This window comes from Ruegeria sp. HKCCA4812 (assembly GCF_013034245.1).
GTDB lineage: Bacteria > Pseudomonadota > Alphaproteobacteria > Rhodobacterales > Rhodobacteraceae > Ruegeria.
This window is the reverse complement of record NZ_WQFQ01000002.1, coordinates 1-57,671: the sequence shown is the minus strand read 5'-3', so window position 1 is coordinate 57,671 and position 57,671 is coordinate 1. Positions and strand designations below refer to the sequence as shown.

The window sequence follows — 57,671 nt, the reverse complement described above, 5'->3', positions numbered from 1 at the left end:
CTACCCCCAAGCCCCCGAAAGAGGACTGCCAGCCGCCCCGCGACCTCGGAAAGGTCGACCGCGGCTCCAACATGCACCTGGGGTGCATCGAGGCGGCTGGCAAGGGTGTGCCACAGTTTCCCGATCGTTTCTTCGGGTTCCCATGGCTCAAAGTCGATCCTGACCATCGCCGGCCTCACCCAAAGACGGCGGTGACAAGATCGAGGAGCCCGCGTTTGATATCCTCGTCATCGGTCAGAGGTTCGATCATGGCGGCGAGGATGGCGCGGTCGGTGGACATGCCCTGCGCGATCAGCGTCGCGGCATAGACGACCAGCCGGGTGGACACGCCTTCCTCGAGGTCCTGACCCTTGAGCCCGCGCAGCTTGCCCGCCAGCCGCACCAGCGGCTTGCAGCGTTCCAGCGGCAGGCCGCTTTCCTGCGCGACCACTTCGGCTTCCATCTGAGGCGAGGGAAAGTCGAACTCCAGCGAGATGAACCGTTGCCGGGTCGAGGGTTTGAGGGTTTTCAGGATATTCTGATAGCCGGGGTTGTAGGACGCCACCAGCATGAAACCGGGCGCGGCCTCAAGCTCTTCTCCGGTGCGGTCGATCGGCAGGATGCGCCGATCGTCGGTCAGCGGGTGCAGCACGACGGTGACGTCCTTGCGCGCCTCGACCACCTCGTCGAGATAGCAGATCGCACCTTCGCGTACCGCGCGGGTCAGGGGGCCATCGACCCAGACGGTTTCGCCGCCCTTCAGCAAGTAGCGCCCGATCAAGTCGGCGGCAGCCAGATCGTCGTGGCAGGCCACTGTATAAAGCGGGCGGCCAAGTTTCGCAGCCATATGGGCCACAAACCGGGTCTTGCCGCAGCCCGTCGGGCCTTTCAGCAGAACCGGCAGGTCGTTTTTGTAAGCGGCGGTGAAGACATCGCATTCATCGCCCTGGGCGAGGTAGAAGGGGGCGTTTGCCGCCCCCTCTTTCAGGTTCATGGAGCCATCCATATCCATCACTCCGCAGGGGTTTCAGCTGCGCCGGGTTCAATGACCTCTTTGCGGGGAACCCAGATCGAATAGATGAACAGCAGCGCCCCAAGGACAACGACCAGACCAGAGCCAAGACGCATCCAGTAGAAGATCGCGATCTGGTCCTGTACGTCCATGAAGTAGTCTCCGACCACGCGCTGCATATGTGTCTGCACGGTGCCGCCGAAGGTCAACACGAAGGTCATGAAGACCATGCCGCTGGTCATCAGCCAGAACGAGCCCATGTTCAGAACCTGATTATAGGGATCACGGTTCTTCAGGATCGGCATAGCATAGCTGAAGATCGCAAGGTTGAGGCAGACATAGGCGCCGTAGAAGGCCAGGTGGCCGTGGGCTGCGGTGATCTGCGTGCCGTGGGTGTAATAGTTCACCCCGTGCAGCGTGTGCAGGAAGCCCCAGACACCGGCGCCGAAGAACGCCAGAGTGGCACAGCCCAGCGACCACAGCAGCGCGGCCTTGTTGGGGTGGTCACGACGGCCCTTCCAGACCATGACGAAGGCAAAGGCCATCATCGCAAAGAACGGGATCACCTCGAGGCTCGAGAAGATCGAACCGATCCACTGCCAGTATGCAGGCGTACCGATCCAGTAGTAGTGGTGGCCGGTGCCGAGGATGCCCGAGAACAGCGCGGCGGCGACGATGACATAGAGCCATTTTTCGACCACCTCACGGTCAACACCGGTCAGCTTCAGCATCAGGTAGGCCAGGATCGAGGCCATGATCAGTTCCCACACACCTTCGACCCACAGGTGGACGACATACCACCAGTATTGCTTGTCCAGCGACAGGTTGCCCGGGTTGTAGAAGGCGAACAGGAACAGCAGCGCCAGACCCCAAAGGCCCAGAAGCAGGATGTTGGTAATGGCTGTCTTCTTGCCTTTCAGAACGGTCATCGACACGTTGTAAAGGAAGATCAATGCAGCCACGACGATACCGGCCTTGACCCATTTGGGCTGTTCCAGGAACTCACGCCCCTCTTTGCCCAGCAGCCAGTTGCCTTCGAACAGGTTGAAGACATAGGTAACGACCACGCCCAACGTACCGACAACAAGGATGATCAGTTGCAGATAGGCCAGCTTGGGCGAGTGGATCTCCCGCTCGGCTTCTTCCGGGATCAGGAAGTAGGCCGCACCAAAGAAACCCAGGATCAGCCAGACGATCAGAGAGTTGGTGTGCAGCATCCGCACGATGTTGAACGGCAGAAGGTCACTCAGGAAATTGGGGAATACATAGATGAAACCGGCCAGAAGGCCGCCGATCACCTGTATCGCGAACAACGCCATGGCTACCGCAAAGTAGGCATAGGCGATTTTTTGGGATTCGTATTTCATTGTTTCATTCCCTTTCTCAGCCTGCCTCGTTGGGCGGCCAGCCCTGCGCGTCGATGTTATCCGTCCAGATCAGGAAGTTGGTCAGGTCACGGAGTTCTTCGTCGCTGAGGTTGAAATTGGGCATTTGCCGACGACCGGGAATGCCGGTCGGTTGTGCTTCCATCCAGCCCTTGAGGGATTCAAAGGCTGATTCCGGGTCGTCCAGCACGCCCCAGCGGGTCATCACGTTGCCGACTTCCGGAGCAAAGTAGGCCCCTTCACCCAGAATCGAATGACAGTTCACACAGGCGTGTTTTTCCCAGACATGCTTGCCCCGAACCACACTGTCATCCAGCTTTGCGGCATTTTCGGAATTGACGATATACCAGTGGGAATGGGCCGAAAGGGCCAGAAAGATGAGAATGAAGAACAGTGACCCGCCATAAAAAATATTGCGGGCCATGCTCTTTGTCATGACGTCTCGCATTGCGCTCTCCTTTGCGCAGATTAGCTAGTGTCAGCAACATGACGGGCGGGACGCGGGAGTGCCTTAACGAAAGTCAAGACTTCTCAAGTATGCTCGGGAACGAGGTCAGATGCCTGACAAACAGCAAGAACCACGAAAAAGCCTCGGGTTCGCCTTGATATCTGAACCAATCGTGAGGAATGTCGCGTCGACATTTTAGTATAGCGGAGTTATCCAAGCGCTTGAGAGAACAAGTGTAAATTCCGTGTCAAAGAGTGATGGGTTAAAATGGCAAACTATTCCTATATCGGTTATACGCCCGGCGTAATCACGGTGAATACGATTGGGCCGGATACGGTTACATTGGATGTCAATTTTGATCCTGACACGGATCGTCGTTTATTCAGCGTGACAGACGCAGCCGGTGGGTTTATTCAAAACGGCGGCGGACCACCCATTATCGATACTGGCGATGTTTTCAACGGCGACCGCTTCGACAACGAAGACGGCGATGATCTGACGCAAACCGGCACCATCACCACCCTTGATGGCTCGACCACCTTTCTTAGTGGCCCAATTTACTTGGAAGAATCCTATATTCTGTCCAAACCAGGCGGGGGTACGATTACAGTTTATCGTGTGGAAGTTGACGGAACTTTGGGTGGTTACATAACCTCTGAACCCCTTGTGCCCGGCACGACATACTCGATGAACATCGTGAATGTTACGCCGACCAATGCTCCTGACACAACTGATCCGACCACTATCATTGACGTGCCGTGCTTCGTAGCCGGAACGTTGATAATGACTCCAAGAGGTCCGAGGCCCATCGAGGATTTGAAGGTGGGTGACGCGGTCGTCACCGCCGACAACGGACCGCAACACATACGCTGGATCGGCACGCGACATCTGGACCAAGCGGCGCTTTGCGCCCGTCCCAGGCTGAAGCCCATCCGGATCGAGGCCGGTTCACTGGGCGATCACTTGCCCCAGCGTGATCTTTTCGTGTCACCGCAACACCGTATGCTGGTCCGGTCGCCGATTGCCGTCAGAATGTTCGACGCCGAAGAGGTTCTTGTTCCTGCTCACATTCTTGTCGGCGTGCCCGGCATTTCAATCGCTGATGACACCCGTGCTGTGACCTATGTCCATCTTTTGTTCGACCGTCACGAGATCATCTATGCGGAAGGCGCACCTTCCGAAAGCCTGCTCGCCGGTGCGCAGGCCTTGTCCAGTGTTCACCCGGACGCACGGGCGGAAATTCTTGAACTGTTCCCTGAATTAGATCAGCGCAATTACGTTCCGCTGGCCGCACGACGGATACCGGAAAAAGGGAAACGCGCTCGTGCCTTGGTCCATCGTCATATCAAGAACGCGCGGCCTCTGGTTGATGAACGATAAGCGCCGCCCGAACAGGCGTCAGGTCTGTTGCACGGCGCGGGGGCCGGTCAGGGCAGGCCACATGGCAAACAGATACAGCCCCATTGCCGCGATCCAAAATCCATCCGCTGTCAGCATCGCCGTCATGTACCCTCCTGTCATGTCGGATCCCAGCCAACGCACAAGCGCTGCAACCGCCATCAAGCCATAGGCAATCGCCATGGGCTTTGGCGCGACAAGGGGGCGACCGCTGTGGCCCAAGGCGGCGCGGCTCATTACGGCAAGGGTCATGCCACCAACGCAACCAATGCCCAGAACGTGGAGCGCGCCGATCTCATTTCCCATCCCGATGGCCGCCAACCCCCAGAGAATCAGACCCAGCGCCAGCATCCCGAGACCCAGATGCAGCGCGACCAGGATCGGTTGACGCAAGGCCCAGCCTGTTCTCCAACGCGCCATGCGCATCAGTTGAACACTGCCCATCACCAAAGCAACGGCCCCCGCAACAGGCCCGACATCAAGTGCAAGCACAAGCAGGGGCAGCAACAGCGCCAGAATCATCGTCGCCCTGTCCAGCCTGGCCACGGATACCGGCCACGATGCTTCGGGTTGACCCGCTCTTTTCATGGCATTCCGTGTAAAAGCCGGCGTAATCCGGCCACCCAGGATCGCGATCATCGAACACAAGGTCAAAAGCCCGGCCCGGATACCGGTGTTCAGCGTATCCACCGTGACCCCCATCCATTCCAAATGAACCATAACGTTCGAGGCCAACATCAGAACAAGAAGATACAGAAACACCATATTCTGGGGCTTGGGCCGACGAACCAGTTGACTGGCAATCTTCAGCGCCAGAATGGGAACAAAGCTCAGGTCCACAACCGCGACGAACAGGGGTGGCAACACTCCGGAAAACCAGACCGCCAGACGCCCGGCCATCCAGATCAATGCGACAAGCGTGATAAAGCGGGCCCGCGCCTCGGGCGCACCGGTCCAGTTCGGCACGGCGGTCAGAAAAAAACCCCCCAAGGCGGCCGTTGCATACCCGAAAATCATCTCATGCGCGTGCCACATCACCGGGGGCATCGCGTAACTCTGTTCCATGTAGGGCATCAGCCCGTCGAGTGACGCCAACCATACGCCCCACGCGACTCCTGCAAACATACCGTAAAGACCCGCCGAAAGAAAAAAGACCCGAAACCCTTCACTGAAAACACGCGCGATTACAGCTGTCATGCCTGCTCTCCATAGCTTTTCCCGCCGTTGAACAATGTGTAGTGCCCGCATGACCCGGCGCCCTTAACCAAAATCAAGACTGGGCTTAAACATGTGTGAGAAACACAAGATTTATTGGGGGTTTTGATCTGTGTTTTCTTTCCAAAGTGCTTTGTCTGCACCCTTGCCGTTGACTTTGGTCAAGGATGACATCCACGTGATGTTTCACTCTCGACACCGCCTCACCACGCATATGGAGAGTGATCATGTCACTTGGAATCAGCTACAACAAACCCGGCCGCGCCTTAGGGGTCGGATTGGCAATGTTGTTGGGCAGCGTCGCTGCTCCGACCTTCGCCGAAGAGCCAACTTTGAGCGAAGAAGCCTTTGAATCGTCTAAACAGCTCTATTTCGAACAATGCGCAGGCTGCCACGGCGTATTGCGCAAAGGGGCCACGGGTAAAAACCTGGAACCGCATTGGAAGAAGACCGCAGCCGACGGCACTGTAACCGAAGGCGGCACCTTGCAACTGGGGCAGGAACGCCTTGAAAAGATTATCGCCTGGGGAACCGAAGGCGGCATGAACAACTTCTCGGACATCATGACCGAGCAGGAAATCAAGGATATGGCGACCTACATCATGATGGAGCCGCCAAAACCACCTGAAATGTCGCTGGAACAGATGATGGCGACGCGTAAGGTCTATGTCGAAGAAGAGGACTATCCGACCGAGCCGCTGCACGGCCGCAACTGGGAAAACTTCTTTGTCGTCATCGAACGTGACGTAGGCAAGGTGGCCGTGATCGACGGCGACACCAAAGAGGTGCTGACCCACATCCCCACTGGCTACGCCGTGCACGTTCTGAAAGCGTCCGAACACCACAGCCTGACCGAGCCGGAACACCCCGGCCGCTTCTGGTACACAATGGGTCGCGACGGCAAGATGACCAAGATCGACCTTTGGCAGACGCCGGACAAGATGTTGGTATCCGAAGTCAAGATTGCATATGACGCCCGTGACGTCGCCGTTTCCGGCGATGGTAAATACGTCATCGGTGGTGGCTACTGGCCGCCGCACTTTGCTATCGTTGACGCGAAGACCATGGAACCGGTTAAGGTCGTATCGACCCGCGGCGTGAACGTCGACGGTGAGTATGTGGAAGAAGCCCGTGTGGCAGCCATCTACACCACTCCGAATGAACCCACCTGGATCGTTGCAGTGAAAGAGCTGGGACAGTTGTGGCAAGTCGATTACACCGATCTGGACAACCTTCGGATCGACAAGATCGACAGCGCCAAGTTCCTGCATGACGGGTTCTTCGATCCGACAGGCCGGTATTTCCAGATCGCCGCAAACGCGTCGAACAAGATGGTGGTTGTCGATACCGAAACCCACAAGCTTGAGGCGATGATCGACACAGCCGCGCTGCCGCACCCTGGTCCGGGCGCCAACTGGGTCGACCCGAACTGTGGACCTGTGGCGGGCACAACCCACCTTGGTGTCGGCACCGTGACCGTTTGGGGCAACGATCCTGAAAACCGTCCGGATGACGCCTGGAAAGTCTGCTACGAAGTGGAAACCGACGGCCCCGGCCTGTTCGTCCGCACCCACCCGAACTCGGATTACATCTGGGCTGACCAGACCAAGCATCCGGAACCGGAAGTGCAGCAATCCGTGCAGGTCATTTCGAAAGAAACCGGCGAAATCGTGAAGACGATCCAGATCACTGAAGACGAAGGCAGCGCCGCTGTTCACTTCGAATTCAACGCTGACGGTACCGAGGTATGGGTTTCCAAGTGGAACCTGTCAGACTCGAAGGAACCCAATGGTCAGATCGTGATCTTCGACGCGAAGACGCTGGAAGAAATCGGCCGCATCGATGGGCTTTATGCCCCGACCGGCAAGTTCAACGTCTACAACCGGTCGAACCACGTCACCTGACGAGGTCAGGACGACCACAGGAAAGGGCGGGCCCCTCGCCCGCCCTTTCCTTGTTTGAGTCATCAGCCAAACTCACCGGCCTGCCACCAAGGGCCAGACAATACAGCCAAAACGGAGCCCGGATATGACCTCCGAACCGGAAAAGAAAAAACCGATCTGGCGCCGGTATTTCCTATGGGGAATGCCTGTGGCCGGTATCGCCGGGGCCTTTGCCGCCGGCATCATCTTCTGGGGCGGGTTCAACACCGCAATGGAAGCCACGAACACCAAGGAATTCTGCATCTCATGTCACGAGATGCGAGATTTTGTTTACGAAGAATATACCGGCACGATTCATGACGTGAACCGTTCGGGTGTGGGGGCTGTCTGTTCCGACTGCCACGTTCCCAAAGACTGGACACATAAGATGATCCGTAAGATCAAGGCGTCCAAAGAGCTGTATGGCAAGATGGTCGGTACCATCAACACCCGTGAAAAGTTCGAGGCCAAACGTGTACATCTGGCCATGAACGAATGGGAGCGGATGAAGGCCACAGACTCGCGCGAATGCCGCAACTGTCACGATTTCGAATCGATGATGCCCGAATTCCAGAAACCACGCGCCCGTCAGCAGCACCTCAATGCGATGACTGTCGGACAGACCTGTATCGACTGCCACAAGGGGATTGCACACTCGGATGCACGCGACCGGGCGGACGAAGAGTATCTGGAAAAGCTTGAAGCACCGAACCCGGACTTCATCCGGCCCATCCCTCCGGAATATTTGGCCAGTCTCGAAAAGATCGAAGCCAAAGAGGCCGCTGAAGCAGAAGCAGAAAAAGCCGCCAAAAAGGCTCAGCAAGAGGCCGTTCAGGCCCAGATCGCAGCGGCTGTTGACGCTGCTTTGGAAGAAGAACGCGCAAAAACCTCCGGTGAAGACGCCGCGGCGCCCTCTGGCGGAGCAAGCGACGTTGGGTCCAACATCGACTGGAACGCAGTGGCCGCGGCGGATCTGAAACTCTTCTACCCCGGACAGGCCTCGTTTGAATGGGTCCAGAACGGCAAGTTCCATGGTGGCGCGCGCCCCCTGACCAAAGGCGGGGATCAGTGCACCACCTGTCACGCCAAGGAACTGGACACCATAGGCAACAAGATCGTTGCGGGTGGAGATCTGGAACCGACCCCGATTCCGGGCAAACGCGGTGTCATCGACGCAACCGTTCAGGCGGCGCATGACGACGAAAACCTGTACATTCGCCTGCAATGGCCGGACGCGGGTCACAACCCTGTCCCGTTCGTCGATGGCGGCAAGATGGACCCGGACAACCAGATCAAGGTTGCCATGATGATTACCGGCACTGGTATCGAGCTGGGCGATCAGGTGGGATGCTGGGCTTCGTGCCACGCCGACAACACCTATATGCCTTTTGCGCCCGAAGCAGATGCGATCGCCGCCAATGCGGATGTTGCTGGCCGCCTCAATGCCACGGACACCATTACCAAATACATCAGCGAAAGCCGCACGGATGTTGAGGTCAAAGGTCGCCGCGGCAAGGCCCTGGGGGGCTGGGACAAGCTGAAGGCCGAGGAACAGATCGAGCAGTACCTGGCCGACGGCACCTATCTTGACCTGATGCGTGTCTACGCCGACGGAAGCGCCACCAATGGCTATCTGTTGGAGCAGCGCGTGGTCAATGATGGTGAAATCGCCGCATCGGCCGAACTGTCCGGTGGCATGTGGACCGTGGTGTTTATGCGCCCCCTGAATTCAGGCGCGCCCGGTGATGTGCCATTGGAGGCAGGCAAGACCTATACCGTTGGCTTTGCCATCCACGACGATTTTACCGCCGCAAGGTTCCACCACGTGACGCTGAATACCAGCCTGGCGCTGGATGATGACAGCGCGTTCATCAACGTGGTCAAACAATGACGGATCGGGGCCGGGTCAACCGGCCCCGGCCACTCTTGGAAAGGAGTCATGGACCATGAAACCCCAACGCCTTCTTCCCGCGCTGCTGCTTCTGGCCGCGCCCGCCTGGGCGGACGAAACCGCCGAAATCTGCGCCGAGGCCGAAGAGCGCTATGTCGAGTTGTTCGGTCAGCCTTCGTCGGCCGTCGAAGACGCCGAAGTGGTGCTGATGTACAAATACAATTTTTGCCCATCCGAATTGACGGTGAAGGCAGGCACAACAGTCCGGTGGGTGAATGTCGACAAACGCACCAGCCATTCCGTTCTGTTGAAGGATGGTAGCCAACCTGAAAGTGATCGCCTGTTCCCCGAGGAATCTGTTGAACTGACCCTTCTCACGCCCGGCCCACAGGACTATCTGTGCGGCCCGCATTGGGAGACACAGAACATGATCGGAATGATCACCGTCGAACCCTGAAACAGGGCACAATACAGGCAAGATGAAGGAGCGCGGGCGCAAATCCCGCGCTCCTTAACTTATGTCAAGGAGGTTGGTTTTCAATTGGGCCAATCTTCCCCCATGACACGCCCGGCTCACCCAGCAACGTCTTGCAAACGCAGCGGATCTGCGTGGAATACCGGGTCTCGAAGACTTTCAGACCAAGCGAGTTTGCACATGAGCGGTAAGGTTTTTCTGATTGGCGCAGGCCCCGGCGACCCCGAGCTGATGACCCTGCGCGCACTGCGGATGCTGCAAGAAGCGGATGTCGTGGTTTATGACCGGCTGGTGTCCGCCGACATTCTGAACTTGCACGCGGAAGGCGCCAGGCTGATCCCTGTCGGCAAGGCCCCCAAATGCCATACCGTTCCGCAGGACCGCATCAACGAAATACTGCTTGAAGAAGCCAGCGCAGGTCACACGGTCGCCCGGCTGAAAGGCGGCGACCCCATGATCTTTGGTCGCGGCTCGGAAGAGGCCGCCTATCTGATGGCCCGCGGTGTCGCTGTCGAATACGCACCGGGCATCACGGCGGCCCAGGGGGCGTCTTGTTCGACGGGTGTGCCGCTGACCCATCGCGGGCTGGCGACCTCGGTTCAATATGTCACCGGACATCGGCAGGCCGACAAAGTGCTGGATCTGGACTGGAAACGTCTTGCCGATCCGGACTCGACACTGGTGGTCTATATGGGCGTCGCCAATATCGGTCAGATCGCCATGGGGTTGATGACCGAGAACCTGCCAGGCTCGACACCGGTTCTGGCGGTGGGCAAGGCCACGACACCTGATGAGCGTCGTCTAGTGTCACGACTTGACCAGTTGGCCACGGATGTGCGTGCAGCCGACCTGAAGGCGCCGACGCTGTTTATCATTGGCAAGGTGGTTTCGCTTTATGCCGAACGGCCTGTAGCCGAGCTTCTGGAACAGGCCCATGGCTAAGCTGGGAAGACGAGATCAGGGGATTGTCCCAACATGCACCGACAGATCGCCGGGTCGCTCGGGGTGGGCGGCGCGAACCTGTCTGACCATTGCGGTTCTGGCCGCGACCTCTGCTTTCGCGGCGGATGTCATCGATCCCGATACCCTGAAAAGACTTGTGCATCAGGATTGCGGTTCCTGTCACGGCCTGTCCCTGAAGGGCGGTCTTGGTCCCGATCTGCGCAGTGAGACACTTGAACACTACGACGCGGGTGTTTTGACCAGCGTCATCCTTGACGGCATCCCCGACACCGCGATGCCCCCATGGCGGCCCTTGATCAGTGAAGAAGAGGCCGAATGGATCGCCCGTTACCTGCTGGAACAGGAGGCACAATGAAACACTTCATTCTTGGCCTTGCAGCCACATTGATGATGACTACAGCGCAGGCTGAACCGACCGCGACAGGCGACCTTGGCCTGGTCATCGAACGCGCCAAGGGCTCGGTGCTTCTTGTGGATCAGTCCGACCGTGCAGCTCTGGCCCGGATCGAGGGATTGGGTGATCTGTCGCATGCGTCTTTGGTCTATTCGCCCGATGAACGGTTTGCCTATGTGTTTGGCCGCGACGGCGGGCTGACCAAGATCGACATCGTGACCCGCCAGATCGTGAACCGCGTCGTGCAGGCCGGCAACGCCATCGGCGGGGCGATTTCGGACGATGGCAAGCTTGTGGCCGTGTCGAATTACGAACCCGGTGGCGTGCGCGTATTCGATGCGGACACGCTTGAGATGGTCGCCGACATCCCGACCGACAGCAAAACCATCGGCCTGGTCGATGCGCCGGGTCGGCGGTTCGTTTTCACGATGTGGGACACTGGGGAGACCTGGATTGCCGATTTCGCAAAGGGCGCACCAGAGATCACCGAGATCCCGGACATGGGCAAGAACCCATATGACGCGCTGATCACTGCCAATGGCCGCACCTATATCACCGGTCTTTTTGGCGAGGACGGCCTGACCGCGCTGGATCTGTGGGCCGAAACCCCCGAGCCGATCCGGGTTCTTCCCGATTACGGGCGTGGTCAGGAAGAAATGCCGGTCTACAAGATGCCTCATCTGGAAGGCTGGGCGCTGACGGGCCGCGAGTTCGTTTTGCCCGCTGTCGGCCATCACGAGGTTCTGTGGATCGACGCCGACACTCTGACCGAAACGGGGAGGACCAAAACCCACGGGCAACCGGTCTTTGCCATGGCCCGTCCCGATGGGCGGCAGGTCTGGGTGAATTTCGCCCACCCGCTGAATGACACCATTCAGGTGATCGACAGTGTCAGCAAACAGATCATCCACGAATTCAAACCCGGCCCGGCGGTATTGCACATGGAGTTCACGCCACGCGGGCATGAAGTCTGGATCAGCGTGCGCGATGCCAACAAGGTCATGGTCTACGACACGCACAGTTTTGAAAAACTGCGCGAGATCGACGCGGACAGCCCGTCCGGCATCTTCTTCACCGCCCGTGCGCACAGAACGGGGCTGTAACCGATGCGACATATCACGGACCCGATCGACCGCCGCCTGCTGGACGAATTTCAGCGCGACTTCCCGATCACCGAGAGACCGTTCCAGATGCTGGGTAACGCACTCGGGCTGGACGAAGCCGAAGTCATTCACCGCTTGTCCCGGATGCGCGCCACAGGCCGTATTACACGGGTTGGCGCCACCATCACGCCCGGCGCGGTGACGGCCAGCACCCTGGCTGCCGTGGCGGCTCCGGAAGATCGGTTGGAGGAGGTCGCCGCCCTGATCGATGCCGAACCCGGGGTGAACCACAATTATCAACGCGAAGACGCGTGGAACCTGTGGTTTGTCGCGACCGGGCCGGACCGCGCGCATGTCAACGATACCTTGGCGCGGATCAGTCGATCCACCGGATTGCAGGTGCTGGACCTGCGGCTGGTGCGTCCTTTCAACGTGGATCTTGGTTTTCGCATGACTGGCGGAGCCAAAAACGTACCCACGGCGCGAAAGGTCGATGCATCCGTCATGCGCGAGGGCGATCGCTGCCTGCTACAGTCTCTGAGTTCCGGGCTATCTTTGGTCTCAGAACCCTATGCTGCTCTGGCTCGTTCGCTGAAACGGGATGTGACAGACTTGATGGGGCGGGTCGAAGCCCTGCATGCCGCCGGAATAATCTCGCGGCTGGGCGTCATTGTGCGTCACCGGGCGCTTGGCTGGTCGGCCAATGCGATGGTGGTCTGGGACCTGCCGGCAGAACAGATTGAAACCGCGGGTCCGGCTTTGGCCGCCTTCCCGGGGGTGACCTTGTGCTATGAGCGGAATCCGGTTCCCGATGTCTGGCCATATCGCCTGTATTCCATGATCCACGCCCGCACACGCAATGAGGCTTTGGATGTTCTGGCCGGTGCGATTGCATTGCCCGAATTGGCCGGAGCACGGAACAAGGTCCTGTTCTCAACCCGCTGTTTCAAACAGACCGGCGCGCTGATTCAAGCAAAGGAGGTCGCCGCATGACGCTGGACCAAACGGATCGCGCGATCCTGAATCGTATGCAAGAGGATCTGCCGCTTACTTCGCACCCTTACGCAACCGTCGCCGCAGAGCTTGGCCTGTCCGAGGCGGAATTGCTGTCGCGTCTGAGACGTATGAAAGATGACCGCGTCATTACGCGCTTCGGTCCATTTTTCGACGCCGCGGCCATGGGTGGGGCTTTCTGCCTTTGCGCAATGGCCGTTCCAGACGAAGAATTCGAAACCGTCCTGACCAAAGTCAATGCACATCCCGAAGTGGCACATAACTATGAACGCACGCATCGGCTGAACATGTGGTTCGTGCTGGCCACCGAAACACCCGAGGGGATCGAGGCCACCGCCGATGCCATCGAACGGGAAACGGGAGTCAATGTTCTCCGTTTCCCCAAACTTCAGGAATTTTTCATCGGCTTCCGGGTGGCGGCATGATCGACGCAACAGACAGACAGATTATCGAGTCCCTCCAGGGGGGACTGCCCCTGGTGGCCGCGCCCTATGCGCAGGTCGCTGCCGATCTGGGCCTGACCGAGGCCACCCTGCTGGACCGGCTGGCATCGCTGAAGGCGCGTGGGGTGATCCGACGGATCGCGGCAGCCCCCAACCATTACAAGCTGGGCATGACGTCGAACGGCATGACCGTCTGGGACGTGCAGGATGACCTGATCACCGAACTGGGCGCTCATATCGGGGCACTGCCTTTCGTCACCCATTGCTATGAGCGGCCCCGCGCCCTGCCCGACTGGCCCTACAACCTGTTCGCCATGGTTCATGGCAGCTCGCGCGACGAGGTCGAAGACAAACGCGGCCAGATCGCCGCGATTCTGGGATCGGCCTGCCGCGGCAGCGATATCCTCTATTCCACGCGCATCCTGAAAAAGACCGGACTGCGCCTGAAACAGAAAGGCTGAAACATGTTCCGCCTGACCGAATACATGCATCAGCTGGTCAAGCCGACTCCGGTGCGCAAACGGCGCCCCGGCCCGGTAAAGCCGGTTGTGATCTGGAATCTGACGCGGCGCTGCAACCTGAAGTGCCGCCATTGCTACACCGTCTCGGCGGATGTCGCGTTCCCGGGTGAGCTCAGCCATGAGCAAGCCATGGTAACCCTTGAGGATCTGGGCCAGTTTCGCGTCCCGGCCCTGATCCTCTCGGGTGGGGAACCGCTGGACCGGTTCGATTTCTTCGACATTGCAAAACGCGCCCGTGATCTGGTGCCAATGCTGGCCTTGTCGACCAACGGGACCCGGATCTATGACGAAACTGCCGATATGATAGCGGATGTGGGCTTCAACTATGTAGGCATCTCGCTGGACGGGATCGGAGCGACGAATGACTGGTTTCGCGGCGTCGAGGGCGCTTTTGCGGACGCCCTGCGCGGCGTGCGAGAGTGCAAAAAGCGTGGCATCAAGGTTGGCCTGCGGTTCTGCCTGACCGAAGGCACGCAACATCACTTGCCTGACTTGCTGAGCCTTTGTGATGATGAAGGTGTCGACAAGTTCTACCTGTCGCATCTTGTCTATGCGGGGCGCGGCGACAAGAACCGGGGCGAAGACGCCGCGCATCAGCGCACGCGCAAAGGCCTGGATCTGTTGCTGGAACGCGCCTGGGAAGCCGCATCGGGCGGCCGTCCGCTGGATATCGTGACCGGGAACAACGACGCTGATGCCGGGTATTTCCTGAACTGGATTCGCACGCATTTCGACGCCGACAAGGCTGCACATGTGCGCGCGCACCTAGCCGCGTGGGGTGGAAACTCAAGTGGTTTGGGTGTTGCCAATATCGACAATCTCGGCCGGGTCCATCCGGACACTTACTGGTCTGACTACACGGTGGGCAACGTAAAGACCAAATCGTTTTCCGAACTCTGGACCGGCGATGATCCGATGCTTGCCATGCTCCGCACCCGCCCACGCCCGCTGAAGGGGCGCTGCGGAGCCTGCGAACTCAAAGACGTGTGCGGCGGCAATACCCGCATCCGCGCCCTGCAATTGACCGGTGATCCCTGGGCCGAGGATCCGGCCTGTTACCTGTCCAACCAGGAAATCGGTGTGGATGATGCAGGGGAACGCCTTCAGGTCACACCGTTTCGGGGGAAAAGCCATGATCCGGCGCATCAGTTCTTTTAAGACACTCACATTCGGTACTTTGTGCTCGGTGTTGCTGGCGGGCACCGCCTGGGCGGATGCCCAATCGGATTACGCCGAACATTGCGCCTCATGCCATGGTGAGAACCGTCTGGGCGGGGTTGGCCCCGCGCTGATCCCTGAAACGCTCAAACGCATGCGGGGTCCCCGGGTTGCTGCGGTAATCGCGGAAGGGCGCGCGGCGACACAGATGCCGGCCTTCTCGCACGAGCTGGATGCCCTGCAAATCGAAGAGCTGGCGGGTTGGTTGAAATCGCCGTTGGAATCCGACCCCGAATGGGGCGAGGCCCAGATATTGGCCAGCCGGACGCTGGACGAGGAATATGTACCGGTGGATGCGCCTGTCTGGGACAGCGACCCGATGAACATTACGCTGGTGGTGGAAACCGGAGATCACCATGTCAGCGTTCTGGACGGTGACACGTTCGAGGTTCTGGACCGGTTCGAAACCCCCTTCGCCGTGCATGGCGGCCCCAAGTTCAGCCCGGATGGGCGGTATGTCTTCATCATGTCGCGCGATGGCTGGGTCCAGAAGTACGACATCTGGGCGCTGAAACAGGTGGGCCGTGTGCGTGCCGGCCTGAACAGCCGCAACATCGCCATGTCGGGCGATGGCAAATGGGTGGCCGTGGCGAATTACCTGCCAAACAGCCTGACGGTGTTGTCCACCGAAGACCTTTCCGTCGCAAAGGTCATCGAGGTCAAAAGCAAGAAGGGCCTGCCCAGCCGCGTCTCTGCGGTCTACCAGGCCCCTCCGCGGGAAAGCTTTGTTTTGGCACTGAAGGATGTGCCCGAGATTTGGGAAGTGTTTTACGGCGCCAATCCCCCGCAATCCGGGCTTGGTCATGATTTCCGCATCGAAGGCCAGTTCAAGAACCCTGATCCTTTCCCTGTGCGCAAGATCACAACGGCTGACTATCTGGACGATTTCTTTTTCGACCAGAGTTATGAATTTGTCATGGGGGCGTCCCGCGATGGCAAGGGCGGGCAAGTGATTGATCTGGTGATCGGGCACAAGGTGGCCGATCTGGATTTGCCCGGAATGCCGCATCTGGGCTCGGGGATCACATGGAAACACGGCGATACGACCGTGATGGCCACGCCGCACCTGACAGACGGCGCCGTGTCGGTGATCGACATGGAAAGCTGGGAAACCGTCAAACGGATCAAGACCGAAGGGCCCGGGTTCTTCATGCGCAGCCATGAGAATTCGCCTTATGTCTGGGCGGACGTTTTCTTTGGCCCCAACAAGGACGCGATGCACGTCATCGACAAGCAAAGCCTTGAAATCGTGAAAACACTGCGCCCTGCGCCGGGCAAGACCGTGGCCCATGTCGAGTTCACAAGAGATGGCAGCCACGCGCTGGTTTCGATCTGGGAAGATGACGGCGCGGTGATCGTCTATGACGCGCAGACGCTGGAAGAAATCCGCCGCCTGCCGATGCGCAAACCTTCGGGGAAATACAATGTCTGGAACAAGATCACCTTCTCGGAAGGAACCAGCCACTGAGGGGAAATGGCCGGTTTGGAAACTGGCCATTCTGCTGTATCCGGCCACGGCGTTGACCGTTGCCATCAACCTGTTTTTGCTCGGGCTTATCCTGCACAGCGTCGGGTTCGGCGCAATTGAACCGGTGCCGGCGATCATCTGGTCGATTCCGCTGGGCATTCCTGCGGCATGGCTGGCCGGTCGGTGGCTGCGCGGATTGATGGACGAGGCCGACGGGTAGGTGCAAATTTTCAGGCACCTGACCTAAGTCAAGTCTTCGCCTGGAAGAATCCCCTAAGTTTTTGAAAAGAACGCCGAGCTGGATTCTCAATGCCTACCGTCCGCCCCCCGCAAAGCCTGTTTGATCGCGTGTCCCGCGCGGTGTGCGGTTTGGTGGGTATTTTCCTGTTGCTTTTGCAGATGCTTGGCCCGGTGCTGGCGAGTCCCGGGGACAGCATGTGGATCGAGATCTGCTCGGAGGCAGGGGCGGTCTGGGTTGAAGTGGACCTTGAGGAAGGCACTGACGACCCGACCGCGCCTTGCCCGAAATGCGCCGATTGCGCGCTGTGCGCGGTGACAACGGCAGCCCCGCTGCCGGATCTGCCGCTGCTGATGCAATCCGAAAATGTACGGATAGTACCCGCTGCAATCGGGGATCTGTGCATTTTGTACAACTCAAGGCGACTGTGGCCCGAAACCCGAGGGCCCCCGTTCGCGACCCAAGAAGAATTTGAACGCGCCCTGCGCGCGTCCGTGGCGTCCACCCTAGCAATCGGAGGTGCGCCGTGGTCGTAAGTCGCGCAATCCATTTCCTGCTGGCTTTCACTCTGTCCTGCCTGATGGCGATCAACGCCCATGCCGACAGCCTGGCCAGTTTCCTGCCCGACATCGAACCTGCCGATCTGGCCCCCGGCGCCGATGCCTTTGGCCCGGTGCGCGATGACGTCAAGGTCGCCCCCGTCCTGAAGGGCGGCGAGACCGTTGCCTGGGCATTCCTGACCTCGGACTTTGTTGGCACGACGGGCTATTCCGGCAAACCGATCCACGTGGTTGCCGCCATCGACAACGACGCTGTGTTGACCGGTGTGCAACTGGTCAAGCATTCGGAACCCATCGTGCTGATTGGCATCCCCAATTCCCGCATGGTTGAATTGACCGAAGGCTATGCGGGCCTGGACCTGAAGGTTGAAGCCGAAACCGGGGGTGAGGGGCACGACCTCGACATCATCTCGGGGGCGACGGTCACGATCATGGTGATCGACGACAGCCTTGTGCGTGGCGGTATCAAGGTGGCGCGTGCATTGGGTCTGGGCGGCCTGTCGCCGTTGCAGGCCGACGGGCCAAAGCGCGAAGTCGATATGGCGCAGAATACGGTCTATGACTGGTCGACCCTCTCGGGTGACGGCTCGATCCGGCGGCTGACGCTGGATGTCGGGCAGGTCAATGCCGCCTTCGAGGCCACCGGAGACCAGCGCGCGATCAAGCGCCCGGAACCGGGCGAACCGGATGACACTTTCATCGACATGCATATGGCGCTTGTCTCGGTTCCGTCGATCGGCAAGTCACTGCTGGGCGACGCCGAGTACCAGAACCTCGTGAACTGGTTGGACGAGGGCGAACAGGCCATTCTGGTGCTGGGGCGCGGTGCCTACAGCTTCAAGGGTTCAGGCTATGTGCGCGGCGGGATTTTCGATCGGATCCAGTTGATCCAGGGCGACAATTCGGTCCGGTTCTTCGACAAACAGCAAGTACGCCTTGGCAAGGTTGCAGCCCCGGATGCGCCCAGTTTCACAGAGCTGGACATCTTCAAGATCCCCGCCGATGCCGAGTTCGACCCGACCGAGCCGTTCCGCCTGCAACTGCTGGTACAGCGTGCCGTGGGTGCTGTTGAGAAAACCTTTCTGACATTCGATCTGGGCTACAAACTGCCCGACCGTTACCTGCTGCCCGTCGCAGCCCCAAAGATTGTCGACGATGCGACCGGCGAAGCCGCCGCCAAGGCTGCCCTGTGGCAGCGCATCTGGAAGGATCGCACCGTCGAAATCGCCGTTCTTGGCGTCATGCTGCTGGTCCTGACCGCGACGTTCTTCTTCCAGTTCCACGCGACGATGAATGCGCGGGTCTTCTACTGGTTCCGCATCGGCTACCTGACAATGACCCTGTTCTTCATCGGCTGGTACGCCAACGCGCAGCTGAGCGTGGTGAACCTGATGGCACTGGCGGGCAGCCTGCGCACAGGATTCTCGTGGGATGCGTTCCTGCTGGACCCGCTGGTGTTCATCCAATGGTTCGCCGTCGCCGCCGCATTGTTGTTCTGGGGTCGCGGGGCCTATTGCGGATGGCTGTGCCCGTTCGGCGCGTTGCAGGAATTGACCAACAAGATCGCGCGCGCCCTGAAAGTGCCGCAATGGACACTGCCCTGGGGTCTGAACGAACGCCTGTGGCCCGCGAAATACATGATCTTTCTGGGTCTTTTCGGGCTCAGCTTCATCTCGATCCCGTTGGCCGAGAAATATGCCGAGGTCGAGCCGTTCAAAACGGCGATCATTCTGAAATTCATGCGCGATTGGCCTTTCGTAGTCTTTGCGCTGGCCCTGCTGGGGATCGGGCTGTTCATCGAACGGTTCTATTGCCGCTATCTCTGCCCGCTGGGCGGAGCACTGGCGATCCCTGCCCGTATTCGCATGTTCGACTGGCTGCGCCGCTACAAGGATTGCGGCACGCCCTGTCAGACCTGCGCCAATGAATGCCCCGTTCAGGCGATCCACCCCACCGGTGAGATCAATCCGAACGAGTGCGTCACCTGCCTGCATTGTCAGGTGCTCTACCAGTCCGAGGACAAATGTCCCGTCGTTATCCGCCAGCTGAAACGGCGGGCCAAGACAGGATCGGTCCAGATGAAGACCCCGCTCGGACAACCACCGGCGAACCATCCGAACGCCAAACCGCAAACCGTTTCCTAAAAGGAGGAACGAACATGTCGGAACATGACAACAAACTAACCGTCACACGCCGTGGGATGCTGGGTGCAACAGCAACCGGTGCCGTGCTGGCCGGGACCGGTCTGGGCTCGACCCTGATGACCGCGAAACAGGCGAGCGCCGCGGCCAATGCCAATCTCGAACCGGGCGAACTGGACGAGTATTACGGTTTCTGGTCCTCGGGTCAGACCGGCGAGCTGCGCATTCTGGGCTTTCCGTCCATGCGCGAGCTGATGCGGGTGCCGGTGTTCAACCGCTGCTCGGCCACGGGCTGGGGTCAGACCAACGAGTCACTGAAGATCATGACCGAAGGGTTGCTGCCTGAAACCAAGGAGTTTCTCGCCAAGCGTGGCATGAAGACCTATGACAACGGCGACCTTCACCACCCGCACATGTCGTTCACCGACGGCACATATGACGGCCGTTACCTGTTCATGAACGACAAGGCCAACACCCGAGTTGCCCGCGTGCGCTGCGACGTTATGAAATGCGACAAGATCACCGAGATCCCGAATGCCAAGGCGATCCACGGTCTGCGTCCGCAGAAATTCCCGCGCACCGGATATGTATTTGCCAACGGTGAGGATGAAACGCCGCTGGTCAATGACGGCACTGTGCTGGATGATCCGTCGCAATACGTGAACATCTTCACCGCGCTGGATGGCGACACCATGGAAGTGGCGTGGCAGGTGATTGTGTCGGGCAACCTCGACAACACCGACTGCGACTATCAGGGTAAATACGCCTATTCGACCTCGTACAACTCGGAAATGGGTATGAACCTGGCCGAGATGACTGAGAATGAGCTGGACCACGTCGTTGTCTTCAACCTCGCGGAAATCGAAGCGGGTATTGAGGCCGGCGACTACCAAGAGCTGAAAGGCGTCAAGGTTCTGGACGGACGTAAGGGTCAGAACAAGAAATACACCCGCTACATCCCGATCCCGAACTCGCCGCACGGCATCAACACCGCGCCCGACGGCAAGCATGTCTGCATCAACGGTAAGCTGTCGCCAACTGTATCGATCATGGACGTCACCAAACTGGACGCCCTTTTCGAAAGCGACGCCGACCCGCGGTCGTGCATCGTGGGTGAGCCGCAGCTGGGCCTTGGCCCGCTTCACACCGCTTATGACGGTCAGGGTAACGCGTTCACCACGCTGTTCCTCGACAGCCAGATCGTGAAGTGGAACATCGAAAAGGCAATCGAAGCTTATGGTGGCGCCGATGTCGATCCGATCATCTCGAAAGTCGATGTTCACTATCAGCCGGGTCACAACTCGACCTCGATGGGTGAAACCAAGGATGCTGACGGCAAGTGGCTGATTTCGATGAATAAGTTCTCGAAAGACCGCTTCCTCAACGTAGGCCCGCTGAAGCCTGAGAACGAGCAGCTGATCGACATCTCGTCGGATGAGATGAAGGTGGTTCACGACGGTCCCACCTTTGCCGAACCGCATGACTCGATCATCGTGCGCAGCGACATCGTCAACCCGGTTAACGTCTGGGACCGCGCCGACGTCACATGGGAAGACGCCCGCAAGCAAGCAGAAGCCGACGGCATCGATCTGGAAGAAGGCGCCGAGGAACCCATCCGGGACGGCAACAAGGTGCGGGTCTACATGACATCGCAGGCCCCGACCTTCAGCCTTGAGAAGTTCACCGTCAAGCAGGGTGACGAGGTGACGGTCTACATCACCAACCTGGATGACGTGGACGACGTGACCCACGGCTTCTGCCTGGGCAACTACGGTATCGCGATGGAAGTTGCACCGCTGGCGACCGCCTCGGTCACCTTCACCGCTGACCGTCCAGGCGTGCATTGGTTCTATTGCCAGTGGTTCTGCCACGCGCTGCACATGGAAATGCGCGGCCGGATGCTGGTCGAGCCGCAGGGAGCATAACCCATGCGTTGGTCCCTGCTCATACCGCTCCTGCTCGGCTCGCCCCTTTGGGCGGCGGACTGGGACGTGCCCAATCGGGCGGGGGCCATCAATGAAACACTGGCGCAGGCGGCGGATGGGGACACCCTCCGCCTGCGCCCCGGTGTCTACACCGAAACTCTGGTTCTGGACCGGCCCGTCACCATCGACGGGCTGGGACAGGCCACCATTGACGGGCAAGGCACCGGCAGCGTCATCACCGTAACCGGCCCGGGCGTGACCGTGCGCGGCCTGACAGTGATCGGCTCGGGTTCAAGCCATGACGGGATCGACAGTGGCATCCAGCTGACCAAGACGGCCCGCGCGCCGGTGGTCGAAGACAATGTGCTGCTGGGCAATCTTTACGGCATCGACATTCATGGTGCCAAGGACAGCATCGTGCGTGACAACCGGATCGAAGGACGTCAGGACCAGCGGATGAATGACCGTGGCAATGGTGTTTATGTCTGGAATGCACCCGGTGCGCGGGTTGAGGATAATGATATCCGCTATGGGCGCGACGGGATCTTCGTGAACTCGTCCAAGAAGAACACCTTTACCGGCAACCTGTTCCGCGATCTGCGCTTTGCCGTGCATTACATGTATGCCGATAATTCGGTGGTCAGCAACAATGTCTCGATCGGCAACGATCTGGGCTATGCGGTGATGTTCACGACCAATGTGAAGGTCGCAGACAACGTCTCGATCGGTGACCGTGAACATGGCGTGATGCTGAACTATGCCAACAAGAGTCAGATCACCGGTAACGTGGTGATCGGTGCCAAGGAAAAGTGCACCTTCCTTTATAACTCCAACAAGAACGAATTCACCGACAACTGGTTCCAGGGATGCGGCATCGGCATCCACTTCACCGCCGGCAGCGAACGCAACCGCATCGTTGGCAATGCCTTCATCGGGAACCGGACACAGGTGAAATACGTCTCGACCAAATGGGTCGAGTGGTCCGAAGACGGGCGCGGCAACTACTGGTCCGATTTTGCCGCCTATGATGTGGATGGCAACGGTATCGCCGATGCCCCTTATCGCCCGAATGACTCGATGGACCATGTGCTGTGGACCCAACCCGCAGCCAAACTGCTGCTCGGCTCTCCTGCCGTGCAGCTGGTGCGCTGGTCACAATCCGCCTTTCCGGCACTGTTGCCCGGTGGTGTGATGGACAGCAATCCATTGATGCAACCCCTTGAACCCCCAGCTATGGAAAAGGTGCCTCATGACGGATAAGGCCCTGATTATTGACCATGTCAGCAAGGACCGGGGCAAGACCCGCGTTCTTGATGATATCACCCTGTCACTTGCCCCCGGTCAGCGCGTTGCGCTGCTGGGCCATAACGGCGCTGGCAAGTCGACCCTGATCAAATCCATCCTTGGCCTGACGCCGATCCAAGGCGGAGCCATCCGGATCGGAGACGCCACCCCCGGCAGCGCCAAGGCGCGGCGGGAAACGGCCTATCTGCCTGAGGCGGTATCCTTCCACCCGGCCCTGACCGGGCGCGAGCAACTGACCCTGTTTGCAAAATTGTCCGGCACCAGGGCGGATGTGGCCGGTCTGCTGGAGCGCGTAGGTCTGAGCGATGCCCTGGACCGCCGGATCGGCACCTATTCCAAAGGAATGCGGCAACGTCTGGGTCTGGCACAGGTTCTGCTGGGCCAGCCGAAAGTGGCTTTGCTGGATGAACCCACCAGTGGGTTGGACCCGATCTCGCGCCAGGACCTCTATGCCATCATCGACGAGCTTGCCGCGCAGGGCACCGCCGTGCTGATCGCCAGCCATGCCTTGACCGAGGTCGAGGCCCGCACCGACCGCATCGCAATCATGCGCAAAGGCCGGATGGTCGCCGATGACACGCTCAACAACCTGTCGGCCCTTGCAGGCCTACCGATCCGTCTGAAAGTACGTGCAAGCGCCAACGCCGACGTGCTGGCCGCCGAATTGGGCGGCAGCCGGATCAACGGCGCTTCGGTCGAGCTGCTGTGTTCCCCCGCCGACAAGATGGAGGCCCTGCGCCGGATCGCCGGATTGGGCGATGCCGTGGCGGATGTGGAAATGACCCCGCCCAAGCTGGAAGACCTCTATCGCCATTATGCACAGGAGGAGAGGCCATGACCCGCTTCCTCGCCATTACCCGTACCGAAATGCTGATCCTTCGCCGCAATCGCTGGCTGCTGGTGGCGACGCTGATCATGGTGCTGTTCGCGCTGGCGCTGACCTTTGCGGGCAGTGCGCCAACCGGAACGCTGGGCGTTGACATGCTGACCGTTTCGGTTGCGTCGATGACCACCCTGTCGGTCTACCTCGCGCCCCTTCTGGCACTGATGATCTCGTTCGACGCCATCGCCGGAGACGTGGACCGGGGCAGCCTGTCGCTGCTGTTGTCCTACCCTGCGGGGCGCGGAGAAATCCTGTTGGGCAAGTTCACCGCCCATCTTGCAGCGCTGGCCTTTGCCATGACGGTCGGTTTCGGTACCGCCGGCGCGGTGGCGGCCTTCTTTGGCGGTGCCGGGCCGGAAAGCCTGATGGCGTTGGTCCGTCTCATCCTCACATCCATCCTTCTGGGCGCCGTGTTTCTGGCGCTGGGATACCTGCTGTCTGCCCTGGCTAAGGGGGCTACGGCGGCGGCAGGTCTGTCGGCCGGGCTCTGGCTGGTTTTTGTCGTCCTCTATGATCTGGGCCTGTTGGGGGCCGTCGTCATGGACAAGGGCGGCACCTTTACCCAATCCGTCTTTCCATGGGTGATGGTGGCCAACCCGGCCGACGCATTCCGTCTGTGGAACATCGCCGCAACGGAAGGCGTGGCCATGGCATCCGGCATGACCGGGGCGGCACAGGCCTTGCCCGTCTGGGCCGCGCCTGCATCGCTGCTGATCTGGCCGGTGCTGGGCTTTGCCCTGGCGCGGCTGGCATTCCGGAGGGTCGAGCCATGAAACCCCTCGTCCTGATTGCCTTGATCGCGTTGGCGGCCTGCAAGGAAGACCTGGCCGAGGCCCCCGATCCGGTGGATCTGACCCCGGACGCGCTGAGCTATTTCTGCCAGATGAACATCGCCGAACATGGCGGCCCCAAGGGGCAGATCCATCTGGAAGGATATCCCGCACCGCTGTTCTTTGCGCAGGTGCGCGACATGGTGGGATACCTCAAAAGCCCTGAACGTGACGCCGACATCACAGCCGTCTATGTCAGCGACATGGGTATTGCGCCAAGTTGGCGGCAGCCGGGTATCTCGAACTGGATCGCCGCGGATGGCGCGACCTTTGTTGTCGGCGCCAATGTGGCAGGTGGCATGGGCGCCCGCGAAGTGGTGCCTTTTGCCGATCCTGCCGATGCTCAGGCATTCATTGAGATCTACGGCGGAACGGCACTGGGCCTGCCGGACATTCCGGACACCGAAGTGCTTGGCCCTGTCGATCTTGAACTGTCGTTGGAGACCCCCGTATGACCGCCTTGTCGCGCCGCCGATTTCTGATCATCTCAGCCGCTTGTGCTGCGGCCACACCACTTGCGGCCTCGGACGCGCGCTGGCACGGGACCGCGTTGGGTGCTACCGCCAGCCTGCGCCTTGTGGGCCTGACGGACACCGAAGCTGCACCCATCATGGCCGCCATGGAGACCGAGATTGCCCGGCTGGAAGACATCTTCAGCCTGTATCGTCCGCAATCGCAGCTCAGCCGGTTGAATCGCGATGGTGTGCTGACGGCGCCCGCTCCTGAATTGTTGAAGGTGCTAAGCCTCAGCTCAGCGCTGCATCAGGCATCGGGTGGCGCATTTGATCCGAGCATTCAACCCGTGTGGACGGCATTGGCTGCGGGCACGCGCCCGGATGATCTGGTTGAAGTTCAGCAGGCGATAGGCTGGGAAAAGGTAATTTATGACGCCTCGGCCATTCGCCTTCCGGTGCCCGGAAAATCGGCGCTGACGTTGAACGGTATAGCGCAGGGCGCGATCACCGACCGGATCGCCGACCTGCTGCGTGCTCATGGTCTGCGTGATGTTCTGGTCAATATGGGAGAGGTTGCCGCCCTGGGTGCGCGTGGTGACGGTGCGCCTTGGAATGTTGGATTGGCGGCGCCGGACCAAACGGTTCTGAAGCGGATAGAATTGAACGATCGGGCAGTGGCGACATCTTCAACGCTGGCGACTCAGCTCAGCCAGGGAGTCGGACACATCATTACCTTGGATGGGCCTTCAAGCCGCGACAGGACCGTTTCGGTTTCTGCCCCGAAAGCGGCAATTGCGGATGGGTTGTCCACTGCACTTTGCGCGGCATCCGCCGGCAGAGCCAAAGAGATCCTGGAGTTCTTCCCCGACGCCCGTATCGAATTGAACGTTTGATGAAGAATTACAAATCTCAGACCGAACAAAAAAAATATAAAAGTATGATATAGGTCAATTCGTGCGCTGCTTAAGGCAGCTAGGAAGTAAGGACGCGAACCTATCAATCCAATTTCGAGTCGCAAGCTATGAGCCAGATGACCAGCAGACGCGCTTTTCTAAGCGCGCGTATCCTGCGGGAGGACCCAGATGCGATCCGTCCGCCGGGTGCAGTTGCAACTGGCTTCAGCGATCTATGCACGCGTTGCGAAGACTGCGCCGCGGCTTGTCCTGAAGACATCATCACATTCGACGATGCCGGTTTCCCCGTTCTGGACCTGTCCGCAGGCGGTTGCACATTGTGTGGTGACTGCGCTGACATTTGTCCGACCCCGGCGTTGCTGTCGGAACGTGTTGCCGAATGGCCATGGCGCGCACGAATCGATGACACAAGCTGCCTGTCGACGAACGGCGTAAGCTGCCGCCTGTGTCAGGACAATTGCGAACAGGATGCCATCCGCTTTCGCCTGCAACTGGGCGGACGCGCGGAACCAGCGCTTGAAACAGAAACCTGCATCGGCTGCGGAAGTTGTTCCGCCGCCTGCCCCACTGGGGCGATCGTGATGCACCGCCCCGCCCCACTACACCCGGAGGTGAACCAATGAATATTTGTGGCTGTCTGGTCCACATCGCCCCCGATTACACCGATGCCGCACGCGCGGCGATGGCCGAAACCCAGGGCGTCGAGCTTCATGCCGAAGCCGAGGACGGCCGTTTCGTAGTTGTTGTCGAGGATACGGCCGACAGGCTGGCCTCGGACACCATCATGGATCTGCACCAGATCCCAGGAGTGATCTCACTGTCACTGACTTATCACCATTTCGAAGATCTCGCGGAGACGGCTCCGCGTCCTGATGCTCCAAGCCAACCGTCCAGCAGGAGGCCCATGCAATGACCATCTCTGAATCCCGTCGTACATTTCTGAAAGCGTCCGCAGCGGCAGCCACTGCCTCGGCTGCGGGCATTCCCATGGCCACAGGTCAGGCCAACGCTCAGGTCGGCGCGCCCGATATTCGCTGGGACAAGGCTGCTTGCCGGTTCTGCGGTACAGGCTGTTCGGTTCTGGTGGGCACCAAGGACGGCCGCGTGGTGGCCACGCAAGGTGACCCCGACGCACCGGTGAACCGGGGCCTGAACTGTATCAAGGGCTATTTCCTGTCCAAGATCATGTACGGCAAAGACCGCCTGACCACACCGCTTTTGCGCAAGACCAACGGCGAATACGACAAAAATGGCGAGTTCGAACCGGTCAGCTGGGATGAAGCCTTTGATGTGATGGCCGCCAAATGGAAAGAGGCCCTTGCCAAGAAAGGCCCGACCAGCGTGGGGATGTTCGGTTCGGGGCAGTGGACGGTCTGGGAAGGCTATGCCGCCGCCAAGATGATGAAGGCCGGGTTCCGGTCGAACAACATTGATCCCAATGCGCGTCACTGCATGGCCTCGGCCGTGGTTGGTTTCATGCGCACTTTCGGCATTGATGAGCCGATGGGGTGCTATGACGACCTTGAGCACGCCGATACCTTCGTGCTGTGGGGATCGAACATGGCCGAGATGCACCCGATTCTGTGGTCGCGCCTGACCGACACCCGCCTGACGAAGCCGGGTTGCGAAGTGCATGTGCTTTCGACTTTCGAGCACCGCTCGTTCGAGCTGGCCGATAATGGCATGGTCTTTGCGCCGCAAACCGATCTGGCGATCCTGAACTATATCGCGAACTACATCATCCAGAATGGCGCGGTGAACGAAGAGTTCGTCAAGAACCACGTCAACATCACCAAAACCGCCACCGATATCGGTTACGGCCTGCGGGACAACAACCCCCTGCAACAAGAGGCTGAAAACCCGAACTCGGGCAAGCTGGAGCCGATCAGCTTCGAGGAATATGCCGAAGCCGTTTCGAAATACACGCTGGAATACACCTCGGAACTGTCCGGTGTTCCGGCTGACAAGCTGGAGCGTCTGGCCAAGCAATATGCCGACCCCAACCGCAAGGTGATGAGCCTGTGGACCATGGGCTTCAACCAACATACCCGCGGGTCCTGGGTGAACTCGCTGATGTACAACGTGCACCTGCTGGTGGGCAAGATTTCGGAACCCGGCAACTCACCCTTCTCGCTGACCGGTCAGCCGTCGGCCTGCGGTACGGCGCGCGAGGTAGGCACCTTTGCGCACCGCCTGCCCGCCGACATGGTGGTGATGAACGAAAAGCACCGCGAGATCTGCGAAACCGCATGGAACGTGCCCGCCGGCACCATTCCTGACAAGCCGGGTTTCCACGCCGTGCTGCAACATCGCAAGCTGAAGGATGGCGACCTGAACGCTTATTGGGTTCAGTGCACCAACAACATGCAGGCTGCACCGAACATCAACGAGGAAGGCTATCCCGGCTATCGCAACCCGGAAAACTTCATCACTGTTTCAGACCCCTACCCGACGGTCACTGCGGTTTCCGCTGACCTGATCCTGCCCACCGCCATGTGGGTCGAGAAGGAAGGCGCCTATGGCAACGCCGAGCGCCGCACCCAGTTCTGGCGGCAACAGGTCAAGGCCCCGGGCGAGGCCAAATCGGACCTGTGGCAGGTGATGGAGTTCTCGAAGCGCTTCACCGTCGAAGAGGTTTGGGGCGAAGAATTGCTGGCCACCATGCCCGAGCATCGTGGCAAGACCATGTATGACGTCCTGTTTGCAAATGGCAGCGTCGACAAGTTCCCGCTGTCGGAAACCGCCGAAGGCTTTGACAACGACGAATCCGAGCATTTCGGCTTTTACGTGCAGAAAGGTCTGTTCGAAGAGTACGCCAACTTCGGGCGCGGCCATGCGCATGATCTGGCACCATTCGAAACCTATCACCAGGCCCGCGGTCTGCGCTGGCCGGTCGTGGATGGCAAGGAAACGCTCTATCGTTTCCGCGAAGGCTATGACCCCTACGTGTCCGAGGGTGCCGGCGTGGAATTCTATGGCCACAAGGATGGCAAGGCCAAGATCATCTTCGCGCCATACGAGCCCGCAGCAGAGGAGCCGGATGCAGAATTCGATCTGTGGCTGTGCACCGGTCGCGTGCTGGAACACTGGCATTCAGGGTCGATGACACGCCGGGTGCCGGAACTGCACCGCGCCTATCCCGCTGCCGTGGTCTACATGCACCCGCAGGACGCAAAGGATCGGGGTTTGCGCCGGGGTCAGGAGATTGTTCTGTCGACCCGCCGCGGCGAGGTTACCAGCCGTGTCGAAACCCGGGGTCGGAACAAGGTGCCACGCGGTTTGGTCTTTATGCCGTGGTTCGATGAGCACCAGCTGACCAACAAGCTGACGCTGGACGCAACCTGCCCGCTGTCGAAAGAGACCGACTTCAAGAAGTGCGCCTGCAAGGTTGAGCGCGCGTAACCAGCAAGGATCATACGGGGCGTTCCCATGTCTCTTGTCGATAAACCCCTTTCGCCGCAGCGGCGCCGGTTCCTGCAGGACTCGGCGCGGGCGGCGGGCGGCTGCGTGGTCGCCGGATCGTTGCTGGCCTATCTGGCCCGCGACGCCCGCGCCCTGCCCGCCGATGCCATGCGCCCGCCCGGCGCATTGCCCGAGAAGGAGTTCCTGTCGGCCTGCATCCGTTGCGGTTTATGCGTGCGGGACTGCCCGTACGATACCCTGAAACTGGCCGAGCTCGGCTCGGATGCGGTGGCGACGGGAACGCCATTCTTCACCGCCCGGGATGTTCCCTGCGAAATGTGCGACGACATTCCGTGTGTCGCCGCGTGTCCAACAGGGGCGCTGGATCCCGGGCTGGAGAATATCGACGATGCCGAGATGGGTGTTGCCGTTCTGGTCGATCAGGAAAACTGCCTGAACTTCCTCGGTCTGCGCTGCGACGTCTGCTATCGCGTCTGCCCCGTCATTGACGAGGCGATCACTTTGGAGACGGCGCACAATACCCGGTCGGGTCATCATGCCTTGTTCATTCCAACCGTTCATGCCGAACGCTGTACCGGCTGCGGCATGTGCGAGAAAAGCTGTGTTCTGCCCGAGGCCGCGATCAAGGTTCTGCCGGCCCGGCTGGCGCGCGGCAGTTCGGCCGAGCATTACCGCAAGGGTTGGGAGGAAAAGGCCGCCAAAGGCGCGCCGGTGGTCGAGGGGATCATCGATCTGCCGGATCGTTTGCCCGGACCGGGAACCGACAATCTTGCCGCGCCCGGCGGTTTTGCCCCTGAATATGATCTGCCGGGGGTGGGGCAATGAGTACTCGCACGCACATGCCCGTCGGTCAGGAGGCCGTTGAAGGCAAAGGCTGGATCGGGGCGCATCGCTTTTTGCTGATGCGCCGCGCAAGCCAGCTGTTCTTTCTGTTTCTGTTTCTGCTGGGCCCGTGGTTCGGCATCTGGATTGTCGAGGGCAATTTGGCAGGGTCACTGACGCTGGGCGTGTTGCCGTTGACCGATCCGTTCATCCTGTTGCAAAGCTTGGTTGCAGGTCATTGGCCCGAAATGACCGCGCTAATTGGTGGGCTGATCGTTCTGGTGGTCTATGCCCTGATTGGTGGCCGTGTCTATTGTTCCTGGGTCTGCCCCATAAACCCGGTGACAGACGCGGCCAACTGGGTGCACCGCAAACTGGACCTGCCGAAAGGCTGGCAACCCAAGCGCGGCACCCGGCTGTGGATTCTGGCAACCGTGCTGCTGGCCTCGGGCCTGAGCGGCGTGATCGCTTGGGAGCTGGTCAACCCGATCACCATGCTGCATCGCGGGCTGGTATTCGGCATGGGCTTTGTCTGGGCCATGATTGCGGCCATCTTCGTGTTTGACGTTTTCGTCTCACGCCATGGCTGGTGCGGCCATCTGTGCCCCGTGGGCGCGTTCTACGGGCTGATCGGGTCGAAAAGCCTGCTGCGGGTCAGTGCCGCCAATCGCACGGCCTGTGATGACTGTATGGATTGTTATGCGGTCTGTCCTGAAAATCAGGTGATCTCACCCGCGCTGAAAGGCAAGCCGGGAAGCTCGCCCCTGATCCTGTCACCCGACTGCACAAACTGCGGACGCTGCATCGATGTCTGCGCAGTCGACGTCTTCAACTTTACTCACCGGTTCGACGACCATGTCGTTCAACCTTCCGATCCAGTTGCCGCGCCTGAGCCGCGCGCTGCCAGACCTATCTAGGGGAGTGCCAAGATGAAAAGATCAATCGTTACAGGCGGAATTGCCCTTCTACCCGTAGTGTTGCTGAGCGGATGGGCCTTTGCCCAGTCCGCTCAAGTCGAAACCCTGCGGGGCGCGGACGTAGACGAGCCGATCCCTTTGGATCAGATTCACAAAAATGTCGAAGGACGGATGCAACGTAATTATCGCCAGCAACCACCGCTGATTCCGCATTCGATCGAGCAATATCAGATTGATGTACGCACCAATCAGTGCCTGTCCTGCCATGACTGGTCCAAGGCAGGTGAGCGTAACGCGCCGACCCTTTCAATGACACACTATCTGGATCGCGAAGGCCGCGAATTGGATCGCGTCGCCGGGACCCGTTATTTCTGCAACCAATGTCACGTTCCGCAGGCAGACGCGCCGCCGCTTGTTGAAAACGTGTTCCAGCCCTCGACCGGCAACTGATCCAACACAAGTTTGAAAGGAGCACCGACATGGCAGACTCCCCCGAAAAACGCGGCTTTCTGGGTCGCCTTTGGAACGCGATCTGGACGCCGGCGGTAATGTTCAGTTCGGGCTTTCTGATCCTTGCCGGATTTCTGGCCGGTATCCTGTTCTGGGGCGGATTTCACTGGACCCTGGAACTGACCAACACCGAAGAGTTCTGCGTCTCGTGTCACACGATGGAAACGAACCTGGGTGAGTATCGCGAGACGATCCACTACAACAACCACTCCGGCGTGCGTGCGATCTGCTCAGACTGCCACGTTCCGGATGAGTGGAACCACAAGATCAAAGCCAAGATCATGGCCGTGAAGGACGTCTATCATGAACTGGTGGGCACCATCAGCACACCCGAGAAATACGAGGATCACCGCCTGGCGATGGCCTCGGCCGTCTGGAAGAAAATGAAAGCGTCTGACAGCCGCGAGTGCCGCAACTGTCACAACTTTGACTACATGGACTTCACCATTCAGGAAACCCGCGCTGCCTCGGAACACCAACGCGCCATCGACAATGGTATGACCTGTATCGATTGCCACCAGGGCATCGCCCACAGCCTTCCACCCAACTATTTGGAAACATACGAAAAGGTGACTGCTGCATTGGAAGATGAAGTTGTGCAGGAGCACGCTGCCGCGGGTGACGACATCCGCGATTTCCTGAACAACAGCTCGAATTGATGTGGGGGCAGAGATGTTAGAGTTACTTGGAACCATCGGTGGCAACGTCCTGAGCTTGCCCGGCATACTCGGTCTGGCGTTGGGCATGATGACCCGCAAGCTGTGGCTGGGTGCGGCATTGGGCGGCGCAGTCGGCGTATTCGAGACGCTGGTTTTCGCAGGCTTCCGGTTTGCGCATGTAGAGCCACTGGAACTGATCATCGCTATTGTGGTCGGCGTCTGTGCAGGAAGCCTCGGCACTGCCATTCGCATCAAGGGCGCAACAGCCTGAAACACAGCCGGTTTCACCGTTTCGGTGGAACCGGCTAGTTACATCGGGCCGGGCAGTGTCATCACAAAGTCAATGACTGTCTTCTTGTGATTTCACGCCCGCGATCACCAATTTCGCATCTCCGGGTAAGGACTGGAAAGATGCGGGCAATTTGCGATCGGTGATGAGCACATCCTTTTCCGCCAACCCGGGCAGGCGCAACGCCGGGCTGGTCTGGGCCTCGTTGAATTTTGTGGAATCAACCGCCATGAAGGTCTGGTCAGCAATATCAGACATCGCCCGGGCCATATCAGCCTCGCATTGATCATAGACCATGAAGCCCTTGCTGGGATGCACCAGTGACGCCGACAAGATGGCCGTCCGGGCCGAGAACCCTGCAATGACGTCATAGGCGGCGCGGTCGAAAGCGGCGCCGTCGTGGTTGCGCAACTGCGTCCCCGCCATGAAGACCCTGTTGCCCTCTTCCATCGACAACGTGGCGGCGATGAAGGCCGAGTTTGTCACCACCGTGAGGTTTTTGCGCGTGCGAAGTGCCTGAGCAATGAAGCCCGAGGTCGAACCCGTGTCGATAGCAATGGCCGAGCCGTCCGGTATCCGCCCCGCAACGGCGTCGGCAATCGCGACTTTGGCGGCACGGTTCTGCGCCATGCGGGCCAGAAACGGAGGATCCAGCACATTTTGAGTGCTGACCAATGCACCATGCACCTTGGACAGGCTGCCCTTGGCGACCATCGGCTTCACGATTCGCCTTATGGTCTGGTCCGACACGTTAAGAATGCGCGCCAGCTCAATGACCGAAATTCGCCCATGCAGGTTTACCGTGCTGAGAATGTCTTGCTCGTATTTCGACATGAAGCGCCGCGATATTTGTTGATTTCATCAGGTTACTTGCAAGGTTGACGCTGTTCAAGCGACTTACTTCAACACATTTCAAACATTTTTGTTGCTTTTTGTTGTTTTGCGACTTTTGATGACGACATGTCATTTGAAATGGGTGGACGCATGACAACGCATTCGGTCAGACATCTCGTCATCGGCGGGGGCATCATCGGATGCTCCATCGCGTATCACCTCGCACGGTCCGGTGAGACGGATGTTGTTCTTCTGGAAAGGGCGTCCCTGACCGAGGGGGCCACCTGGCATGCGGCGGGGCTTGTCGGGCAGTTGCGGTCATCGCGCAACACGACGCGGATGCTGAAACGGTCCGTGGTGCTGTATGATCGTCTGGCCGAAGAAACCGGGATGGAATTCGACTGGAAGAAAGTCGGAAGCCTGCGCCTGGCGGCAAGCAAAGAGCGGCTTCTGGAAGCAAAGCGCCTGGCGACAATGGCCCGCAGCTTTGATCTGGAGATGGAAATAATCTCGGCCGCAGAAGCCAAGGCGCTTTTCCCCTATGTCGACGCGAAAGGGTTGGAAGGCGCGGCCTTCATCCCCTCGGACGGTCATGTCGATCCCGCAGGCTTGTGTCAGGCAATCGCATCCGGCGCCCGGATGCACGGTGCCCGGATCCGCCAATCCGTAGAGGTCACCGATTTTGAGATCCATAACGATCGCATCACCAAAGTGATGACATCGGAAGGGGATTATGAAGCGGACACCGTCGTTCTGGCCGCCGGAATGTGGAGCCGCGAACTGGCCGCGAAACTCGGGGTCGTTGTCCCAGCCTGCGCTGTCGAGCATCAATACATCGTAACTGAACCCCTGCCCGACCCCGATCTTGTAAAACGCTTGCCAACCCTGCGGGATCCCGAGCGGCTGGTGTATTACAAACCGGATGCAGGCGGGAGGCTTGTGATCGGCGGGTACGAGGACAACACGCTGCCATTCGGCGACAGGGGTATTCCGGGCGCGTTTGTCCGGCAGCTTTTGCCGGACAACCTGGAGCGGTTTGCCCCCCTTGCCGAACTGGCAGGTCAGGTTACGCCGGTCGTCAACACGGTTGGAATCCGGCAGGTGATCAACGGCCCCATCCCGTATTCCGCGGATGGCGATTTTGTCATGGGATGGGCGCCCGAGCTGCGAAACCTGATGCTGGCGACCGGATTTCTGTACGGCATCGCGGCAGGTGGTGGCGCAGGAGAGATGATCGCGGAGTGGATTGTCGAAGGCCGCCCGAGCCTTGATCTGTGGCCTCTGGACGTGCGCCGGTTCAGTCCGCATCACGCCACGCGCGCCTTCATGTATCCTCGCGCGGTCGAGCATTACGCGCATCACTACAAGATGCGATATCCGGGGCAGGAGGCGGAAACGGCCAGAAACCTGCGCCTGTCGCCCCTGCATGAGCGGCTGAAACAACATGGCGCGGTGTTCGGGTCAAAAAATGGCTGGGAGCGACCGCTCTGGTTCGCTCCGGCCGGTGTAGAGCCGGTGGATCAGTTGGATTTCCTGTCGCCGGGTTGGAAAACCTATGCCGAACAGGAACATAAGGCCGCGCGCGACGGGGTCGTTCTGATCGATCAAACCAGTTTCGCAAAGTTCGAACTGATCGGCCCCGGCGCACTGGAAGCCCTTCAAAACCTTGCCGTTTCAAATATGGACAAGCCGGATGGCACGGTGATCTACACCCAATTGTGCAATGATCGCGGGGGCGTTGAAGCCGATATCACCGTCACCCGATTGGGGCGGGACCATTTTTACATCGTCACCGGGTCCGGATTCGGCGTGCATGACGCGGATTGGATCCGACGTCACCTGCCCCGCGATGGGCGCGCGCAGCTGATCGAAATGACGTCGGCACGCGCCGTCATCAACATTTGCGGCCCCAAGGCAGGGGATGTGATGCAGGCCATCGCGGAAGAAGACGTCTCGAACCATGCGTTTCCCTTTGCAACGGCCCGAGAGATCACCTTGGGAACGGCAAAGGTTCGCGCGATCCGCATAGGTTACATCGGAGAGCTGGGATGGGAGTTACATATCCCGACCGAGTTCGCCCTGCATGTCTATGACTTGCTTTGGCAGGCCGGTCAGAGCCATGGCATCCGCGACATCGGCTACCGCACCATCGAGTCCTTGCGGCTGGAAAAAGGCTATCTTTACTGGAGCGCCGACATCACCCCCGACTATTCGCCAATCGAAGCGGGCCTTGGCGCGCGGGTCCATCTGAAATCCAAACAGGGCTTCATCGGGCGACCGGTGCTGGAGGCGCAGAAAGCGACCGGCCCCGAGCGGCAGCTCTGCACGTTCATCACCGATGAGCGGCTGCCGATCACCGGAGGAGAGACCATATTGCGTTCCGGCAAAACAGTCTCGCTGGCGTGCAGTGGTGGCTATGGGTTTACCGTCGGCAAGACCATCCTCTACGGTTATCTGCCTGCGGGATTGGCTGGTGGGTCAGAATTCGAAGTGGAGGTGTTCGGAGAGCGTCACCCTATCCAGCGTGTGGACGGGCCGCTTTACGACCCGGCAAACAGCCGTTTGAAAGCCTGAGGGAGAGAGCGATGCAGAATGAACCAACAAATGAGATTATTCAGGCCCTTCGCAACGTGGCGGGGTTCGAAACCCTTGCCGAGGCGGACATTCACACCCAGCGGCTGGGCGGGTTGACCAATCTGGTCTATCGCGTCGAAGGCGGGCCAAGGACGGTGATCGTGCGCATCCCCGGTGAAGGCACCGAAGCCTATATCAACCGCGCAGTTGAAATCCACAACGCACGGGTGGCGGCGAAAACCGGGGTCGGCCCCGAAGTTCTGTGGGCAGACGCGGCATCCGGTGTGATGATCAGTGATTGCGTACCCGACATCGTCACGATGACACCCGAGATGTTTGCGACGCGTCCCGGGTCTGCCGCCCGTGCGGGTAAGGCGCTGAGACAGCTTCATGATGCCCCCGAGCCGTTCAAGTTTCGGTTCGAGCTGTTTGCGATGATCAACGACTACATGAAGGTGCTTGCGGACAAAAACGCTACCCTGCCAGAGGGTTACGCGGACGTCGTGGCCGAGGCGGCCCCGATCCGAGAGGTGCTGCGGGACAAACCCGGAGCATTGGTCCCGAGCCATTGCGACCCTCTGTGCGAGAATTTTCTGGATGACGGCCAGCGCATGTGGCTCGTGGACTACGAGTATTCAGGCATGAACGATGCCCTTTGGGATCTGGGTGATCTGTCGGTCGAAGCCGGGCTGACCGACGAACAGGAGCTGGAAATGTTGACCGCCTATTTCGACGGCCCGCCGAGCGAGGCTCAGATCGGGCGCATGGTGATCTACAAAGCCATGTGCGACCTGCTGTGGACGCTGTGGGGATTGATCCAGCATGCGGATGAAAACCCCGCCGAAGATTTCTGGGCCTATGCCACGAACCGGTTCGAGCGGTGCAAGTCCCTGATGCTGGCCCCGTCCTTTGCGGCCCATGTAAAAGCCGTGGCCGAGGAATAGGGTTTCATCCACAGCCAGATCCGCTCTGGATACCGGATGATTCCTGACTTATCTCAGATCTTTGAGCCGCTTTCCCTGATACCTGTATCCCAATGAAGAACGGGCGGACAAAAATCGGTATGCGCCTGGAGCGTAAGTGTATCTGTTCGAAGCACATTTGCGCGCTTCGGCTCTTTGCTGGCGCCGGGGTTGAGTCTGCTTTTCTGCCCGGTATCTCACGTCGGCCACGGCACTTTTGCACCTCTGTCAGCCTTGACGTGACGTCAGCGGCAGACCGGCATATCCGGTCGTTCTGTCGCCCTAAAGCCTTGCCAATTAAGTCAACTTGAGACTTGAACCTTATGATTTTTCAGGAAAAGCGCGTGACGTCGTGGTAATTTAGACGTATATCGACCAATCAATGTAACAAGTTAACAGTGCTGCCAGTTCCTGCTATGGATTCAGTATGAATTCCTCTCTAATTTTGGATTATACATATTCATTATGTATATGTATTAAGGGGAAAACAGGGGGACAGTTATGGAAGGAGTCGCAAGACTATGACGCGAGTCCTTGAGGCATCACCGCGCATTTCAAAAGTCCTTCATCTGGCAGATCTGAATGACTATGCCACTCTGTTTCAGAGAGAGGGCGTTGACGATGACATTCTGGACGAATTGACTGATCCGGAACTGCGTGATCTCGGGTTGACGGTTGGTGAAAGGAAGCGCTTTCGAAAGGCGCAGGCCAGGCTGAAATCGCAGGAAGCGTCGAAGCGGCCCGAAGTCCAGTCCAAGGCCGAGCGGCGGCAGCTGACTTTGGTTTTCTGCGATCTTGTGGGGTCGACCCGGCTGGCTCAGCGATATGATCCGGAAGACCTGATGCAGATCATGAACCTGTATCTGGATACGGCGATCGGCACCCTGAAGCAGCACGGCTGCCATCTGGCCTATCGGCAGGGCGACGGCATAATGGTGTATTTCGGATACCCCAAGGCCATGGAAGATGATGCCGAACGGGCCGTACGAGCCGTATTGGAGACCATCGAGGCCGTTCAAAACCTTGAAAACGAGTTTGGAGAAAAGCTCGACCTGCGCGCAGGCATTGCGACCGGTATGGTTGTCGTGGGCGTCGTTTCTTCGAAAAGCCTGGGGTCTCAGGACTTTCTGGTGGGTGAAACGGCGAATCTTGCATCCCGCCTTCAGGGGCTGGCCGAACCAGGTGAAGTGATCATTTCTTCAGAGACCTGGAGGCTGACCCAGGGTGCCTTTAAATTCGAACCACGTGGCAGCCACGAGCTGAAAGGCTTTGACAATCAGCGCAAAGTGTATCGCGTGGTGTCCGAAATCATGTCCACCAGCCGGTTCGACGCGCGGGTGGGTCAATCTGCGGTCGATCTTGTCGCCCGGCATGACGATCTTTCCACCCTGACCCGGCTTTGGAACGAAGCGCAGGAAGGCTCGGGCCGGCTGGCGCTTGTCGGGGGGGCTGCGGGAATCGGCAAGTCGAGGCTGATCAAGTCACTGTCTGAATCAATAGGGGTCAAACCCTTTACATTGCAGTGCATCCCGCACCTGACCAGTCTTCCGCTGCACCCGATTGTCGGAGAATTGAGGCGCGTTTCGGGCGACAAATCAAATGAAAGTATCCGGGCGGCGATTTCGGACTTCGTGCAATCGGCCTCACGGCTGAGTGACGCGGACTTACCCGTTCTTCTGGATCTGGCAGGTATCGAGACCGGCGCCCCGTCAGAATCCGACCCGTTGAAGAAGGCGCGCAAATCCCTTGACGTGATGCTGCGCAGTCTGGGCAGCCTGTGTGACAGGCGCGGCACGTTGTTGTTGGTGGTCGAAGACGTTCATTGGGCCGATGCGACCACGTTGGATGTACTGGATGCTCTTGCATCCGCCTTGAGCAACTTTCCGGTACTGGTGGTTCTGTCGCACCGACCTGAATACGAACCTCCGGAACATTTCGAAAGCCGAGCCGCGCGCATTGATCTGTCTCCGCTTGGCAATACCGAGGCATCCGAACTGGTTCGGCGCGTGGCCGAGCCGTACAGCCTGCCTGTCATCCTGATCAGGCAGATCATCGAGAAGGCGGATGGCGTGCCGCTGTATATCGAAGAAATGACCAAGGCGGTTCTGGACCAGCTGCCCCAGGATGCTCCGATCAACGCCGAGGTTCTGGATGCGCTGAGCGTCCCGGCCACCCTTCAGGACTCGCTGATGTCGCGTCTTGACCGGATGGAACATGCCAAACCAGTCGCCCAGCTCGGATCGGTCATCGGGCGCAGTTTCACCGCTCAGATGATCCACGCGGTTGCGCATGAAGACATGGATGTGGAAAGCGCCCTCATGCAGCTTATGGCGGCTGGCGTCGTGCTGATCACCAGCGATTCAGGGTCGGCCACATACACGTTCAACCACGCGCTGGTTCAGGATACGGCCTATAATTCCTTGCTGCGGGAAGACCGGCAGAAGGTACATCTGAAAATCGCCCAAGCATTGCTGGACGGTCACAGAGCATTCGGCAGCCCGGCCCCCGATACCGTCGCGCATCACTGCGATCTTGGCGGATTGAAGGATGAGGCTGTCACGAATTGGGTCACGGCAGGTGAACTGGCGTTGTCCCGACTGGCGAACCTGCCCGCGATTTCCGCTTTCCGGGCCGCCCTGCGCAACATCGGAACGATGAAGGACAACGCGGATCGCGACGGTTTCGAACTTCGGGTTCAGATGAACATTCTGCCCGCCTATATGGCGATCTACGGGTGGTCGTCCGATCAGGTCGGCGAAACTGCCGCCCGGGCGATGGAACTGGCCCATTCTTTGGGCGACGGCGAGACGCTTTTCGCCGCAACCTTCTGCCGTTGGACCCATTTCTTTGTCGCCGGTCAGATGAACCGAGCGATGGAAATGGGACAGGCGCTGGACATGATGGCCGGCATGTCCGAAGACCCCGTCGCCAATGTGCTGGCGGCGCGGGCGCTGAGCTTTACTCATTACTTCCGCGGGGAATTTGCGGAATGCGAACAACAGCTGGAGCGCGCATTCGCCCTGATCACACCCGAGCTGGATATGGCCATGATGCCCATGACCCAGTCTTCCACGGCCGCGTCATTGCTGGCCATTCAGGGATGCCTGCTGTGGCAGCAAGGAAAGTTCGAAAAAGCCGAGGCCGCGCGTCTGGAATCCATCGAGGTCAGCAGGGCGCTGAACCACGCACCCAACCTTGTCTACGTCATGGGCGCTTGCAGCATGTTCCTGCCCTATGCGGGGGAATGGGACCGGCTTGACGTGACGATGAAAGAAGCCAGAAAAGTCGCGGATGAGGAAGGGTTTCTTTACCTTCACGCGATGCAGGACATCTATATGGGCCTCGCGCAGGCCGGAAAGGGCGATATCGCAGGTGTTCCGGAACGCATCGAGACATGCATGAACCTGATTTCCAAATCTGGTGGAAACTTTACTTTTCCTCAGAATCAGATTGTTCTGTCTGAGTTGATGATTGATCACGGAGATGTTGATCAGGCTTTGGACCGGCTGGAAACCGTCTGCATACCCGGCTGGGAGCGCGGCGAGACGTTGAACAAACCTGAATATCACCGTGTGCGAGCAAAGGCTTATGCCGCAAAGGGGGACTTGGACGCTGCAATCAGCGAGGCGGAGCAAGCGCTTTCGCTTGCCCGGGATTGCCGTGGAGTTGTTCAGGAGCAGCGGGCCCGCGATCTGCTGGACAGATTGAAAGAAGAAAAATGAACAAGATTGACTGCCCCGCCGAATTGGGCAGCAGCACCGAGAGGGATTTGCAATGACCGATGCATTGGATTGGAATGAAGATCAGTGGAGCGCCGTGAAAAAGGCCGTCCATGATGAGGCGCTTCGCGCTCGGGTGGCCGCCAGTTTCCTGCCCCTGTACGGACCGCTGCCCGCTGACACGCAATCCGTCCCGCTGAACAAGCTGCATCTGGTGGACAATTCATCTGGTGCATCCAAAGAACGTCTTGACGTGAACGATTATGATACGCTGCGCCTTACCACCGTATCGGTGAACGTGTACCTGAAAGGCGCACAGGTGGCTGATCCGGAACTGACGGCGGCTCAGATCATGTTCCGCCGAGCGGCCGCCGTTGTGGCACGGGTAGAGGATGACATCGTTTTCAACGGTCAACCCGGCACCGGACAGGCCCCCAAACACGCCGGCGGCGCGCCCGACTCATTGCCGCAGATCTATACGATCAGCGGCGGTGGCAAATATCCGGGATTGCTTGAAGCGGGCGAAGGCAAAACCAAATCCACGTCCAAAAAGAACTATAGCGGAACCGATGTTTTCGAGGCCGTCGTCGAGGGCATCAGCACGCTGGAAACGTATGGCTATCTGGGCCCCTATGCCTGTGTGATGGGCAACGGTCTGTTCCGTGCGGTCACGACCCCGCTGCCGAATTCGATGGTGCTGCCACGTGACAGCATTCTCCCGTTCTTGGACGGGCCGTTGCTGCGTTCCAGCACCCTGCCCCCGGACAAGGCAGTGCTTGTGTCCCTGCTGGGTGCACCGGTTGAAATCGTCGTGCCCTCGGATATCGCCGTGAAGTATCTGCAAACCTCTGCCGAGGGCGAGCACGTCTTCCGCGTGCAGCAGAAGTTCCATCTCAGGATCAAGGAAGCTAAGGCCGTCCGCACCATAACCTGTTGACCGGAGATCGGGTCGTGCGCGAGTTTTCAGATCGGGGCGTGACGCTGCGTTGGTCCGAGGCGATCAACGCAGACGGTCTCAGTCGGGTGTTGGTGGAAGCCGGTCCATCCGTGTCGTCGCATGACACGCTACGTCTGATCTGTTCGGAAGATGGCGGCCCCGAGCGTGCCATTCGCGGGTGGCCTTTGTTGCGGGACCCGCAAACAGGGTTTCAACAATTCGCAGCCATTCTGCCGTCGGTCAAACAGGAAAAAACTTTGTCCTGGCGTCCGGTGCTGACGTCGGGAGGGCGCGAGTTTGACCCCGGGCCCGAAAAGGCAATTGAACCTGCCGCACCGGAACCGGCAAAAACCGCAGTGGCGCCGCCGGTACTGGAACATGTCGCCAAATTTGTGGTGCCGTTCGAAAGCAGCTTTCACCCCTCGGGCGAGACACCGGACGGGATTTGGCTGCATTTCGCCATCAAAGAAGGGGGCACCGTCGAAGGCCCGCATCTGAAAGGGGTGATCGAACCGATCGGAGGAGACTGGATGCGCGTTCGGCCCGATGGTGTGGGGCTGCTTCATGCAAAGGCACTTATAAGACCGTCCATCGGACAAGCTCCGATCCTGTTCGAAGATACGGGTGTGTGTGACTTCGGCCCGGACGGATATGCGGCATTGTCCAAGGGTAATCTGCCCGCTTCGGCTCCGGTACGGCTTGCACCGCGTTACCTGACCTCGAATCCGCATTTCAGCTGGATGAATCGGATGCAGGGTTTTGGCATTGGCGAAGCCAGCCTGTCAGACATAACCCTGCGCTTTGACGTCTATTCCGCGAAAGGAATTTCCGATGCCTGACAAGGTTGTCATTCTTGGGGGAGGCGTGGCTGGCATGAGCGCCGCGCACGAACTGATTGAACGCGGGTTCGAGGTAGAAGTCCACGAACGCCAGCTGATCCCCGGCGGCAAAGCCCGCAGCATCCCGGTGATGAAGGGTGAAGGGGATCACGGCTCGAAGGCGAAACACATCAAGGCGCTGGAAAAATGGGCCGAGATGGATGGGGCCAATTATCCGCCCGGCGTGAAACGGCCCTGGTTGCCCGGTGAACATGGGTTCAGGTTCTTTCCGAACTTTTATCGGCATATCACCGACACGATGGCCCGCACGCCGTATTACGACAAGGGCACGTGCTTTGACAATCTTGTCCCGACCACGCAAGTTCTGGTCAGCCAGTTTGACAAGCCCGGCATCATCGTCCCGGAACGGTTCCCCCGCACGCTCAAGGATGTTGCCGACGCCTTCAAGACCATTGCATTCGCGCTTTCGCCGAGGGACCAGATCGCGTATGAGGATGTCGAACATTTTGTCGCCTGCATGTGGCGGATCGCGACGTCCTGCAAGGAACGCCGGTTTGACGAATATGAACGGATCGGTTGGTGGGATTTCATCGGCGCGCAGGACCGTTCGGAAGCCTATCAGAAGTTCCTTGCCATCGGCCTGACCCGTTCGTTGGTGGCCGCCAAGGCCACGACGGCAAGCACGAAGACAGTGGGGGACATTGCGGTTCAGCTTCAGCTGGGTATCGCCACGCCCGAACCCCACTGCAACAGGCTGCTGAACGGGCCCACCAATCTTGTCTGGATTCAACCGTGGCTGGATTACCTGACAAGCAAGGGGGTCGTGTACAATTTTGACTCCAAAGTCACCGGAATCGAGTGCCGGAACGGCAAGATCGTCGGCGCAACGGTCGAACAGGATGGCGAAGAAAAGCAGGTCACGGGGGATTGGTTCATCAGCGCCATGCCGATTGAACGCATGGCACCGCTTGTGACCCCGGAAATGATGGCGGTTGACCCCGCACTTGCCAAACTGCCTTTGCTGGCCGATGACGTGCAATGGATGAATGGCATTCAGTTCTATCTGACCAAGGATGTCGAGCTGACCCACGGCCACGTCATTTTCATCGACAGCCCATGGGCCTTGACGGCTGTGTCGCAAAAACAGTTCTGGCCGGGGATCAATTTCGAAAACTGGGCTGAAGGAAAGACCAAAGGCCTGCTGTCAATCGATATCTCCGAATGGGACAAGCCGGGGTTGAACGGAAAGACCGCGCGCGATTGCAGCCGGGAAGAGATCGCACAAGAGGTTTGGGAACAACTCAAGCGCAGCATCAACGTGGATGGCCAAACCGTTCTGCGGGACGAGGATATGCATTACTGGTTCCTCGATCCTGATATCGTTCAAGACCCGAACGACCCCAAGCGTCAAAGCAATGTCGAACCCTTGTTGGTCAACCGTATCAACAGCTGGCGCTTGCGCCCGGATGCGGCCACGCTCATCCCGAATTTCTTCCTGGCGTCGGATTATGTCCGCACTTTCACCGACCTTGCCACGATGGAAGGGGCGAACGAGGCCGCGCGTCGGGCCGTCAACGCCATTCTTCAACGCAGTGGATCGGATGCCGAGCCCTGCCAGATCTGGGACCTGCATGAACCCGACATCCTGAAACCGCTGCGCGCCTATGATTACGCCCGCTATCAGGCTGGCCTTCCGTGGGACAATCGGTTCGCGGTTGCGGTCGAAGCCGCGCTGAAAATGGGTCAGGACACGGCAGGAGTTGATCGTGGCGGTGATGGCCCTCTTGCCGCCATAGGGGAACCGGCAGCGGAATATTCAAAACCCGGCGGCATCACCGAGGAGCCAGCCATTGCCGAAGCGCTTCGAATGATCTGCCCCCCGAAAGAGCTGTTCGACCTCATCGCGAATTACGAGCCCACCGCGGATCTGCCGATCCCGGGGGATGAGCTGGCGGAAGATGTCGCGTATGATCTGGGTCGGGACAGTGGTCAATCAGGTGCCTTGTCCAGGGCGTTGCCAATTTCTGACGAACCGCTTTCTGCGTTTGGCGGCGGTCCGGAACGATCCGGCGCGCGGGAAGGCAAAAGCCGCGTGATCATCACCCAGAAGGGCTGAGCCTGTGAAATCCGGAACCGCGCATTTGGATCCTGCGGCGAAACAGGATTTTCTGAAAACCCTGACCTTCTACGGGGATCAGGCGCGCGAAACGCTTTTGGGCCTGTTGCCGACGGGTGAGCCTCAGGCCTATCTATATGGTCCGATGCGCGACTACATCGAAACCTCGGGCAAGGGCTTGAGGCCCGCCCTGCTGTTGGCGACATGCGAAGCCTTCGGCGGAAACAGCGAGAATGCAAGGGTCTCGGCCGCAGTTCTAGAGCTGCTGCACAACGCTTTTCTGATCCACGACGACATCGAAGATCAAAGCGATTTCCGGCGCGGGCGCGAATGTATGCACAAGCGGCTTGGGGTTCCCCTTGCAATCAATACCGGCGACGGGATGCAATCGCTTGCCCTGCGTCTGCTGCGTCAGAACCTGGGGCCGTTGGGCCCGGAAACCGGTATGCGCGTGGTGGATGAGTTCGACCATCTGTTGCAGCAATCCATCGAAGGTCAGGCGTTGGAACTTGGCTGGATTCGCGACAATCGTTTGAACGTCGATGCATCAGATTATCTGAGGATGTGTCTGAAAAAGACCTGTTGGTACAGTTTCATTCACCCGATGCGCATCGGGGCCCTGATTGCGCGGCCACATGATGTCGAGTCCGGTGCGCTTAATCTGGATGATTTCAATGCCTTTGGCTTTTTCCTGGGTGCAGCGTTTCAGATTCAGGACGACGTCTTGAATCTCGTCGGCTCTCAGGACAGTTACGGCAAGGAAATCGGCGGGGACATCTATGAAGGCAAACGCACGCTGATGCTGGGCCAGCTTGGCCTGAAGGCGGAAGAGCCCGAACAGGCACGGTTGGCCGAGATGCTGTCAAACCCACGCGATGCCCGGTCGACGCAAGATGTCGCCTGGGTGCTGGAGCGCATGAACCATTACGGCAGCATCCGCTATGCACAAGACGCGGCAAATGATCTGCTGGCCTCGGCCCGGAGTGAGTTCGCGCGGGTGTTCGCGGGTACAGAAGACGCGCCGCGCGCGTTTCTGGGACAGTTCATGGACTATCTCGTGACCCGTCAGGTCTGAGCGCCCGCCACCTCGAAAACCACCACGACCGAAGTCTGGTCCGTTCCGGTACAGACGATCCGGCCATGATATTCACCGGGTTCGGTGAGATCGGGTATAGTGACGGCAACAGCAACATCCGTTGCTTCCCCCGGTTCAAGCTGGATTTGTGGCGGGATCACATTGATGCGGTTAGCCGGCAGAATGTCCCCGTTCGGGTTGGTCAGATCGCCTGGTTCGAACTGCATCTGAACAGGGGCCGCGCCTTCCGGTGCTTCAAAACACAGCAGAATGGTGGCGGTGCCGCCGGGATGACAGGTTTTGCGGCACCTGAACGGACCGTCCAGATGCTGCTGCGGGCCCCGTTCCCTGTCGAGCACGCGGCGTGCTATATCAGAAATCGGTTGATTGTCAGGCTGCGGAGCAATCGGGCTGACCGCCCGAGATGCACTAACATATGGTTTTCGTTCGAAATACGGCATGCCTAACTGTGCACGTGCGGCACGGATCAGTAAATGGCAAATTCACGTTCTGCGATCAGAGTTCACTTTCCTTTCCAGACCGGATCCCTTTTTTCGGCGAAAGCGCGCGCGCCTTCCAGTTGATCTTCGCTGGCATAGAGAACGTCCACGGTTCTGAGCTGACGCTTGGTGATGCGATTCATGGCATCCTGAAACTTGGCATCTTCGGCATCACGTACGATTTCCTTGATCGCGGCGTAAACCAGAGGTGGCCCCGAGGCCAACAGCCGGGCCAGCTCCCAGGCGCGGTCCATCAGTTGATCCGCGGCGACGATCTCGTTCACCAGACCCCAGCGATTGGCTTCCTCTGCGTCGAACCAACGGCCGGTAAGCAGCAACTCCATCGCGATGTGGTAAGGGATGCGCTTGGGCAGTTTGACGCTGGCCGCGTCCGCGACAGTCCCCGAGCGGATTTCCGGCAGGGCGAACGTGGCGTGATCGGCGGCAAGGATCATGTCGGCTGACAGGGCCAGCTCCAGCCCGCCGCCACAGGCGATGCCGTTGACGGCCGCGATCACGGGTTTGTTCAGGTCGCGCAGCTCTTGCAGGCCGCCGAACCCTCCGACACCATAGTCCCCGTCTACCGCATCCCCGTCGGCCGCTGCTTTCAGGTCCCAGCCCGGACAAAAAAACTTCTCTCCGCCGCCCGTCAGAATGGCCACGCGCAGCTCTGGATCGTCGCGAAACGCGGCGAACACCTCACCCATCCTGCGGCTGGTGACAAGATCGATGGCGTTGGCCTTGGGCCGGTCCAGCGTCACCTCAAGGATCGCTCCGTCGCGGCGGGTTTTGATCGGGTCCATATCTCAGGCCTTTCTTATCAGTGCATCCACGGCAACGGCCTTGTCCGGCGTGCACAGGAGCGGGTTAATCTCGACCTCGCCAAGCGTGTCGGCATTTTGCATGACATAGGCCTGAACGGCGTCGACTGCGGCGATGATTGCATCCATATCAGCCGCCCGTTGGCCGCGATAGCCTGCCAAAAGCGGGGCAATTTTCAATTTACCAAGCGCGGCACGGATGTCCTCGGGCGTGCTTGGCACCAGCACCGACGCCGTGTCGCGCAGGATTTCGGTCAGCACGCCCCCCGCCCCCAATGTCAGGACAAACCCATGCGCCGGGTCACGGACGACACCGACCAGCAATTCGGCAACGGTTCCGGTGATCATCTCTTCGATCAGGATGCTTTCTGTGCCAATTTCGGCTGCGACATCGGCCACATCCTCGGCCTTGATGCCCAGCCGAACAGCGCCGTGTTCGGATTTATGCGCAAGCCCAACACCTTTCACGGCAAAGGGGGCTTCCATGTCCTGCGTGGCCGAATGGGCCTCTGCCGGGCCGCAAACCGTGCGGCTTTGCGGAACTTGCAGGCCGCATTCGGCCAGCGCCCGTTTCGATTCGCCTTCGGTCAGGGTTTGGGTCGCCTCAGCCTTTCCAGGCAACCAGACAGGATGCGCGGACGGTGGCGAAATCTGACCCGCAGCGCGCGTGGCCGCCAGTGCTTCGCGCAATCCCATGAATGGAACGACACCACCGGCCATCAGCTCTTGCGCGACGTCTTCAGGCAGAAGTTCAGGCAGCGTCGCAACAATCGCAAACCGGGCGCCGGTTTCAGCACGCACTTTCAACGCAGCTCGGGTCGCGCAACTCCAGTCGGTCGGATCCGTCGTCGGATAGTCGACGATCGAGAACGTCAGGTCGATGTCGTCACCCGTCATGCCCGACCAGGCCTGTGCCATCGCCTCTTCGTCGCGCCAGATATACGTGTGATAATCCAGCGGATTGTTCAACGCGACCATAGGGCCAAGCGCGTCACGCAAGCGCGCCCTTTTGTCATCGCTCAACTGCGGAAAACTCAGGCCCGTACCAACCGCCATATCCGCGATCAGGCTCGCCTCACCCCCTGAACAACTGATCGAAGCGATGCGGCCACCCGGCAGCGGCCCATAGCAATGCAACAGTTTCAGCGTCTCAAGAAAGTCGGGCAACGCGGCCAGACGCGGAATGCCCAGCCGGTCCAGAAGGGCCTGCGCGCCCGCATCGCTGCCCGCAAGCGACGCAGTGTGCGAGACCGTCGCGGCCTGTGCCTGCTCCGACGCACCCACTTTCAGGGCAACCAGCGGAATGCCCTTTGAATAGGCCTTGGCGGCCAGCGCCTCCCATTCCCGGATGTCCTTGAACCCTTCGACATGCAGACCCACGGCGGTGACGCGCGGATCATCGATCAAGGCCGAGGCGATTTCGGCCTGGCTGGTCTGGGCCATGTTTCCGCAGGCCATCATGTAGGCGATCGGCAACCCACGTTTCTGCATGGTCAGGTTGATCGAGATGTTCGAGCTTTGCGTCAGGATCGCCACGCCCTTGTCCACAGGGGTGGCCCCGTGCTGGTCCGGCCACAACAGCGCCCCATCCAGCGCGTTGATGAAGCCATAGCAGTTCGGGCCAAGAATGGGCATGTCACCAGCTGCTGCAATCAGTTGATCCTGCAAGTCCCCGCCGGTGTCATCTTCGGCAACGGCCTCGGAAAAGCCCGATGCAAAGCACACCGCCCCACCTGCGCCCATATTGGACAGGACACGAACGGCCTCGATGGTGGCGTGGCGGTTGATCCCGATGAAAACCGCATCCGGGGCTTCGGGCAGGTCTTCGATGTGGCCGAAAACCCTGTGGCCCGCAATTTCCGACGCTTTGGGATGCACCGGCCAGATTTGACCGGCATAGCCCATGCGTTCGGATTGCAGAATTACCTGCTGACACCACGCGCCGCCGCCGATGACGGCGATGGTTTTCGGGCGCAGCAGCCGGGTCAGGTTTTTGTTCATGGTCAGGCGCCCAAGGGACGTAGAAGATCGCGGCTGATGATGTGGCGCTGAATTTCGCTGGTGCCGTCCCAGATGCGCTCGACCCGGGCATCGCGCCAGAACCGTTCGATCGGGAAATCGTCCATCAAACCCATACCCCCGAAGATCTGAAGTGTGGTATCCGTCACCCGCGCCAGCGTTTCCGAGGCATAGAGCTTGGCCGAGGCAATCTCGCGGTTCGATGGCAGGTTTTGATCCAGACGCCACGCGGCCGCGAGTGTCAGCCAATCGGCGGCATCGATCTCGGTGATCATGTCGGCGATCTGGAAGCCGACGCCCTGAAACTTGCCGATGGGCTGGCCGAACTGTTTGCGCTCGGCCGCATAGTTCAGCGCATAGTCAAAGCAGCGCCGCGCGCGACCGACCGAGAACGCCGCAACCGTCAGGCGGGTTGCGTAAAGCCATTCGTTCATCACGGCAAAACCGCCATCAACCTCGCCCAGGACCTGTGCGTCAGGCAGACGGCAGTTGTCGAAATACAGGATATAGTTCTTGTAGCCCTTGTGGCTGACCGAGTTGTAGCCCTCGCGCACTTCAAACCCCGGAGTACCGCGATCCACCAGGAAAGTGGTGATGCGTTTCTTCGGGCCCTTGGGAGTTTCGTCCACGCCGGTCGCGATGAAAACGATGAAGAAATCCGCATGTTCCGCGCCCGAGATGAAATGTTTCGATCCGTTGACAACCCAGTCGCCGCCATCGCGCACCGCCTGGCATTTCATACCACGCACATCCGAACCCGCATCCGGTTCGGTCATCGCCAGAGCGTCCATCTTGTCGCCACGTACGGCAGGCAAAAGATACCGTTCGCGCTGCTCGTCGTTGCAGGCCATCAGGATGTTCTGCGGGCGCCCAAAGAAATGCGTCAGCGCCATTGACCCGCGGCCAAGCTCGCGCTCGACCAAGGTGAAATCCAGATGAGACAGACCTGCGCCGCCGACTTCCTCGGGGAAGTTGCAGGCATAAAAGCCCAGATCGATACATTTCTGCTTGATCTGCTCGCCCAGTTCAGGAGGCACGGTTCCCGAGCGCTCGACCGCGTCTTCATGCGGGTAGATTTCGTTTTCAACAAAGCTGCGGACCGTCGAGACGATCATGTCCTGTTCTTCTGTCAGACCAAACTGCATGGCGCGTGTTCCCTGGATCGGTGGTTGACCAACCAAACGCCATCGCCCATGGTCACGGCATGCAGAGTTGATATCAGATCATGCCAAATTCGAAAATTTTGACACGACAATACAACATCCTGCTCTTCAACGGGTTTTCGAACCATTGCCTTGCAAACATGGTCGAACCGCTCAGGGCTGCGAACAACCTGTCGAGGCAGGTTTTGTATTCATGGCGTTTCTGCTCCATGGACGGAGACCCCGTGCAAAGTTCCAGCGGCCTTGTCGTTACACCGAATGGCTCAATCTCTGACCAGCAAGGCGACGTTCTGGTGGTCATGCCGTCCTATGGGTATCGCAAGCTGGACACGCGAGCGACCACGCGCATCGTGCTGGATGCTGCCAAAAAACACCGCCAAGTGGCCGGATTGGATACCGGCAGCTGGCTGCTGGCCCGCGCCGGTTTGCTGGATGAGCACCGGGCGACCATTCACTGGGACGAACTTTCCCGGTTCGAAGAAAGCTTTCCGGCCGTGGATGCGGTACAGGAACGTTATGTCATCGATGGCAACAGGCTGACCTGTTCCGGGGCGATGGCCGCGTTCGATCTGGCCTCGGCCCTTATCCGCAGGGATCACGGCCCCCTTTTGTCCATGGAAGTCGGGCATCTTCTGATGAGCCGAAATGGGCAGGATCATTACCCTTTGCCTCTGAAATCCGAAGACACTTTGGTCAATCGCGCACTGGCTGTCATGCAGGCGAACCTTGAAACACCTCTTTCGATCAGGGAACTGGCCCGCAAGATCGGGTGTTCGCAAAAGCGGATCGAAATGCGCGTTCAGGCGGAGCTCAAAACCACGCCGCAGGCGCTGTACCGCCGGCTGAGGCTGAACCTTGCACGCAACCTGGCAGAAGATACCGAGCAGTCCATCGCCGAAATCGCCGGCCGTTGCGGATATGAAAACGCCAGCGCCATGACCCGGGCATTCAAGGCAGAATTCGGCCAGACCCCGACGGCGTTTCGCCACCGAAGCCTGTCTGACGGCTGAATGGGGTGCGCATGGCGATGCCGGCTTTTCTGGAAAACCAAAGAACCCTGGGGGCTATTCCAGCGAAACCCAAAGCACCTTGGCGTCTTCTTCGCTGGTCGAAATACACCCATGCCCCATTCCGCTGTCATAATAAAGCGAGTCACCGGCCTTCATTGGCAAAGGGCGGTAATGTTCAGACACGAAGATGAGTTCACCGCTGAGCACATACATGAATTCTTCTCCGGAATGTCGGATCCACGTCTCGAACTCCGACAGGTCGCGCGCCTTGATTGTCGCGATATAGGGCAGCATTCGCTTGCTGGTCAGTTCGGGGCAAAGCAGTTCATGCAGGTAAGTGGGCGTATCCTTGATTTCCCCCTCGCCTTTCGGAGTGAAATCACGGCGGCCTGAAATGCCGGATTGACCCGACTGAAGAAACAACTGCGGGGTGCTCATATCCAGGGCCTGTGTCAGACGCCGTACAATGTCAAAGCTTGGCTTCGTCTGGTTGTTTTCGATCTTGGACAGCGTCGAGCGCCCGATACCCGCAGCGCGGCCGGCTTCTTCCAGAGTCCACCCTTTCGCGCGCCGCGCATCGCGGATGGAGCGGCCCAGAGCCTCTCCTTCATCCTGAAATTCCTGTCCGGAAACATCATTTCGGCTTTCGTCGCCCATTGAATTCCCCCTGTTTTATCAAAGGTTACATGCCTCCCAATATATACGCAACTTCTTGAATAAGAGATTTTTGTTGCCTAAGGCGCATTATTTCCCTTATAGGAAACAAAGTTTCGCACTGAGGATTCGGGGCAAAAGGAGGAGACTATGTTCAAAACGTCGCTGATTGAGGCAGATCCCGTCATTGCTGCGTCCATCTCACGCGAGCGTGAACGCCAGGCGGAACAGATCGAGTTGATCGCCTCGGAGAACATTGTCTCGAAGGCCGTGATCGAAGCGCAGGGTTCGGTCTTGACCAACAAATATGCCGAAGGCTATCCGGGCCGCCGCTATTATGGCGGCTGCGAATATGTCGATGAGGTCGAAGTCGAGGCGATCGAACGCCTCAAGAAGCTGTTTGGCTGTGAATATGCCAACGTTCAGCCCCATTCCGGCGCACAGGCCAACGGGGCCGTCAAGCTGGCGTTGCTGAACCCGGGCGATACCATTCTTGGCATGTCGCTGGACGCAGGTGGCCATCTGACCCACGGTGCGAAACCGGCGCAGTCCGGCAAATGGTTCCGGCCCGTGCAGTACGGCCTGACCGATGCAGGGCTGATCGATTATGATCAGGTCGCCGAATTGGCGCGGGCGGAAAAGCCCAGGCTGATCATCGCAGGTGCGTCCGCCTACTCGCAAAAGATCGACTTTGCCAGGTTCCGCGAAATCGCGGACGAGGTTGGCGCATGGCTGCTGGCCGATATGGCTCATATTGCCGGATTGGTGGCGACCGGCCTGCACCCCTCGCCTGTGGGACACGCACATGTCGTGACCTCGACCACGCACAAGACGCTGCGCGGGCCTCGTGGCGGCATCATCCTGACCAATGACGAGGCGCTGGCGAAAAAGATCAACTCGGCTGTCTTCCCCGGCCTACAGGGTGGCCCGCTGATGCACGTCATCGCAGGCAAGGCGGTGGCCTTTGGCGAGGCACTGAAACCCGAATTCAAGGAATACATGCAGCGCGTCGTTGACAGCGCATCGGCCTTGGCCAGCGTCATGATGGCGCGCGGATGTGACATCGTTTCTGGCGGCACCCAGAACCACCTGATGCTGGTCGATCTGCGCCCGATCGGCGTAACCGGCAAGGACGCCGAGGCGGCGCTCGAACGGGCCGGCTTTACCTGCAACAAGAACAGCGTTCCCGGAGATCCGGAAAAACCCACCATCACCAGCGGCATCCGTCTGGGCACCGCCGCCGGGTGCAGCCGTGGCTTTGGCCCGGAAGAGTTCAGGCAGATCGGCCATCTGATCGGTGATGTTCTGGAGGCGCTCGCGAAGTCTCCTGACGGTGACGAAACCGTCGAAAAGGAAACCCGCAAACAGGTTCGCGCTCTTTGCGCAAGCTACCCGATCTACTGAGAGTGCGCGAAATGAATACCTATGACCTCATCGTTATCGGGGGCGGACCGGGCGGCTATGTTGCCGCGATCCGCGCGGCTCAGCTGGGGCTGAATGTGGCCTGTGTCGAAGGGCGCGGCGCACTGGGCGGTACCTGTCTGAACGTGGGGTGCATCCCCTCCAAAGCGTTGCTGACCTCCTCGGCCAAATATGCCGAGCTTGCACATCTCTCCTCCCATGGCATTGCGGTCGAGGGGGCCAGCATCGACGTCAGTGCGATGATGGGGCGCAAGGACAAGATCGTCGGAGATCTGACCAAGGGCATCGCGTTCCTGTTCAAGAAGAACGGCGTCGATCTGATCGAAGGCTGGGCCAGCATCCCGGCCACTGGTCAGGTCAAGGTCGGCGACAGCGTATACGAAGCAAAGAACATCCTGATCGCGACAGGATCCGAGCCGACCTCACTGCCGGGGATCGAGATTGATGAGCAGGATGTGCTCAGTTCCACCGGTGCAATCGCGTTGCAGAGCGTTCCGGATCATCTGGTGGTGATCGGTGCGGGTGTCATCGGACTGGAGCTGGGTCAGGTCTGGGCACGATTGGGTGCCAAGGTCACCGTGGTCGAATATCTGGATCGCATTTTGCCCGGCATCGATGGCGAGATCGCAAAGCTGGCGCAGCGGGCGCTGTCCAAACGCGGTTTGAAGTTCCAACTGGGCCGAGCCCTCAAATCGGTTGAGAAAACCGCGGCTGGCCTGACCCTGACCGTGGACCGCGTCGGCAAGGACAAGCAAGAGGCGATCGAGACCGACAAGGTTCTGATCGCTGTGGGCCGTAGCCCGGTGACGCGCGGGCTTGGGCTGGAAGAGCTGGGCGTGGCCATAAACCCGCGTGGCTTCATCGAAGTCGACAGCACATTCCAGACGTCGGTGCCCGGTATCTATGCCATTGGTGATTGTGTTCCCGGCCCGATGCTGGCCCACAAGGCCGAAGAGGACGGCGTTGCCTGTGTCGAGATGCTGGCCGGCGAAGCCGGTCATGTCGATTACAACACCGTGCCGGGTGTGGTCTACACCGATCCCGAAGTGGCCTCGTTTGGTCAGACCGAAGAGGCCCTGAAAGACGCGGGCGTCGAATATGTTGTCGGCAAGTTTGCCTTCATGGCCAATTCGCGGGCGCGCTCGACGGGTGAAACAGATGGCGCGGTCAAGGTTCTGGCCGGTTCCGACGGCAAGATCCTCGGAGCTCATATCTGTGGTGCGCATGGCGGCGATCTGATCGCCGAGTTGGTTCTGGCCATGACCAAAAGCGCGACCGTCGCCGAGGTTGCGGCAACCTGTCATGCGCACCCGGCGATGGGCGAGGCGGTCAAGGAAGCCTGCCTCGATGCCATGGGCCGCGCAATCCACGCGTAAGTGAGGACAGCCAGATGACCATCCAGCTTCGACCACGTCACCCGGAAAAGGCCAAGAAGGCCGACAGTGTCATCCCGCGCAAACCGAAATGGATTCGCAAGAAGAAGATCGAAAGCGCCGCGTATTACGAAACCCGGCGTCTGATGCGGGATCACGGTCTGGCAACAGTCTGCGAAGAAGCGGCCTGCCCCAATATCGGCGAATGCTGGTCCAAGCGCCATGCAACCATGATGATCATGGGCGAGATCTGCACGCGAGGCTGTTCGTTCTGCAATGTGGCCACCGGCCGCCCCGATGCGCTGGACGCGTTCGAACCCGGCAGGGTTGCGGCGGCGGTCAAGAAACTGGGCCTGCGCCACGTGGTGATCACGTCGGTTGATCGCGATGATCTGGCCGACGGCGGGGCCGAGCATATCGCCCAGACAATCCGCGCCGTACGCCATCAGAACCCCGGCACCACTGTCGAGGTTCTGACCCCCGACTTCCTGGGCAAGGGCGACGCCGCAAAAATCGTCTTTGACGCAGCGCCGGACGTGTTCAACCACAACTTGGAAACCGTCCCGCACCTGTATCCGACGGTTCGCCCCGGCGCGCGCTATTATGCCTCGCTTCGGCTGTTGGACGATGCCAAACGCTCGAACCCCGAGATTTTCACCAAGTCGGGTCTGATGGTCGGGCTGGGTGAAACTCTGAACGACGTGCGTCAGGTGATGGATGATCTGCGCGCGGCCAATGTCGATTTTCTGACAGTCGGGCAGTATCTGCAACCGACACCGAAACATCATCCGATTGACCGGTTCTGGTCACCCGAGGAGTTCGCCCAACTGGAACAGATCGCCCGTTCTAAGGGCTTTTTGCACGTGTCAGCCACGCCGCTGACCCGTTCATCGTTCCATGCCGACGAAGATTTCACTGCTCTCAAGCAGGCCCGCCAGCGGGCCATCGCGACCGGGGCATAAACCAAACGCAAATGGGAGGGAAACCATGGAAGCGTTAAATTCAATCGTAGGGGCCATCAATGGCGTCGTGTGGGGGCCGCTGATGCTGGTTCTCATCCTCGGCGTTGGCTTCTTCCTGCAGGTCGGGCTGAAATTCATGCCGATCCTGCGCATTGGCACAGGCTTCAGCCTGTTGTTCAAAGGCCGTGAAGGTCAGGGCGAAGGGCAGATCAGCCCGTTCAACGCACTGATGACTTCGCTGTCGGCGACCATCGGTACAGGTAACATCGCCGGTGTGGCCACTGCTGTCTTCCTGGGCGGTCCAGGCGCCTTGTTCTGGATGTGGATGACCGCCCTGGTGGGCATGGCCACCAAATATGCCGAAGCCGTCTGCGCAGTGAAATATCGCGAAAAAGACGAGCTGGGCAACTATGTCGGCGGCCCGATGTACTACATCAAGAACGGTCTTGGTGCGAAATGGGCCTGGCTGGGCGTGGCTTTTGCCCTGTTCGGCGCGGTTGCTGCCTTCGGCATCGGCAACGGTGTGCAGGCCAACGGTGTTGCTCAGGTGCTGGAAGCCAATTTTGGCCTGAACACCTCGGTCACTGGCGTTGTTCTGATGGTTCTGACCGCAGCCGTTATCCTGGGTGGTATCACCCGCATCGGTGCGGTCGCCGGTAAGCTGGTCCCCTTCATGGCCGTTGCCTATATCATCGCGGGCCTGCTGGTTCTTCTCATCAACATCGGCAACATCGGACATGCGCTGTCGCTGGTCTTTACCTATGCGTTTACCCCGTCCGCCGCCGAAGGTGGTTTCGCAGGTGCAGCCGTCTGGGCCGCCATCCGCTTCGGCGTGGCACGTGGTGTGTTCTCGAACGAAGCCGGTCTGGGTTCGGCCCCGATCGCGCACGCCGCTGCCGAGACCAAAGGTCCCGTCAACCAGGGTCTGATCGCGATGCTGGGTACGTTCATCGATACCATCATCGTCTGCTCGATCACCGGTCTGGCCATCATCGCTTCGGGGGCATGGACATCGGGTGAATCCGGTGCGGCGCTGACCAGCCACGCGTTCGAATTGTCGCTGCCAGGTATCGGCGGGTATCTGATCGCCATCGCTCTGTCGATCTTTGCCTTCACCACCATCCTCGGCTGGTCGTTCTACGGCGAGAAATGTGTCGAGTTCCTGCTGGGCGTGAAATCCCTGATGCCCTACCGCGTTCTGTGGATCGTGATGATCTACTTCGGCGCAACCGCGGATCTGGGCTTCATCTGGCTGCTGGCCGATACGCTGAACGCCATGATGGCCATCCCGAACCTGATCGCCTTGGCGCTGCTGAGCCCGATCGTCTTCAAACTGACGAAAGAGTTCTTCGCCTCGGGCGGCAAGTCCGAAGAGCCGGGCGGCACACCTGCCGAATAAGCTCGGCCCGACCAAAACGGGGGGCCATCCCGGCCCCCCGCCTTTGAAACCGAATTCAATATCTCGAGGAGAGACGTGATGGCCACGAAAATCCTGCTGCCCATTGATCACACCGACGACCGCTCGTGGAAACTGGCCCTGCCGACCGCCTTGGAACAGGCAAAATTCTACGGTGCCGAATTGCATGCGGTTGCCGTCATCCCCGAGATCATCCAGCTGCCAAACCTGCCCGCCAACTATGGTGCCGGCGCAAAGGACCACGTGCGGGGTGCGGTTCAGGCGATTCTGGATCATGCCAAGGCTTCCGACGTGCCGGTCCATGTCGAAGAAGGCAGTGTTTACCGCGAAATCCTGAAGCTTGCCTACAAGGAAGGCTTTGATCTGATCGTCATGGCATCGACCAAGGGCGATTTCCCGAACTACGAGATTGGCCCGAACCTGGCCCGTGTCGTGCGCAATGCGCATTGCACCGTTATGGTCGTCCGCGACCAGTCCCGCTGATTGAAAGGTTGAAGAAATGACCACACCGAAGCGCACGCCTCTCCACTCTTTGCACGTCGAGCTTGGCGGCA

At 59.4% G+C, this 57,671-nt stretch carries 53 protein-coding genes (1 of these 53 running past the window's edge); 42 read left to right on the top strand and 11 right to left on the bottom strand.

Features of this window, described 5'->3' with window-relative positions; genetic code table 11:
* The 4 genes in view from GOW04_RS07640 to GOW04_RS07625 are tightly spaced (at most 16 nt apart) and all read right to left on the bottom strand, a layout consistent with a single transcriptional unit that may run on beyond the window.
* Window positions 1-167 carry the beginning of a nitric oxide reductase activation protein NorD gene (locus tag GOW04_RS07640; protein WP_171232087.1) on the bottom strand. It extends 1,756 nt beyond the left edge of the window, so only the first 167 of its 1,923 coding nucleotides appear in the window; it begins with the start codon at window positions 165-167; its stop codon lies beyond the left edge, outside the window.
* Window positions 168-175: 8 nt separating this feature from the next.
* Entirely contained in the window at window positions 176-985 is an 810-nt protein-coding gene (locus GOW04_RS07635; RefSeq protein WP_371807876.1) for a CbbQ/NirQ/NorQ/GpvN family protein, read from the bottom strand.
* Between the two features lie 5 nt (window positions 986-990).
* On the bottom strand, window positions 991-2,358 hold the full coding sequence (locus tag GOW04_RS07630; RefSeq protein WP_171119352.1) for a cbb3-type cytochrome c oxidase subunit I: 1,368 nt from the start codon (window positions 2,356-2,358) through the stop codon (window positions 991-993).
* A 16-nt stretch (window positions 2,359-2,374) separates the two neighbouring features.
* The gene (locus GOW04_RS07625) at window positions 2,375-2,824 is read right to left on the bottom strand and encodes a cytochrome c (RefSeq protein WP_152460362.1); all 450 of its coding nucleotides are present in this window, start codon (window positions 2,822-2,824) and stop codon (window positions 2,375-2,377) included.
* 267 nt (window positions 2,825-3,091) lie between these two features.
* Here GOW04_RS07625 and GOW04_RS21895 point away from each other — a divergent pair, with 267 nt between their 5' ends.
* Window positions 3,092-4,204, top strand: coding sequence for a Hint domain-containing protein (locus tag GOW04_RS21895; RefSeq protein ID WP_254430095.1), 1,113 nt, complete (start codon window positions 3,092-3,094; stop codon window positions 4,202-4,204).
* A gap of 18 nt (window positions 4,205-4,222) precedes the next feature.
* Here GOW04_RS21895 and GOW04_RS07615 read toward each other — a convergent pair whose 3' ends face one another.
* Window positions 4,223-5,419, bottom strand: coding sequence for an NnrS family protein (locus GOW04_RS07615; RefSeq protein ID WP_171232086.1), 1,197 nt, complete (start codon window positions 5,417-5,419; stop codon window positions 4,223-4,225).
* Between the two features lie 245 nt (window positions 5,420-5,664).
* Here GOW04_RS07615 and GOW04_RS07610 point away from each other — a divergent pair, with 245 nt between their 5' ends.
* From GOW04_RS07610 to GOW04_RS07475, 28 genes are all read left to right on the top strand, one after another.
* Window positions 5,665-7,341 carry a cytochrome D1 domain-containing protein gene (locus tag GOW04_RS07610; RefSeq protein ID WP_152460364.1) on the top strand — a complete coding sequence of 559 codons (1,677 nt, stop codon included), beginning with the start codon at window positions 5,665-5,667 and terminating at the stop codon, window positions 7,339-7,341.
* Window positions 7,342-7,465: 124 nt separating this feature from the next.
* Complete coding sequence (locus GOW04_RS07605; protein WP_171232085.1) at window positions 7,466-9,250, top strand: NapC/NirT family cytochrome c; 1,785 nt, start codon at window positions 7,466-7,468, stop codon at window positions 9,248-9,250.
* A gap of 55 nt (window positions 9,251-9,305) precedes the next feature.
* Window positions 9,306-9,707: a plastocyanin/azurin family copper-binding protein gene (locus tag GOW04_RS07600; RefSeq protein ID WP_171232084.1), complete on the top strand. Its 402-nt coding sequence runs from the start codon at window positions 9,306-9,308 to the stop codon at window positions 9,705-9,707.
* 198 nt (window positions 9,708-9,905) lie between these two features.
* Window positions 9,906-10,667: a uroporphyrinogen-III C-methyltransferase gene (gene cobA / locus GOW04_RS07595; protein WP_171228836.1), complete on the top strand. Its 762-nt coding sequence runs from the start codon at window positions 9,906-9,908 to the stop codon at window positions 10,665-10,667.
* Entirely contained in the window at window positions 10,660-11,043 is a 384-nt protein-coding gene (locus GOW04_RS07590; protein ID WP_171232083.1) for a cytochrome c, read from the top strand. Before cobA ends, GOW04_RS07590 begins: the two co-directional genes overlap by 8 nt.
* Entirely contained in the window at window positions 11,040-12,185 is a 1,146-nt protein-coding gene (locus tag GOW04_RS07585) for a cytochrome D1 domain-containing protein (RefSeq protein WP_171232082.1), read from the top strand. Before GOW04_RS07590 ends, GOW04_RS07585 begins: the two co-directional genes overlap by 4 nt.
* A gap of 3 nt (window positions 12,186-12,188) precedes the next feature.
* On the top strand, window positions 12,189-13,178 hold the full coding sequence (locus GOW04_RS07580) for an AsnC family transcriptional regulator (RefSeq protein WP_171232081.1): 990 nt from the start codon (window positions 12,189-12,191) through the stop codon (window positions 13,176-13,178).
* Window positions 13,175-13,624, top strand: coding sequence for an Lrp/AsnC family transcriptional regulator (locus tag GOW04_RS07575; protein ID WP_152460371.1), 450 nt, complete (start codon window positions 13,175-13,177; stop codon window positions 13,622-13,624). The genes GOW04_RS07580 and GOW04_RS07575 overlap by 4 nt, the downstream gene beginning before the upstream one ends.
* Window positions 13,621-14,103 carry an AsnC family transcriptional regulator gene (locus GOW04_RS07570; RefSeq protein WP_171228841.1) on the top strand — a complete coding sequence of 161 codons (483 nt, stop codon included), beginning with the start codon at window positions 13,621-13,623 and terminating at the stop codon, window positions 14,101-14,103. Before GOW04_RS07575 ends, GOW04_RS07570 begins: the two co-directional genes overlap by 4 nt.
* 3 nt (window positions 14,104-14,106) lie before the next feature.
* Window positions 14,107-15,321 carry a heme d1 biosynthesis radical SAM protein NirJ gene (gene nirJ, locus GOW04_RS07565; protein ID WP_152460373.1) on the top strand — a complete coding sequence of 405 codons (1,215 nt, stop codon included), beginning with the start codon at window positions 14,107-14,109 and terminating at the stop codon, window positions 15,319-15,321.
* Entirely contained in the window at window positions 15,296-16,849 is a 1,554-nt protein-coding gene (locus GOW04_RS07560; protein ID WP_171232080.1) for a nitrite reductase, read from the top strand. Before nirJ ends, GOW04_RS07560 begins: the two co-directional genes overlap by 26 nt.
* Complete coding sequence (locus tag GOW04_RS07555) at window positions 16,806-17,069, top strand: hypothetical protein (protein ID WP_171119362.1); 264 nt, start codon at window positions 16,806-16,808, stop codon at window positions 17,067-17,069. The genes GOW04_RS07560 and GOW04_RS07555 overlap by 44 nt, the downstream gene beginning before the upstream one ends.
* Before the next feature lie 89 nt (window positions 17,070-17,158).
* Window positions 17,159-17,623, top strand: a complete 465-nt coding sequence (locus GOW04_RS07550; protein WP_174830302.1) for a DUF2946 family protein — start codon at window positions 17,159-17,161, stop codon at window positions 17,621-17,623.
* A 44-nt stretch (window positions 17,624-17,667) separates the two neighbouring features.
* On the top strand, window positions 17,668-19,791 hold the full coding sequence (locus GOW04_RS07545) for a NosR/NirI family protein (RefSeq protein WP_174830322.1): 2,124 nt from the start codon (window positions 17,668-17,670) through the stop codon (window positions 19,789-19,791).
* A 14-nt stretch (window positions 19,792-19,805) separates the two neighbouring features.
* Entirely contained in the window at window positions 19,806-21,713 is a 1,908-nt protein-coding gene (gene nosZ, locus GOW04_RS07540) for a TAT-dependent nitrous-oxide reductase (RefSeq protein ID WP_171232078.1), read from the top strand.
* Between the two features lie 3 nt (window positions 21,714-21,716).
* On the top strand, window positions 21,717-22,973 hold the full coding sequence (locus GOW04_RS07535; protein WP_171232077.1) for a nitrous oxide reductase family maturation protein NosD: 1,257 nt from the start codon (window positions 21,717-21,719) through the stop codon (window positions 22,971-22,973).
* Window positions 22,963-23,856: an ABC transporter ATP-binding protein gene (locus GOW04_RS07530; protein WP_171119366.1), complete on the top strand. Its 894-nt coding sequence runs from the start codon at window positions 22,963-22,965 to the stop codon at window positions 23,854-23,856. The genes GOW04_RS07535 and GOW04_RS07530 overlap by 11 nt, the downstream gene beginning before the upstream one ends.
* Window positions 23,853-24,674: an ABC transporter permease gene (locus tag GOW04_RS07525; RefSeq protein ID WP_171232076.1), complete on the top strand. Its 822-nt coding sequence runs from the start codon at window positions 23,853-23,855 to the stop codon at window positions 24,672-24,674. Before GOW04_RS07530 ends, GOW04_RS07525 begins: the two co-directional genes overlap by 4 nt.
* On the top strand, window positions 24,671-25,186 hold the full coding sequence (locus GOW04_RS07520; RefSeq protein WP_171232075.1) for a nitrous oxide reductase accessory protein NosL: 516 nt from the start codon (window positions 24,671-24,673) through the stop codon (window positions 25,184-25,186). The genes GOW04_RS07525 and GOW04_RS07520 overlap by 4 nt, the downstream gene beginning before the upstream one ends.
* The gene (locus tag GOW04_RS07515; protein WP_171232074.1) at window positions 25,183-26,079 is read left to right on the top strand and encodes an FAD:protein FMN transferase; all 897 of its coding nucleotides are present in this window, start codon (window positions 25,183-25,185) and stop codon (window positions 26,077-26,079) included. The genes GOW04_RS07520 and GOW04_RS07515 overlap by 4 nt, the downstream gene beginning before the upstream one ends.
* Before the next feature lie 137 nt (window positions 26,080-26,216).
* A complete protein-coding gene (napF, locus tag GOW04_RS07510; protein ID WP_254430094.1) occupies window positions 26,217-26,723 on the top strand; it encodes a ferredoxin-type protein NapF in 507 nt (168 codons plus the stop codon).
* Window positions 26,720-27,013, top strand: a complete 294-nt coding sequence (locus GOW04_RS07505; protein ID WP_152460384.1) for a chaperone NapD — start codon at window positions 26,720-26,722, stop codon at window positions 27,011-27,013. Before napF ends, GOW04_RS07505 begins: the two co-directional genes overlap by 4 nt.
* On the top strand, window positions 27,010-29,502 hold the full coding sequence (napA, locus tag GOW04_RS07500; RefSeq protein WP_171232072.1) for a nitrate reductase catalytic subunit NapA: 2,493 nt from the start codon (window positions 27,010-27,012) through the stop codon (window positions 29,500-29,502). Before GOW04_RS07505 ends, napA begins: the two co-directional genes overlap by 4 nt.
* A gap of 27 nt (window positions 29,503-29,529) precedes the next feature.
* Window positions 29,530-30,348, top strand: coding sequence for a ferredoxin-type protein NapG (gene napG / locus GOW04_RS07495; RefSeq protein ID WP_171232071.1), 819 nt, complete (start codon window positions 29,530-29,532; stop codon window positions 30,346-30,348).
* Window positions 30,345-31,262, top strand: a complete 918-nt coding sequence (napH, locus tag GOW04_RS07490) for a quinol dehydrogenase ferredoxin subunit NapH (protein WP_171232070.1) — start codon at window positions 30,345-30,347, stop codon at window positions 31,260-31,262. The genes napG and napH overlap by 4 nt, the downstream gene beginning before the upstream one ends.
* Before the next feature lie 12 nt (window positions 31,263-31,274).
* Window positions 31,275-31,712, top strand: coding sequence for a nitrate reductase cytochrome c-type subunit (locus tag GOW04_RS07485; protein WP_152460388.1), 438 nt, complete (start codon window positions 31,275-31,277; stop codon window positions 31,710-31,712).
* A gap of 29 nt (window positions 31,713-31,741) precedes the next feature.
* Window positions 31,742-32,431: a NapC/NirT family cytochrome c gene (locus GOW04_RS07480; RefSeq protein WP_152460389.1), complete on the top strand. Its 690-nt coding sequence runs from the start codon at window positions 31,742-31,744 to the stop codon at window positions 32,429-32,431.
* Window positions 32,432-32,444: 13 nt separating this feature from the next.
* Window positions 32,445-32,702 (top strand): hypothetical protein, encoded by a 258-nt coding sequence (locus tag GOW04_RS07475; protein WP_152460390.1) that lies wholly within the window; start codon window positions 32,445-32,447, stop codon window positions 32,700-32,702.
* 69 nt (window positions 32,703-32,771) lie between these two features.
* On the opposite strand, the gene GOW04_RS07470 is transcribed toward GOW04_RS07475, so the two are convergent.
* Window positions 32,772-33,554 carry a DeoR/GlpR family DNA-binding transcription regulator gene (locus GOW04_RS07470; protein ID WP_171232069.1) on the bottom strand — a complete coding sequence of 261 codons (783 nt, stop codon included), beginning with the start codon at window positions 33,552-33,554 and terminating at the stop codon, window positions 32,772-32,774.
* 150 nt (window positions 33,555-33,704) lie between these two features.
* Between GOW04_RS07470 and GOW04_RS07465 the strand changes: the two genes are divergently transcribed.
* The 7 genes from GOW04_RS07465 (at window position 33,705) to GOW04_RS07435 (ending at window position 45,776) form a co-directional block, all read left to right on the top strand.
* Window positions 33,705-36,128 carry an FAD-dependent oxidoreductase gene (locus tag GOW04_RS07465; protein WP_171232068.1) on the top strand — a complete coding sequence of 808 codons (2,424 nt, stop codon included), beginning with the start codon at window positions 33,705-33,707 and terminating at the stop codon, window positions 36,126-36,128.
* A gap of 11 nt (window positions 36,129-36,139) precedes the next feature.
* Window positions 36,140-37,072: a choline/ethanolamine kinase family protein gene (locus tag GOW04_RS07460; protein ID WP_171232067.1), complete on the top strand. Its 933-nt coding sequence runs from the start codon at window positions 36,140-36,142 to the stop codon at window positions 37,070-37,072.
* Window positions 37,073-37,611: 539 nt separating this feature from the next.
* A complete protein-coding gene (locus tag GOW04_RS07455; RefSeq protein WP_171232066.1) occupies window positions 37,612-40,812 on the top strand; it encodes an adenylate/guanylate cyclase domain-containing protein in 3,201 nt (1,066 codons plus the stop codon).
* Window positions 40,813-40,864: 52 nt separating this feature from the next.
* The gene (locus GOW04_RS07450) at window positions 40,865-41,746 is read left to right on the top strand and encodes an encapsulin (RefSeq protein ID WP_171232065.1); all 882 of its coding nucleotides are present in this window, start codon (window positions 40,865-40,867) and stop codon (window positions 41,744-41,746) included.
* A 14-nt stretch (window positions 41,747-41,760) separates the two neighbouring features.
* Window positions 41,761-42,585, top strand: coding sequence for a DUF3237 domain-containing protein (locus GOW04_RS07445; RefSeq protein WP_171232064.1), 825 nt, complete (start codon window positions 41,761-41,763; stop codon window positions 42,583-42,585).
* Window positions 42,578-44,701, top strand: a complete 2,124-nt coding sequence (locus GOW04_RS07440; protein ID WP_171232063.1) for an FAD-dependent oxidoreductase — start codon at window positions 42,578-42,580, stop codon at window positions 44,699-44,701. The genes GOW04_RS07445 and GOW04_RS07440 overlap by 8 nt, the downstream gene beginning before the upstream one ends.
* Before the next feature lie 4 nt (window positions 44,702-44,705).
* On the top strand, window positions 44,706-45,776 hold the full coding sequence (locus GOW04_RS07435; protein ID WP_216598263.1) for a polyprenyl synthetase family protein: 1,071 nt from the start codon (window positions 44,706-44,708) through the stop codon (window positions 45,774-45,776).
* On the opposite strand, the gene GOW04_RS07430 is transcribed toward GOW04_RS07435, so the two are convergent.
* From GOW04_RS07430 to GOW04_RS07415, 4 genes are all read right to left on the bottom strand, one after another.
* Window positions 45,767-46,135, bottom strand: a complete 369-nt coding sequence (locus GOW04_RS07430) for a hypothetical protein (RefSeq protein ID WP_171232062.1) — start codon at window positions 46,133-46,135, stop codon at window positions 45,767-45,769. The genes GOW04_RS07435 and GOW04_RS07430 overlap by 10 nt on opposite strands.
* A 164-nt stretch (window positions 46,136-46,299) precedes the next feature.
* Window positions 46,300-47,079, bottom strand: coding sequence for a carnitinyl-CoA dehydratase (locus GOW04_RS07425; RefSeq protein WP_170345511.1), 780 nt, complete (start codon window positions 47,077-47,079; stop codon window positions 46,300-46,302).
* Between the two features lie 3 nt (window positions 47,080-47,082).
* A complete protein-coding gene (locus GOW04_RS07420; protein WP_171232061.1) occupies window positions 47,083-49,098 on the bottom strand; it encodes an acetate--CoA ligase family protein in 2,016 nt (671 codons plus the stop codon).
* Window positions 49,099-49,100: 2 nt separating this feature from the next.
* Window positions 49,101-50,261: an acyl-CoA dehydrogenase family protein gene (locus GOW04_RS07415; RefSeq protein ID WP_152460401.1), complete on the bottom strand. Its 1,161-nt coding sequence runs from the start codon at window positions 50,259-50,261 to the stop codon at window positions 49,101-49,103.
* Window positions 50,262-50,341: 80 nt separating this feature from the next.
* On the opposite strand from GOW04_RS07415, the gene GOW04_RS07410 reads away from it, so the two are divergent.
* A complete protein-coding gene (locus GOW04_RS07410) occupies window positions 50,342-51,289 on the top strand; it encodes a GlxA family transcriptional regulator (protein ID WP_171232060.1) in 948 nt (315 codons plus the stop codon).
* 54 nt (window positions 51,290-51,343) lie between these two features.
* Here the strand turns inward: GOW04_RS07410 and GOW04_RS07405 are convergent, their stop codons facing one another.
* Window positions 51,344-51,946 (bottom strand): helix-turn-helix domain-containing protein, encoded by a 603-nt coding sequence (locus tag GOW04_RS07405; protein WP_171232059.1) that lies wholly within the window; start codon window positions 51,944-51,946, stop codon window positions 51,344-51,346.
* 147 nt (window positions 51,947-52,093) lie between these two features.
* Here GOW04_RS07405 and glyA point away from each other — a divergent pair, with 147 nt between their 5' ends.
* The 5 genes from glyA (at window position 52,094) to GOW04_RS07380 (ending at window position 57,600) form a co-directional block, all read left to right on the top strand.
* Window positions 52,094-53,347: a serine hydroxymethyltransferase gene (gene glyA / locus GOW04_RS07400; RefSeq protein WP_171232058.1), complete on the top strand. Its 1,254-nt coding sequence runs from the start codon at window positions 52,094-52,096 to the stop codon at window positions 53,345-53,347.
* 11 nt (window positions 53,348-53,358) lie between these two features.
* Window positions 53,359-54,741, top strand: coding sequence for a dihydrolipoyl dehydrogenase (lpdA, locus tag GOW04_RS07395; RefSeq protein ID WP_171232057.1), 1,383 nt, complete (start codon window positions 53,359-53,361; stop codon window positions 54,739-54,741).
* 14 nt (window positions 54,742-54,755) lie between these two features.
* Window positions 54,756-55,700 carry a lipoyl synthase gene (gene lipA / locus GOW04_RS07390; protein WP_171232056.1) on the top strand — a complete coding sequence of 315 codons (945 nt, stop codon included), beginning with the start codon at window positions 54,756-54,758 and terminating at the stop codon, window positions 55,698-55,700.
* 25 nt (window positions 55,701-55,725) lie between these two features.
* Entirely contained in the window at window positions 55,726-57,099 is a 1,374-nt protein-coding gene (locus GOW04_RS07385) for a sodium:alanine symporter family protein (RefSeq protein WP_171205224.1), read from the top strand.
* Between the two features lie 78 nt (window positions 57,100-57,177).
* Window positions 57,178-57,600: a universal stress protein gene (locus tag GOW04_RS07380; protein WP_152460407.1), complete on the top strand. Its 423-nt coding sequence runs from the start codon at window positions 57,178-57,180 to the stop codon at window positions 57,598-57,600.
* Window positions 57,601-57,671 lie beyond the last annotated feature (71 nt).

Coding starts and splice junctions, on each gene's coding strand:
- GOW04_RS07420 (WP_171232061.1), bottom strand. CDS start 49,098: ATGAACAAAAACCTGACCCGGCTGCTGCGCCCGAAAACCATCGCCGTC.
- cobA (WP_171228836.1), top strand. CDS start 9,906: ATGAGCGGTAAGGTTTTTCTGATTGGCGCAGGCCCCGGCGACCCCGAG.
- GOW04_RS07550 (WP_174830302.1), top strand. CDS start 17,159: ATGCCTACCGTCCGCCCCCCGCAAAGCCTGTTTGATCGCGTGTCCCGC.
- GOW04_RS07480 (WP_152460389.1), top strand. CDS start 31,742: ATGGCAGACTCCCCCGAAAAACGCGGCTTTCTGGGTCGCCTTTGGAAC.
- GOW04_RS07525 (WP_171232076.1), top strand. CDS start 23,853: ATGACCCGCTTCCTCGCCATTACCCGTACCGAAATGCTGATCCTTCGC.
- GOW04_RS07560 (WP_171232080.1), top strand. CDS start 15,296: ATGATCCGGCGCATCAGTTCTTTTAAGACACTCACATTCGGTACTTTG.
- GOW04_RS07610 (WP_152460364.1), top strand. CDS start 5,665: ATGTCACTTGGAATCAGCTACAACAAACCCGGCCGCGCCTTAGGGGTC.
- glyA (WP_171232058.1), top strand. CDS start 52,094: ATGTTCAAAACGTCGCTGATTGAGGCAGATCCCGTCATTGCTGCGTCC.
- GOW04_RS07530 (WP_171119366.1), top strand. CDS start 22,963: ATGACGGATAAGGCCCTGATTATTGACCATGTCAGCAAGGACCGGGGC.
- GOW04_RS21895 (WP_254430095.1), top strand. CDS start 3,092: ATGGCAAACTATTCCTATATCGGTTATACGCCCGGCGTAATCACGGTG.
- napH (WP_171232070.1), top strand. CDS start 30,345: ATGAGTACTCGCACGCACATGCCCGTCGGTCAGGAGGCCGTTGAAGGC.
- GOW04_RS07410 (WP_171232060.1), top strand. CDS start 50,342: ATGCCAAATTCGAAAATTTTGACACGACAATACAACATCCTGCTCTTC.
- GOW04_RS07580 (WP_171232081.1), top strand. CDS start 12,189: ATGCGACATATCACGGACCCGATCGACCGCCGCCTGCTGGACGAATTT.
- GOW04_RS07475 (WP_152460390.1), top strand. CDS start 32,445: ATGTTAGAGTTACTTGGAACCATCGGTGGCAACGTCCTGAGCTTGCCC.
- GOW04_RS07545 (WP_174830322.1), top strand. CDS start 17,668: ATGGCGATCAACGCCCATGCCGACAGCCTGGCCAGTTTCCTGCCCGAC.
- GOW04_RS07535 (WP_171232077.1), top strand. CDS start 21,717: ATGCGTTGGTCCCTGCTCATACCGCTCCTGCTCGGCTCGCCCCTTTGG.
- GOW04_RS07515 (WP_171232074.1), top strand. CDS start 25,183: ATGACCGCCTTGTCGCGCCGCCGATTTCTGATCATCTCAGCCGCTTGT.
- lpdA (WP_171232057.1), top strand. CDS start 53,359: ATGAATACCTATGACCTCATCGTTATCGGGGGCGGACCGGGCGGCTAT.
- GOW04_RS07590 (WP_171232083.1), top strand. CDS start 10,660: ATGGCTAAGCTGGGAAGACGAGATCAGGGGATTGTCCCAACATGCACC.
- GOW04_RS07385 (WP_171205224.1), top strand. CDS start 55,726: ATGGAAGCGTTAAATTCAATCGTAGGGGCCATCAATGGCGTCGTGTGG.
- GOW04_RS07485 (WP_152460388.1), top strand. CDS start 31,275: ATGAAAAGATCAATCGTTACAGGCGGAATTGCCCTTCTACCCGTAGTG.
- napG (WP_171232071.1), top strand. CDS start 29,530: ATGTCTCTTGTCGATAAACCCCTTTCGCCGCAGCGGCGCCGGTTCCTG.
- GOW04_RS07460 (WP_171232067.1), top strand. CDS start 36,140: ATGCAGAATGAACCAACAAATGAGATTATTCAGGCCCTTCGCAACGTG.
- GOW04_RS07585 (WP_171232082.1), top strand. CDS start 11,040: ATGAAACACTTCATTCTTGGCCTTGCAGCCACATTGATGATGACTACA.
- GOW04_RS07455 (WP_171232066.1), top strand. CDS start 37,612: ATGACGCGAGTCCTTGAGGCATCACCGCGCATTTCAAAAGTCCTTCAT.
- GOW04_RS07440 (WP_171232063.1), top strand. CDS start 42,578: ATGCCTGACAAGGTTGTCATTCTTGGGGGAGGCGTGGCTGGCATGAGC.
- napF (WP_254430094.1), top strand. CDS start 26,217: ATGACCAGCAGACGCGCTTTTCTAAGCGCGCGTATCCTGCGGGAGGAC.
- GOW04_RS07605 (WP_171232085.1), top strand. CDS start 7,466: ATGACCTCCGAACCGGAAAAGAAAAAACCGATCTGGCGCCGGTATTTC.
- GOW04_RS07555 (WP_171119362.1), top strand. CDS start 16,806: ATGTCTGGAACAAGATCACCTTCTCGGAAGGAACCAGCCACTGAGGGG.
- GOW04_RS07625 (WP_152460362.1), bottom strand. CDS start 2,824: ATGCGAGACGTCATGACAAAGAGCATGGCCCGCAATATTTTTTATGGC.
- GOW04_RS07600 (WP_171232084.1), top strand. CDS start 9,306: ATGAAACCCCAACGCCTTCTTCCCGCGCTGCTGCTTCTGGCCGCGCCC.
- GOW04_RS07570 (WP_171228841.1), top strand. CDS start 13,621: ATGATCGACGCAACAGACAGACAGATTATCGAGTCCCTCCAGGGGGGA.
- GOW04_RS07450 (WP_171232065.1), top strand. CDS start 40,865: ATGACCGATGCATTGGATTGGAATGAAGATCAGTGGAGCGCCGTGAAA.
- GOW04_RS07405 (WP_171232059.1), bottom strand. CDS start 51,946: ATGGGCGACGAAAGCCGAAATGATGTTTCCGGACAGGAATTTCAGGAT.
- GOW04_RS07520 (WP_171232075.1), top strand. CDS start 24,671: ATGAAACCCCTCGTCCTGATTGCCTTGATCGCGTTGGCGGCCTGCAAG.
- GOW04_RS07615 (WP_171232086.1), bottom strand. CDS start 5,419: ATGACAGCTGTAATCGCGCGTGTTTTCAGTGAAGGGTTTCGGGTCTTT.
- nirJ (WP_152460373.1), top strand. CDS start 14,107: ATGTTCCGCCTGACCGAATACATGCATCAGCTGGTCAAGCCGACTCCG.
- GOW04_RS07380 (WP_152460407.1), top strand. CDS start 57,178: ATGGCCACGAAAATCCTGCTGCCCATTGATCACACCGACGACCGCTCG.
- GOW04_RS07635 (WP_371807876.1), bottom strand. CDS start 985: ATGGATGGCTCCATGAACCTGAAAGAGGGGGCGGCAAACGCCCCCTTC.
- GOW04_RS07465 (WP_171232068.1), top strand. CDS start 33,705: ATGACAACGCATTCGGTCAGACATCTCGTCATCGGCGGGGGCATCATC.
- GOW04_RS07425 (WP_170345511.1), bottom strand. CDS start 47,079: ATGGACCCGATCAAAACCCGCCGCGACGGAGCGATCCTTGAGGTGACG.
- GOW04_RS07575 (WP_152460371.1), top strand. CDS start 13,175: ATGACGCTGGACCAAACGGATCGCGCGATCCTGAATCGTATGCAAGAG.
- nosZ (WP_171232078.1), top strand. CDS start 19,806: ATGTCGGAACATGACAACAAACTAACCGTCACACGCCGTGGGATGCTG.
- napA (WP_171232072.1), top strand. CDS start 27,010: ATGACCATCTCTGAATCCCGTCGTACATTTCTGAAAGCGTCCGCAGCG.
- GOW04_RS07470 (WP_171232069.1), bottom strand. CDS start 33,554: ATGTCGAAATACGAGCAAGACATTCTCAGCACGGTAAACCTGCATGGG.
- GOW04_RS07505 (WP_152460384.1), top strand. CDS start 26,720: ATGAATATTTGTGGCTGTCTGGTCCACATCGCCCCCGATTACACCGAT.
- GOW04_RS07415 (WP_152460401.1), bottom strand. CDS start 50,261: ATGCAGTTTGGTCTGACAGAAGAACAGGACATGATCGTCTCGACGGTC.
- lipA (WP_171232056.1), top strand. CDS start 54,756: ATGACCATCCAGCTTCGACCACGTCACCCGGAAAAGGCCAAGAAGGCC.
- GOW04_RS07630 (WP_171119352.1), bottom strand. CDS start 2,358: ATGAAATACGAATCCCAAAAAATCGCCTATGCCTACTTTGCGGTAGCC.